At 66.8% G+C, this 57008-nt stretch carries 51 protein-coding genes (1 of these 51 only partly in view); 15 read left to right on the forward strand and 36 right to left on the reverse strand.

What is annotated here, in order from left to right; all coding sequences use genetic code 11:
* The 10 genes from FPJ27_RS29810 to FPJ27_RS29855 all read right to left on the reverse strand — a co-directional run.
* Positions 1–278: the 5' portion of an MBL fold metallo-hydrolase gene (locus tag FPJ27_RS29810; RefSeq protein ID WP_072437015.1), read on the reverse strand. 499 nt of this gene lie to the left of the window's left edge; the window shows 278 of its 777 coding nt (coding positions 1–278); the start codon lies at positions 276–278; its stop codon lies off the left edge, out of view.
* Between the two features lie 4 nt (positions 279–282).
* Positions 283–1428, reverse strand: coding sequence for an outer membrane protein assembly factor BamC (gene bamC / locus FPJ27_RS29815; RefSeq protein WP_072437014.1), 1146 nt, complete (start codon positions 1426–1428; stop codon positions 283–285).
* A gap of 111 nt (positions 1429–1539) precedes the next feature.
* Complete coding sequence (dapA, locus tag FPJ27_RS29820; protein ID WP_072437013.1) at positions 1540–2445, reverse strand: 4-hydroxy-tetrahydrodipicolinate synthase; 906 nt, start codon at positions 2443–2445, stop codon at positions 1540–1542.
* 46 nt (positions 2446–2491) lie between these two features.
* Complete coding sequence (locus FPJ27_RS29825; RefSeq protein ID WP_204423739.1) at positions 2492–3094, reverse strand: class I SAM-dependent methyltransferase; 603 nt, start codon at positions 3092–3094, stop codon at positions 2492–2494.
* 14 nt (positions 3095–3108) lie between these two features.
* Positions 3109–4311 carry a tryptophan--tRNA ligase gene (locus FPJ27_RS29830; protein ID WP_006487046.1) on the reverse strand — a complete coding sequence of 401 codons (1203 nt, stop codon included), beginning with the start codon at positions 4309–4311 and terminating at the stop codon, positions 3109–3111.
* A gap of 8 nt (positions 4312–4319) precedes the next feature.
* Complete coding sequence (locus FPJ27_RS29835) at positions 4320–4982, reverse strand: site-2 protease family protein (protein WP_175961232.1); 663 nt, start codon at positions 4980–4982, stop codon at positions 4320–4322.
* 51 nt (positions 4983–5033) lie between these two features.
* Positions 5034–5666, reverse strand: coding sequence for an L-threonylcarbamoyladenylate synthase (locus FPJ27_RS29840; protein WP_204423741.1), 633 nt, complete (start codon positions 5664–5666; stop codon positions 5034–5036).
* A 72-nt stretch (positions 5667–5738) separates the two neighbouring features.
* Entirely contained in the window at positions 5739–6569 is an 831-nt protein-coding gene (locus FPJ27_RS29845) for a 3',5'-nucleoside bisphosphate phosphatase (protein ID WP_072437250.1), read from the reverse strand.
* An 82-nt stretch (positions 6570–6651) separates the two neighbouring features.
* A complete protein-coding gene (locus FPJ27_RS29850; RefSeq protein WP_072437009.1) occupies positions 6652–7542 on the reverse strand; it encodes an alpha/beta fold hydrolase in 891 nt (296 codons plus the stop codon).
* Between the two features lie 177 nt (positions 7543–7719).
* Positions 7720–8577, reverse strand: coding sequence for a ferritin-like domain-containing protein (locus FPJ27_RS29855; RefSeq protein WP_204423743.1), 858 nt, complete (start codon positions 8575–8577; stop codon positions 7720–7722).
* A gap of 143 nt (positions 8578–8720) precedes the next feature.
* Between FPJ27_RS29855 and FPJ27_RS29860 the strand changes: the two genes are divergently transcribed.
* From FPJ27_RS29860 to FPJ27_RS29870, 3 genes are all read left to right on the forward strand, one after another.
* Entirely contained in the window at positions 8721–9245 is a 525-nt protein-coding gene (locus FPJ27_RS29860) for a gamma carbonic anhydrase family protein (protein ID WP_204423745.1), read from the forward strand.
* Between the two features lie 25 nt (positions 9246–9270).
* Complete coding sequence (hslO, locus tag FPJ27_RS29865; protein WP_034183574.1) at positions 9271–10221, forward strand: Hsp33 family molecular chaperone HslO; 951 nt, start codon at positions 9271–9273, stop codon at positions 10219–10221.
* Positions 10222–10350: 129 nt separating this feature from the next.
* Positions 10351–10701, forward strand: coding sequence for a hypothetical protein (locus FPJ27_RS29870; RefSeq protein ID WP_072437007.1), 351 nt, complete (start codon positions 10351–10353; stop codon positions 10699–10701).
* A gap of 86 nt (positions 10702–10787) precedes the next feature.
* On the opposite strand, the gene ftsB is transcribed toward FPJ27_RS29870, so the two are convergent.
* The 9 genes from ftsB to FPJ27_RS29915 all read right to left on the reverse strand — a co-directional run bounded on the left by ftsB (position 10788) and on the right by FPJ27_RS29915 (position 21756).
* Positions 10788–11213, reverse strand: coding sequence for a cell division protein FtsB (gene ftsB, locus FPJ27_RS29875; RefSeq protein WP_046546044.1), 426 nt, complete (start codon positions 11211–11213; stop codon positions 10788–10790).
* 81 nt (positions 11214–11294) lie between these two features.
* Positions 11295–12578, reverse strand: a complete 1284-nt coding sequence (gene eno, locus FPJ27_RS29880; protein ID WP_011352544.1) for a phosphopyruvate hydratase — start codon at positions 12576–12578, stop codon at positions 11295–11297.
* 106 nt (positions 12579–12684) lie between these two features.
* The gene (gene kdsA / locus FPJ27_RS29885) at positions 12685–13539 is read right to left on the reverse strand and encodes a 3-deoxy-8-phosphooctulonate synthase (RefSeq protein ID WP_174945570.1); all 855 of its coding nucleotides are present in this window, start codon (positions 13537–13539) and stop codon (positions 12685–12687) included.
* Complete coding sequence (locus tag FPJ27_RS29890) at positions 13536–15194, reverse strand: CTP synthase (RefSeq protein WP_204423748.1); 1659 nt, start codon at positions 15192–15194, stop codon at positions 13536–13538. Before FPJ27_RS29890 ends, kdsA begins: the two co-directional genes overlap by 4 nt.
* Positions 15195–15373: 179 nt before the next feature.
* Entirely contained in the window at positions 15374–16219 is an 846-nt protein-coding gene (locus tag FPJ27_RS29895) for an alpha/beta hydrolase (RefSeq protein WP_204423750.1), read from the reverse strand.
* 136 nt (positions 16220–16355) lie between these two features.
* Positions 16356–18839, reverse strand: coding sequence for a DNA internalization-related competence protein ComEC/Rec2 (locus tag FPJ27_RS29900; RefSeq protein WP_204423753.1), 2484 nt, complete (start codon positions 18837–18839; stop codon positions 16356–16358).
* A gap of 57 nt (positions 18840–18896) precedes the next feature.
* Positions 18897–19685, reverse strand: coding sequence for a TatD family hydrolase (locus tag FPJ27_RS29905; RefSeq protein WP_204423755.1), 789 nt, complete (start codon positions 19683–19685; stop codon positions 18897–18899).
* Positions 19686–19751: 66 nt separating this feature from the next.
* Positions 19752–20447 carry a lipoprotein-releasing ABC transporter ATP-binding protein LolD gene (gene lolD, locus FPJ27_RS29910; RefSeq protein WP_204423757.1) on the reverse strand — a complete coding sequence of 232 codons (696 nt, stop codon included), beginning with the start codon at positions 20445–20447 and terminating at the stop codon, positions 19752–19754.
* A 55-nt stretch (positions 20448–20502) separates the two neighbouring features.
* Positions 20503–21756 (reverse strand): lipoprotein-releasing ABC transporter permease subunit, encoded by a 1254-nt coding sequence (locus FPJ27_RS29915; RefSeq protein WP_034183566.1) that lies wholly within the window; start codon positions 21754–21756, stop codon positions 20503–20505.
* Between the two features lie 162 nt (positions 21757–21918).
* Between FPJ27_RS29915 and FPJ27_RS29920 the strand changes: the two genes are divergently transcribed.
* The 5 genes from FPJ27_RS29920 (at position 21919) to FPJ27_RS29940 (ending at position 28639) form a co-directional block, all read left to right on the forward strand.
* The gene (locus tag FPJ27_RS29920; protein ID WP_239483333.1) at positions 21919–22983 is read left to right on the forward strand and encodes a regulator; all 1065 of its coding nucleotides are present in this window, start codon (positions 21919–21921) and stop codon (positions 22981–22983) included.
* Positions 22984–22997: 14 nt separating this feature from the next.
* The gene (gene recJ, locus FPJ27_RS29925; RefSeq protein ID WP_047898487.1) at positions 22998–24695 is read left to right on the forward strand and encodes a single-stranded-DNA-specific exonuclease RecJ; all 1698 of its coding nucleotides are present in this window, start codon (positions 22998–23000) and stop codon (positions 24693–24695) included.
* A gap of 152 nt (positions 24696–24847) precedes the next feature.
* Positions 24848–25952 (forward strand): peptide chain release factor 2 gene (prfB, locus tag FPJ27_RS29930; RefSeq protein ID WP_204423762.1). Its coding sequence is split into 2 segments (ribosomal slippage): positions 24848–24928 and positions 24930–25952, totalling 1104 coding nucleotides; the frame shifts between segments, so codons are not numbered across the junction.
* Positions 25953–26035: 83 nt separating this feature from the next.
* The gene (lysS, locus tag FPJ27_RS29935) at positions 26036–27562 is read left to right on the forward strand and encodes a lysine--tRNA ligase (protein ID WP_072437001.1); all 1527 of its coding nucleotides are present in this window, start codon (positions 26036–26038) and stop codon (positions 27560–27562) included.
* Between the two features lie 348 nt (positions 27563–27910).
* Positions 27911–28639, forward strand: a complete 729-nt coding sequence (locus FPJ27_RS29940) for a glycine zipper 2TM domain-containing protein (RefSeq protein ID WP_204423764.1) — start codon at positions 27911–27913, stop codon at positions 28637–28639.
* Positions 28640–28762: 123 nt separating this feature from the next.
* On the opposite strand, the gene iscX is transcribed toward FPJ27_RS29940, so the two are convergent.
* From iscX to FPJ27_RS30000, 12 genes are all read right to left on the reverse strand, one after another.
* On the reverse strand, positions 28763–28972 hold the full coding sequence (gene iscX / locus FPJ27_RS29945) for a Fe-S cluster assembly protein IscX (protein ID WP_021157676.1): 210 nt from the start codon (positions 28970–28972) through the stop codon (positions 28763–28765).
* Between the two features lie 17 nt (positions 28973–28989).
* Positions 28990–29331, reverse strand: a complete 342-nt coding sequence (fdx, locus tag FPJ27_RS29950; protein WP_034188939.1) for an ISC system 2Fe-2S type ferredoxin — start codon at positions 29329–29331, stop codon at positions 28990–28992.
* An 88-nt stretch (positions 29332–29419) separates the two neighbouring features.
* A complete protein-coding gene (gene hscA / locus FPJ27_RS29955) occupies positions 29420–31288 on the reverse strand; it encodes a Fe-S protein assembly chaperone HscA (protein WP_204423766.1) in 1869 nt (622 codons plus the stop codon).
* Positions 31289–31342: 54 nt separating this feature from the next.
* Entirely contained in the window at positions 31343–31870 is a 528-nt protein-coding gene (gene hscB, locus FPJ27_RS29960) for a Fe-S protein assembly co-chaperone HscB (protein WP_204426374.1), read from the reverse strand.
* A gap of 94 nt (positions 31871–31964) precedes the next feature.
* Positions 31965–32288, reverse strand: a complete 324-nt coding sequence (gene iscA / locus FPJ27_RS29965) for an iron-sulfur cluster assembly protein IscA (RefSeq protein WP_011549461.1) — start codon at positions 32286–32288, stop codon at positions 31965–31967.
* A 61-nt stretch (positions 32289–32349) separates the two neighbouring features.
* A complete protein-coding gene (gene iscU / locus FPJ27_RS29970; protein WP_006481982.1) occupies positions 32350–32757 on the reverse strand; it encodes a Fe-S cluster assembly scaffold IscU in 408 nt (135 codons plus the stop codon).
* A 67-nt stretch (positions 32758–32824) separates the two neighbouring features.
* Entirely contained in the window at positions 32825–34048 is a 1224-nt protein-coding gene (locus tag FPJ27_RS29975; protein ID WP_204423768.1) for an IscS subfamily cysteine desulfurase, read from the reverse strand.
* A gap of 65 nt (positions 34049–34113) precedes the next feature.
* Positions 34114–34653: a Fe-S cluster assembly transcriptional regulator IscR gene (gene iscR / locus FPJ27_RS29980; RefSeq protein ID WP_009691731.1), complete on the reverse strand. Its 540-nt coding sequence runs from the start codon at positions 34651–34653 to the stop codon at positions 34114–34116.
* Positions 34654–34767: 114 nt separating this feature from the next.
* Positions 34768–35250: a low molecular weight protein-tyrosine-phosphatase gene (locus FPJ27_RS29985; RefSeq protein WP_072436998.1), complete on the reverse strand. Its 483-nt coding sequence runs from the start codon at positions 35248–35250 to the stop codon at positions 34768–34770.
* Positions 35251–35351: 101 nt separating this feature from the next.
* A complete protein-coding gene (locus FPJ27_RS29990) occupies positions 35352–35579 on the reverse strand; it encodes a hypothetical protein (protein WP_034183556.1) in 228 nt (75 codons plus the stop codon).
* A gap of 129 nt (positions 35580–35708) precedes the next feature.
* Positions 35709–37121, reverse strand: a complete 1413-nt coding sequence (locus FPJ27_RS29995; protein ID WP_072436997.1) for a lactate utilization protein B — start codon at positions 37119–37121, stop codon at positions 35709–35711.
* 35 nt (positions 37122–37156) lie between these two features.
* A complete protein-coding gene (locus FPJ27_RS30000) occupies positions 37157–37879 on the reverse strand; it encodes a (Fe-S)-binding protein (protein WP_204423770.1) in 723 nt (240 codons plus the stop codon).
* Between the two features lie 182 nt (positions 37880–38061).
* Here FPJ27_RS30000 and FPJ27_RS30005 point away from each other — a divergent pair, with 182 nt between their 5' ends.
* Complete coding sequence (locus FPJ27_RS30005) at positions 38062–38871, forward strand: IclR family transcriptional regulator (RefSeq protein ID WP_027786965.1); 810 nt, start codon at positions 38062–38064, stop codon at positions 38869–38871.
* A 100-nt stretch (positions 38872–38971) separates the two neighbouring features.
* On the opposite strand, the gene pbpG is transcribed toward FPJ27_RS30005, so the two are convergent.
* Entirely contained in the window at positions 38972–40138 is a 1167-nt protein-coding gene (gene pbpG, locus FPJ27_RS30010) for a D-alanyl-D-alanine endopeptidase (RefSeq protein ID WP_204423772.1), read from the reverse strand.
* 651 nt (positions 40139–40789) lie between these two features.
* Between pbpG and FPJ27_RS30015 the strand changes: the two genes are divergently transcribed.
* Positions 40790–41356 (forward strand): phasin family protein, encoded by a 567-nt coding sequence (locus tag FPJ27_RS30015; RefSeq protein WP_034183551.1) that lies wholly within the window; start codon positions 40790–40792, stop codon positions 41354–41356.
* A 207-nt stretch (positions 41357–41563) separates the two neighbouring features.
* Here FPJ27_RS30015 and lpdA read toward each other — a convergent pair whose 3' ends face one another.
* The 3 genes from lpdA to aceE form a co-directional block, all read right to left on the reverse strand.
* Positions 41564–43330: a dihydrolipoyl dehydrogenase gene (gene lpdA / locus FPJ27_RS30020; RefSeq protein WP_204423774.1), complete on the reverse strand. Its 1767-nt coding sequence runs from the start codon at positions 43328–43330 to the stop codon at positions 41564–41566.
* A gap of 277 nt (positions 43331–43607) precedes the next feature.
* Positions 43608–45251: a dihydrolipoyllysine-residue acetyltransferase gene (gene aceF, locus FPJ27_RS30025; protein WP_204423776.1), complete on the reverse strand. Its 1644-nt coding sequence runs from the start codon at positions 45249–45251 to the stop codon at positions 43608–43610.
* 68 nt (positions 45252–45319) lie between these two features.
* Positions 45320–48016 (reverse strand): pyruvate dehydrogenase (acetyl-transferring), homodimeric type, encoded by a 2697-nt coding sequence (gene aceE, locus FPJ27_RS30030; RefSeq protein WP_034183548.1) that lies wholly within the window; start codon positions 48014–48016, stop codon positions 45320–45322.
* A 273-nt stretch (positions 48017–48289) separates the two neighbouring features.
* Here aceE and fixL point away from each other — a divergent pair, with 273 nt between their 5' ends.
* From fixL to FPJ27_RS30050, 4 genes are all read left to right on the forward strand, one after another.
* Positions 48290–50806: an oxygen sensor histidine kinase FixL gene (gene fixL, locus FPJ27_RS30035; protein ID WP_034183547.1), complete on the forward strand. Its 2517-nt coding sequence runs from the start codon at positions 48290–48292 to the stop codon at positions 50804–50806.
* Positions 50803–51441 (forward strand): oxygen response regulator transcription factor FixJ, encoded by a 639-nt coding sequence (gene fixJ, locus FPJ27_RS30040; protein WP_006493245.1) that lies wholly within the window; start codon positions 50803–50805, stop codon positions 51439–51441. Before fixL ends, fixJ begins: the two co-directional genes overlap by 4 nt.
* A 229-nt stretch (positions 51442–51670) precedes the next feature.
* The gene (gene folD, locus FPJ27_RS30045; RefSeq protein ID WP_204423778.1) at positions 51671–52531 is read left to right on the forward strand and encodes a bifunctional methylenetetrahydrofolate dehydrogenase/methenyltetrahydrofolate cyclohydrolase FolD; all 861 of its coding nucleotides are present in this window, start codon (positions 51671–51673) and stop codon (positions 52529–52531) included.
* 248 nt (positions 52532–52779) lie between these two features.
* Positions 52780–54867 carry a M3 family metallopeptidase gene (locus tag FPJ27_RS30050; protein WP_204423780.1) on the forward strand — a complete coding sequence of 696 codons (2088 nt, stop codon included), beginning with the start codon at positions 52780–52782 and terminating at the stop codon, positions 54865–54867.
* A 63-nt stretch (positions 54868–54930) separates the two neighbouring features.
* On the opposite strand, the gene dinB is transcribed toward FPJ27_RS30050, so the two are convergent.
* Complete coding sequence (gene dinB, locus FPJ27_RS30055) at positions 54931–56094, reverse strand: DNA polymerase IV (RefSeq protein ID WP_034183544.1); 1164 nt, start codon at positions 56092–56094, stop codon at positions 54931–54933.
* Between the two features lie 137 nt (positions 56095–56231).
* Between dinB and FPJ27_RS30060 the strand changes: the two genes are divergently transcribed.
* A complete protein-coding gene (locus FPJ27_RS30060) occupies positions 56232–56924 on the forward strand; it encodes an aspartate/glutamate racemase family protein (protein WP_204423784.1) in 693 nt (230 codons plus the stop codon).
* The last annotated feature ends 84 nt before the right edge of the window (positions 56925–57008 follow it).

The raw sequence follows: 57008 nt of genomic DNA on the forward strand, positions 1-57008 counted from the left end.
TCCGCGCCTACCGCGCGCGCGGTGCCCCAGCTCATGTAGAGCGGCAGCGACGCGCGCCGGGCGAGCGTCAGCGCGCTGCCGACGTGGTCGCTGTGTTCATGGGTGATGAGGATCGCATCGAGATCATCGATGCCGAGATTCAGTCGGCCGAGCCGGCGCTCGACCTCCTTGGCAGAAAAGCCGCAGTCGAGCAGCACGCGGGTGGTCGTCGTGCCGCTCGTGGCCTCGACGACCAGCGCGTTGCCTTCGCTGCCGCTTCCGAGGCTGGCGAATCGCACGCGCTCAGTTCAGCTGCGCGTGCAGCAGCGAAATGATCCGCTGCGCGTCCGACGAGTTGTCGATCTGGCCGTTTGCGCCGACCACCGCGACCTGCGTGCCGCCGCTGCCTTGCGCACGCACGTTGACCAGGAATTCCCTGCCCGGCTTCGCCGCCGCCGGACCGCCGTAGAACAGCTTGCCGAACAGGCCGTCGCGCTTGAGCTCTTCCATCGAATTCGCATAGCGCACGGTGTACACGCCCTTCTCGCGGTCGCGATTGTCGACCGTGAAGTTGGTACGGTCGAGCGCGAGGCCCACGCGCAGCCACGCCCGGTCGAACGACTCGGCCAGCTGCAGCGTCGCTGCGCCGCTGCTCGTGTCGCTGACCTGCGCCGGCGCCGTCGCGGGACGCGCATCGGTCAGCAGTTGCTTGGCCTGCGCGTCGGTCAGGCCGAACTTCTGCATCAGCTTCGACAGGAACACGGCTTCGAGCACCGGGTTGCGCGGACGCTCTTCCCAGCGCGACGACGTGCCGCCCTGCGGGCCGACCATCATTTCTTCCATCGCGCTGTGCGTGATCGAGATGTCGGTATTGCCGTCCGACGTGCGGTTCACGAGCGTACGGAAACGGTCGCGCGTGCCGGACGAGTACGCGAAATCGATGACCTTGCCGATCGTGCGGCGGAACCAGTCGTCGGGAATGTTCGCGCGGTTCTCGGCCCAGTCGGTGGCCATGATGCCCGTCGACGGCGCGTCGGTCTTCAGCGAGAAGCCGTTCTCCTGCCAGAAATCCTTCAGGATCGGCCACAGCTGCTCGGGCGTCCGGCCATCGACGACGAGCCAGCGGCGATCGCCGTCGCGCTCGATGTGCATGCCGAGCGGATCCTGCGCGCTCGGGATGCCGTCGGTCGCGTTGCCGGCCTGCGTCGTGGCCCGCGGCGGCAGCGTGCCGAGCCCCGCGTTGGTCGGCGGCGCGACGAACTGCTGGGTCGTCGGCACCGGCTTCAGGTCGCTCGGCACCGCGAGCGGCGGCGCCGAACCGGTGTTCTTGTAGTTGACCCGGTCGGGAGCCAGATAGTCGTTCAGCGTATCGCAGCCAGCGAGCGCGCCCAGCGCCAGCGCCACCATCGACATCTGGATGGCGCGAGAGGAAAAGGCGAAACGTTTCATGAAATCCTTCGTCTTGCTTGAACGCTCGTCAGGAGCGGCGCCGGACGGAGCCGGCCGGTGCGGGTTGATCAGGGGTCGAGCCGGCGGCCGCAGGACGCGGCCGCCTCGGCATCAGGCGAGGACGCCGGCCTCGACGAGGGCCGAACGCACGGCATCGTGGTAGCGCTCGTCGAGCGCCGTGAGCGGCAGTCGGATGCCGCCCTGCATCTTGCCCATCGCCTGCAGTGCCCACTTCACCGGAATCGGGTTCGCCTCGATGAACAGGTTCTTGTGCAGCGACAGCAGCTTCATGTGCAGTTCGCGGGCCGTCTGCACGTCGCCGGCCAGCGCCGCGCGGCACAGCTCGCTCATCGCGCGCGGCGCGACGTTCGCCGTCACCGAGATGTTGCCGTGGCCGCCGAGCAGCATCAGCGCGATCGCGGTCGGATCGTCGCCGCTGTAGATCGCGAAATGCTTCGGAGCGGCCTTGATCAGGTGGGCGGCGCGATCGATGTTGCCGGTCGCTTCCTTCACGCCGATGATGCCCGGCACCTGCGCGAGACGCAGCATCGTCTCGTTCGCCATATCGGCGACCGTGCGGCCCGGCACGTTGTACAGGATCACCGGCAGGTCGACCGCTTCGGCGATCGTCCTGAAGTGACGGTACATGCCTTCCTGCGTCGGCTTGTTGTAGTACGGCACGACCTGCAGCGTCGCGTCCGCACCGACCGATTTCGCGTGCTTCGTCAGCTCGATCGCCTCGGCGGTCGAGTTGCCGCCCGCGCCCGCGATGATCGGGATGCGTTTCGCCGCATGCTCGACCGCCGTGCGGATCATCAGGATGTGCTCTTCGACGTTGAGCGTTGCCGACTCGCCGCTCGTACCGACGACGACGAGCGCATCGGTGCCTTCCGCGATGTGCCAGTCGATCAGTTTGCGAAACGCCGGCAGGTCGAGACTGCCGTCTTCGAGCATCGGGGTGACGATCGCGGGGATGCTGCCGCGGATTTGAATGCCGTCTTGGGTGCCGTTAGCCATGAAACGCGATTGATTGTGTACCGGTAAACGTTGAGATTGTAGCGGATTAGCCGGGCAGTTCGTAACGTGGAATTCCCGCCCCCGCCTTCGGGGTCGCGCCCTCGCGCACTGCGCAGAGACGCTGGACGAACGCCTCGCGCGGCGCGGCGACGAAACCGTCCTCGTACGCGATCACCCGCAGGCGGCCGTGCACGGCGTCCAGCAGCTCGCCCGGGGCGAGCAGGAACGCGGGGTTGGACGGTTTGCCGACCGTTTCGTTTCCTTGCGCGAAAGTTTCGTAGATGAGCACGCCGCCCGGCGCAACTGCATCGAGCAGATGGGGCCAGAGCGGACGGTGCAGATAATGGGTAACGATCACGGCGGAAAACCGCTCGCCGGCCGGCAACGGCCACGGCGCGCCTTCGAGATCGGCGTCGCGCGCATCGACGCCCGCGATCGTGCGCAATGCGGCCAGCGCGGCCGGGTCGCGGTCGAGCGCGACGACCGGATGCCCTTGCGACGCGAACCAGCGCGCATGGCGGCCGCCGCCCGCGGCGACGTCGAGCACCGCGCCGCCCGTCGGAACGAGCGGCGACCACCGGGCGACCCAGCGCGACGGCTCGACCTGTGCGACGTGGCCGCCCGCGGCGGCGATGACGGATTCGTTCATGCGCGCGGACCGGATCAGTTGTACGACAGGCCCATCGCGTCGCGCACGTCGCGCATCGTTTCCGTCGCGTACTTGCGCGCCTTGTCGCACCCGTCCGCGACGATCGCGCGCAGCAGCGACGGATCGTCCATGTACTTCTGCGCGCGCTCGAGCATCGGCTGCTGCTCGCGCAGGATGCCTTCGACGACCGGCTGCTTGCAGTCGAGACAGCCGATGCCCGCCGAGCGGCAGCCCTTCTGCACCCACTCGTGCGTCGCTTCGTCCGTGTAGACCTGGTGCAGCTGCCACACCGGGCACTTGTCGGGATCGCCCGGATCGGTGCGGCGCACGCGCGCCGGATCGGTCGGCATCGTGCGGACCTTCTTCGTGATCGTCTCGGCGTCTTCACGCAGGCCGATCGTGTTGCCGTACGACTTCGACATCTTCTGGCCGTCGAGGCCCGGCATCCGGGACGCTTCGGTCAGGAGCGCCTGCGGCTCGACGAGGATGATCTTGCGCGCGCCTTCGAGATAGCCGAACAGGCGCTCGCGGTCGCTCATCGACAGGCTCTGCGATTCCTGCAGCATCGCGCGCGCCTGTTCGAGCGCCTCGTCGTCGCCTTCCTGCTGATACGCGTTGCGCAGCTCGTGATAGAGCTTCGCACGCTTGCCGCCGAGCTTCTTCGCGGCCTCGAGCGCCTTCTCCTCGAAACCGGGCTCACGACCGTACAGGTAGTTGAAGCGGCGCGCGATCTCGCGCGTCATCTCGACGTGCGGCACCTGATCCTCGCCGACCGGCACGAGCGAGCCGCGATACAGCAGGATGTCGGCCGCCATCAGCACCGGATAGCCGAGGAAGCCGTAGGTCGACAGGTCCTTGTCCTTCAGCTTCTCCATCTGCTCCTTGTAGGTCGGCACGCGTTCGAGCCAGCCGAGCGGCGTGCTCATGCCGAGCAGCAGTGCGAGCTCCGCATGCTCGGGCACCTTGCTCTGGATGAACAGCGTCGCCTGCGCCGGATCGATGCCGGACGCGAGCCAGTCGATCAGCACGTCCCAGACGTTCTTCTCGATGACCTCGGGAGTCTCGTAGTGCGTCGTCAGCGCATGCCAGTCGACGACGCAGAAGAAGCACGGGTACTCGGACTGCAGTTTCACCCAGTTTTTCAGCACGCCGTGGTAATGACCGAGGTGCAGCGACCCGGTGGGTCGCATGCCGGAGAAAATACGTTCTGGGAACATGATTGTCGTTAGAAAAGCGAGGCGAATGGGGACAGGATGGCGCTCAGCACGGCGTAGCCGACATTGACGAGCGGGCGCAGCCAGAAGTTCGTCAGCACGCCCGTCGCGACCAGCACGAGGACGATGATGAAACCGTACGGCTCGATGCGCGACAGCGCGATCGATTGCTTCGGCGGCAGCAGCGCCGCCAGGATGCGGCCGCCGTCGAGCGGCGGAAGCGGAAACAGGTTCAGCACGCCGAGCACGAGGTTCGCGCTGACGCCGGCAAACGCCATCCGCGTGAAGAACGGCTCGTCGATGCCGACCGCGGGCAGCACGAGGGTCAGCAGGCCCCAGATCAGCGCCTGCACGAAGTTGCAGGCCGGGCCCGCGAGCGCTACCCACAGGCTGCCCCAGCGCGGATCGCGAAGGTTGCCGAACGAAACCGGCACCGGCTTCGCATAGCCGAACAGGAACGCGCCGCCCGTCAGGAAATACATCGCGAGCGGGATCGCGATCGTGCCGATCGGATCGATGTGGCGCATCGGATTGAACGACACGCGCCCCATCACGTAGGCGGTGTTGTCGCCGAGCAGGCGGGCGGCGTAGCCGTGCGCGGCCTCGTGCAACGTGATCGCGAAGATCACGGGCAGCGCGTAGACGGCGATGGTCTGTATCAGGGAAGCATCCATATCGCGTTATTGTAACAAGCGCACTCGCGCAAAAATTGGAACGTCGCGCGCTTACGCGGCCGAGAGTCCGAACGGTTCGAGCGCGCCGCGCCCCGCGCGCACGAGTTCCGGCGCGTCGCCGGTCAGGTCGATCACCGTCGACGGCTCGCGCGGGCACGCGCCGCCGTCGATCACGAGATCGACCTGTTTCTCGAGCCGCGCACGGATGTCGTCGGGATCGTTGAGCGGCTCGTCGTCCGGCGGCAGGATCAGCGTCGTGCCGAGCAGCGGCTGGCCGAGCGATTCCAGCAGCGCGAGCGTGATCGCGTGATCGGGCACACGCAGCCCGATCGTCTTGCGCGACGGATGCGACAGCCGGCGCGGCACTTCCTTCGTCGCCTGCAGGATGAATACGTACGGGCCCGGCGTCACCGACTTGATCTGCCGGTACTGGCGGTTGTCGACCATCGCGAAGTTTGCGAGCTCCGACAGGTCGCGCACGAGCAGCGACAGGTGCCGTTTCTCGTCGAGGCCGCGAATCCGGCGCACCCGCTCGACCGCATCCTTGTCGTCGAGATGGCACGCGAGCGCATAGCTCGAATCGGTCGGCATCGCGATCACGCCGCCCTTGCTGACGATCTCGACGGCCTGCTTGATCAGGCGCGGCTGCGGATTATCCGGATGAATCCTGAAGAACTGGGACATGGAAGCAGGTAAAGAGGGAGAAGTCGGATGCGCGCGTCGGCCACGACGCGGGCGACGGGCAGCCGCCCGGCGTCAGAGCCAGCGCTCCCAGACCGGTGTCAGGTCGGACGGCAGCGGCGGCAAGCCGCCGAGCTCGACGCGGCCTTCGCCCGGCGCATGGAAATCCGAGCCGCGCGACACTTCGAAACCGAAGCGGCGGGCAACGTCCGCATATTCGCGGTACTGGTCGGGCGTGTGGCTGCCCGTGATGACCTCGATCGCGCGGCCGCCCAGCTCGATGAACTCGCCGAAGAACGCGTCGAATTCGACGGGCGTATAGCGGTAACGGCCCGGATGCGCGACCACGGCTTCGCCGCCCGCCGCGCGGATCCACCCGACCGCATCGGACAGCGCGGCCCAGCGATGCGGGACGAACCCGGGCTTGCCGTCGCCGAGCAGGCGGTCGAACACGTCGGACGTCGATTCGGCGTGGCCGTGCTCGACGAGAAAGCGCGCGAAGTGCGTGCGCGAGATCAGGTCGGGATTCGATACGTACTTCAGCGCGCCTTCGTACGCGTCGGGGATGCCGAGCGTCGCGAGTTGCGCGCCGATCGCCCGCGCGCGTGCCGCGCGGCCGTGACGCGTGCGGTACAGGCCGTCGACGAGCGTCGGGTTCGCGGGATCGATGTTCAGGCCGACGATATGCACGGTGCGCGATGCCCACGTGACCGAAATCTCGACGCCGCTCAGGTAACGCATGCCGAGCGCTTCCGCCTCGCTGCGCGCCTCAGCCTGGCCGCCGATCTCGTCGTGGTCGGTCAGCGCCCACAGGGTCACGCCGCCGGCATGGGCGCGGCGCGCGACGTCGGCAGGCGACAGCAACCCGTCGGAAACATTCGAATGGCAGTGGAGATCAGCGTTCATTGTCGGCATGGCAGGTAAGGCTTCATTCTACTGCAATGCGGCAATTGCACCGCCAGCCTGCCCCGCCGCCGCCGTCGCGGACCTACGCGCAGAACGCCTCGATCAGCGCCGCAATCTGCTCGGGCTGGTCGTGATGCACCATGTGGCCGGCATCCTCGACGAGCTTCTCGCGCCAGTCGGGGAACGCGTTGAAACGCGCCTTGAATTCCGGCAGCGGGATGTCGCCGGCGAGGTGCGCGAGCGTCGGCGAATTGACGGCCTCGACGTGCAGCACCTTCGCGCGCACCTGCGCCCAGGTGGCCATCACCTCGTCGAGCCGGTACAGCAGCGGCCCCGGCATCTTGTGCGCGGGGTCGGCCAGCAGGTGATAGAGGCCGTCGTCGCCGCGCTTCGACCAGTGCGCGGCGAGGAAGGCGGCGCGGCGCGGGTCGAGCCGCGGATTGGTCCTGGTCAGGCGCGCCGCCACGTCGTCGAGGGACGCGTAAGGGCGCAGCGCGGGCGGCTCACGCAGTTCGTCCAGCCAGCCGCGCAGCCGGCGCGGCGCCTGCTCGGCCCGCGCGGGCGCGAGCCCGAAACCCTCGAGGTCGACCACGCGCCGCACGCGTTCCGGCCGCGCGCCCGCATACAGGCACACGACGTTCGCGCCCATGCTGTGCCCGACCAGATTGACTTCGCCGGTCGGCGCATAGTGATCGACGAGCGCATCGAGGTCGCCCAGGTATTCGTGGAACCAGTAGTGGCCGCCGCCCTGCCGCGCGACCGGCCAGTCGGACAGCCCGAAGCCGCGCGCATCGGGCGCGATCACCTGCCAGTCGCCCGCGAGCGCATCGACGACGAACTGGAACGACGCCGCAACGTCCATCCAGCCGTGCAGCATGAACAGCGTCGGCGCATCGGGCCGGCCCCAGCGCCGCACATGCAGCTTCACGCCGCGCACCGTGACGAAATCGGAAACAGAACTCGACGCACTCATTGCAGCCGCCAGAAAAAAGAATGATCGTTCGATTATAGCGGCGACGCCTGCGTTCAGACGACCGGCATTCGAGGTCAAGCTCTAGCGGCCGAGTCGTTCAAGGCTTCGCCGAGGAACCGCCACCAGCAGGGCGCGCGGGCCGGCCCGGCAGACAACACGCAGCCGGACGCGATCCGGCTAACGCGCGGCGTTTCCGGCCGCTGCGTCCTGCGCGGCCAGTTCGTCGAGTTCGGCCTGCTCGAATCCGGCGTCGCGACGCGCATCGAAGTTGAACGGGCCGCGCAGCCGCGGCGCATGGTATTGCTCGGCGAGCTGGCGATAGGCCGGCACCGGATCGCGGCCGGCTTCGTCGCACAGATACCGGAACCAGCGGTTGCCGATCGCGACATGACCGACCTCGTCGCGCAGGATCACATCGAGGATCGCAGCCGATGCATCGTCGCCCGCCTGTACGAGCCGCGCACGGATCGGCGGCGAAGCATCGAGCCCGCGGGCCTCGAGCGTGCGCGGCACGAGCGCCATGCGCGCCAGCACATCGCCCTTGGTCCGCTCGCACATCTCCCACAGCCCGTTGTGCGCGGGAAAATCGCCGTACGCATGCCCGAATGCCGCCAGCCGGTCGGACAGCAGCGTGAAGTGATAGGCCTCCTCGGCCGCGACCTTCAGCCAGTCCGCATAAAACGCATCCGGCAGGCCCGCGAACCGCCAGACCGCGTCGAGCGCCAGATTGATCGCATTGAATTCGATATGGGCGAGCGCGTGCAGCAGCACCGCGCGCCCTTCGGCCGAACGCATGCTGCGTCGCTCGAGCTGGCGCGGCTCGACCAGCGCCGGACGCACCGGGCGCCCGGGCAGGCCGGCCGGTTCGCGCAGTTCGAGCGACGGCGCGATCGCGGCCTGCCCGGCCAGCAGCGCGTCGTACAGCGAACGCACCTGCGCGGCCTTGGCCGCGGGTTCGGATGCGCGCAGCGCGTCGAGCGCGGCGTGGCGCACGCAGGCCGGCGCATGACCGAAAGAAGAAGACTCCATGCTCATAAACGGGGACACCCTCCATGCGTATCGCGGGAGCGCACGCACGCGACGGTTTACAATATGCGATCGTTCCGCGGCGCCATGCGCCGGGCAAACCAGACGCGCCATTCTACCGGCGCCCATCACCGAAGAGACAAGGAGACTCCGTGACGATCTACAAGCTGGGCGATACGGCCCCGACGATCCACGAAAGCGTATTCGTCGCCGATACGGCGGCCATCATCGGCAAGGTCGTGCTCGAGGAAAACGCGAGCGTCTGGTTCGGCGCGACGATACGCGGCGACAACGAGACGATTGCCGTCGGCGCCGGCAGCAACGTCCAGGAAGGCGCGGTACTGCACACGGACCCCGGTTTTCCGCTGACGATTGCCGAAAACGTGACGATCGGGCACCAGGCGATGCTGCACGGCTGCACGATCGGCGAAGGTTCGCTGATCGGTATTCAGGCGGTGGTCTTGAATGGAGCGGTCATCGGCCGCAACTGTCTGGTTGGTGCCGGCGCGGTCGTGACGGAAGGCAAGACGTTCCCGGACAATTCGCTGATTCTCGGCGCACCGGCGAAAGTCGTGCGCGAGCTGTCGGCGGAAGACGTCGCGCGGCTGCGCGCGAACGCGAAGACATACGTCGAGCGGCGCGCGCATTTCAAGGAGCAACTCGTGCGGATCGGGTGATTCGCACGGATTTCAAGGAAGAAGAGTGAGCGACCAGTTACAGAAATTCATGTTCAATGCGGCGCCCGTGCGCGGCGAGATCGTTTCGCTGCGCAATACGTGGCAGGAAGTGCTCGCCCGCCGCGACTACCCTGCCCCCGTGCGCACGGTGCTCGGCGAGATGATGGCCGCGTGCGCGCTGCTGTCCGCGAACCTGAAATTTCACGGCACCCTGATCATGCAGATCTTCGGCGACGGGCCGGTCCAGATGCTGGTCGTCCAGTGCGGCTCGGATCTGTCGATGCGGGCCACCGCGAAGTTCTCCGGCGACGCAGCGCAAACGATCGGCGACGACACGAGTTTCGCGTCGCTCGTCAACGCGAGCGGCCACGGCCGCTGCGTGATCACGCTCGACCCGGCCGACAAGCTGCCGGGCCAGCAGCCGTACCAGGGCATCGTGCCGCTGAACGGCGTCGACGGCCCGCTCGAATCGGTGTCGCAGGTGCTCGAGCATTACATGCACCACTCCGAGCAGCTCGACACGCGGCTGTGGCTCGCGGCCGATCGCGACCGTGCGGTCGGCATGCTGCTGCAGAAGCTGCCGGGCGACGGCGGCATCGTGCCGCGCAACGCAGAAACCGATATCGACACGTGGGAGCGCGTCTGCACGCTCGGCGGCACGCTGTCCGCGAAGGAGCTGCTCGAGGTCGAACCGGAAGTCGTGTTCCGCCGGCTGTTCTGGCAGGAGAACGTGCAGCACTTCGAACCTGCGGGCACGCGCTTCCAGTGCTCATGCTCGCGCGAGAAGGTCGGCGCGATGCTGCGCATGCTCGGCCGCGACGAAGTCGACAGCGTGATCGTCGAGCGCGGCCACGTCGAGATCCACTGCGAGTTCTGCAACCAGCGCTACGAATTCGATCCCGTCGACGTCGCGCAGTTGTTCGCGGCGCCCGGCGTCGAGACCGGCATCGCGCCGGCGACCGGCCAGCGTCACTGAGCGGCGCGCCCGATGCCCGCCGTCCGGGCACGGGCGCATAATGACGCCCAAGCGCCGCACGCACGACGCCGAAGGCTCTACCTTCGGCGCAAGCCGCTTCCCGCCGTCGGCGCGCTGCAGGAGAAACACATGAACCGCCCGTTTCGCACCATCGTCCTGACGAGCGTTGCCGCCGGCACGCTCGCGCTTGCCGGCTGCGCGATGCCGCCGCCGTCCTCCACGATCCTGAGCCGCCTGCCCGAACCGGGCGCGTCGGGCGGCCAGCCGCCCGCGCTATCGAGCGCCGAACGCAAGCGCTACGACGAGATCGACCGGCAGGTGCTGCGCGAACAGAACAGCGCGATGGCGGCCGAGGCAGCCGCGCGCGCGTGGGCCTATTACTCGCCGCCGCCCGTGACCATCTATGGCGGGTATTACGGCGGATGGGGAAATCGCTGGGGAACGGGCATCGGCTACGGCTACCCGGGCTGGTGGTGGTAAGCGATCGCCCGGCCGATTGAACACCGGCAGGAAATAAAAAAGCGCGGCATTTCCCGCGCTTTTTCAATGGGTTCGTGCTGCCGCGCTCAGTGATGCGCGGCCTTGCCCTTGTCGCCGCCATGATGCCGCGACGGCTTCGCGATCGACTGCGGATTCGGCACGACACGCACCGGCGCCGCCGACACGGCACCGCGCGTCGACGTGTTCGAAGGCGTGTTGTTCAGCGGTACCGCCGGTGCATTCGGCGACACGAACTGCACGAATACTTCGCCGTCCTTCACCATGCCCATCTCGTAGCGCGCGCGCTCCTCGATGGCCGCGGTGCCGCCCTGCAGATCCTGCACTTCGCCTGCGGTCCGCTCGTTGCGCAGCTTCTCGTCCGCATTCTTCTGGAGCTGGTCGTCCAACTGCTGACGCAATTCATGCACCCGCAGCCAGCCGCCGTGTCCCCACCATAGGGGGTACTGAATGAGCGCCAGCAAGGCAATCAGGACGACAGTGACAAGCCGCATGTAAGAGACGCAGATATAAGAAGCGCCGCTCCGCGCACATGCACAGAGCGGCGTCGATATGACGAACCCGATATTAGCGCGTTAGCGCAGGTTATAGAAAGCCGATTTACCCGGGTAGCTCGCGATGTCGCCGAGATCTTCCTCGATGCGCAGCAGCTGGTTGTACTTCGAGATGCGGTCGCTGCGCGACAGCGAACCCGTCTTGATCTGACCGGCATTCAGGCCGACCGCGATGTCCGCGATCGTCGAATCTTCCGTTTCGCCCGAGCGGTGCGAGATCACGGCCGTGTAGCCCGCGCGCTTCGCCATTTCGATCGCCGCGAACGTTTCGGTCAGCGTACCAATCTGGTTGATCTTGATGAGAATCGAGTTCGCGATGCCCTTCTCGATGCCTTCCTTCAGGATGCGCGTGTTCGTGACGAACAGGTCGTCGCCGACGAGCTGCACCTTCTTGCCGAGGCGGTCGGTCAGCAGCTTCCAGCCTTCCCAGTCGCTTTCGTGCATGCCGTCCTCGATCGACACGATCGGGAACTTGTCGGCGAGCGTCGCGAGGTAGTCGGTGAATTCGGCCGACGACAGTTGCAGGCCTTCGCCCGCGAGCTGGTACTTGCCGTCGTGGTAGAACTCGGATGCCGCGCAGTCGAGCGCGAGCAGCACGTCCTCGCCCGCGCGGTAGCCGGCCTTCTCGATCGCCTGCAGGATCGTCGACAGGCACTCGTCGTTGCTGCCGAAGTTCGGCGCGAAGCCGCCTTCGTCGCCGACTGCCGTGCTCATGCCGCGGTCGCTCAGGATCTTCTTCAGTGCGTGGAACACTTCCGCGCCGCAACGCAGGGCTTCACGGAACGTCGGCTGGCTCACCGGGACGATCATGAATTCCTGGATGTCGAGGCTGTTGTTCGCGTGCGCGCCGCCGTTGACGATGTTCATCATCGGCACCGGCAGCTGCATCGCGCCCGAACCGCCGAAATAGCGGTACAGCGGCAGGCCTGCCTCTTCGGCGGCAGCCTTCGCGACGGCCATCGACACGGCCAGCATCGCGTTCGCGCCGAGGCGCGACTTGTTGTCGGTGCCGTCCAGCTCGAGCAGCGTCTTGTCGAGGAACGCCTGTTCCGACGCGTCGAGGCCCATGATGGCTTCGGAGATTTCGGTGTTGATGTGCTCGACTGCCTTCAGCACGCCCTTGCCGTTGTAGCGGCCGGCTTCGCCGTCGCGCAGTTCGATCGCTTCACGCGAGCCCGTGGACGCGCCCGACGGCACCGCCGCGCGGCCCATCGTGCCCGATTCGAGCAGCACGTCGCATTCGACGGTGGGGTTGCCGCGCGAATCCAGAATCTCGCGGCCGATGATATCTACGATTGCACTCATGGGTTTCCTCTGAGAATGACGATGGATTCTTCAAACTGCGACGGCGTGCGTGCCGGCACCGCTTTCGCTACTGACGCGCGAAGCCGTCGCAAGGTTCATTCGATCTTTAATTGAAATCGTTTTCCAGGAACGGGTTGCGCTTCACCGCCTGGTCGAGCGTGACGAGGGTCTCCAGCAGCGCGCCCATCCGGTTCAGCGGCACCGCGTTCGGGCCGTCCGACTTCGCCTCGGCCGGATTCGGGTGCGTTTCCATGAAGAGGCCCGCGACGCCCGTCGCGACCGCGGCACGCGCGAGCACCGGCACGAATTCGCGCTGGCCGCCCGAGCTCGTACCCTGCCCGCCCGGCAATTGCACCGAGTGGGTCGCGTCGAATACGACGGGCGCGTTCGTTTCGCGCATGATCGCGAGCGAACGCATGTCCGACACGAGGTTGTTGTAGCCGAACGAGACGCCGCGCTCGCACGCCATGAAGCGATCTTCCGACAGCCCCGCTTCACGTGCCGCGTCGCGCGCCTTGTCGATCACGTTCTTCATGTCGTGCGGCGCGAGGAACTGGCCCTTCTTGATGTTGACCGGCTTGCCCGAGCGCGCACATGCGTGGATGAAATCGGTCTGGCGGCACAGGAATGCGGGCGTCTGCAGCACGTCGACGACCGACGCGACCTGCTCGATCTCGTCGATCGAATGCACGTCGGTCAACACCGGCAGGCCGAGCTGACGCTTCACCTCGGACAGGATCCGCAGGCCCTCGTCCATTCCGAGGCCGCGAAACGACTTGCCCGAGCTGCGGTTCGCCTTGTCGTAGGACGACTTGTAGATGAACGGAATGTTCAGCTTCGCGCAGATCTCCTTCAGGCGGCCCGCCGTGTCGATCGTCATTTGCTCCGATTCGACGACGCAGGTACCCGCGATCAGGAAGAAAGGCTTGTCGAGACCGACCTCGAAATCGCACAGCTTCATGCTTTCACTCCGCGCGCTTGCTTGTTGGCGAGCGCGGCTTCGACGAACGACTTGAAGAGAGGATGACCGTCACGCGGCGTGGACGTGAATTCCGGGTGGAACTGCACGCCGACGAACCACGGGTGCATCGAGCGCGGCAGTTCCATCATTTCCGGCAGATCCTCGCTCGGGGTACGCGCGCTGATGATAAGGCCGCCGCTTTCGAGCTGGGGCACGAAGCGGTTATTGACTTCATAACGGTGGCGATGACGCTCGTTCACGTCCTTGCCGTAGATTTCTTCCGCCATCGTGCCGGGCTTGATCGGGCAGCGCTGCGAGCCGAGGCGCATCGTGCCGCCGAGATCGGATTCCTCGGTGCGCGTCTCGACCTTGCCGTCGCGGTCGTACCACTCGGTGATCAGCGCGACCACGCGTTCCGGCGTGTCCGGATCGAATTCCGTGCTGTTCGCCTGCTTCAGGCCGACGACGTCGCGCGCGAACTCGATCACCGCGAGCTGCATGCCGAGGCAGATGCCGAGATAAGGCACCTTCGCCTCGCGCGCATAGCGGATCGCCGCGATCTTGCCTTCGGTGCCGCGACGGCCGAAACCGCCCGGGACCAGCACCGCGTCGAGGTGCTTCAGGCTGTCGACGCCGTTCGCCTCGATCTCTTCCGAGTCGATGTACTCGATGTTGACCTTGGTCGACGTGTGCAGCGACGCGTGACGCAGCGCCTCGATCAGCGACTTGTACGATTCGGTCAGGTCGACGTACTTGCCGACCATGCCGATCGTCACTTCGTGCTTCGGGTTCTCAAGCTTCTCGACGAGCTCCGACCACATGCTCAGGTCGGCATCGTGCGGCGTCAGCTTCAGCTCGTCGCAGATGATCTTGTCGAGGCCCTGGTCGTGCAGCATCTGCGGAATCTTGTAGATGCTGTCGGCGTCCCACACCGAGATCACGGCGTCTTCCGGCACGTTCGAGAACATCGAGATCTTCTTCGATTCGTCGTCGGGGATGCGGCGATCCGCGCGGCACAGCAGCACGTGCGGCAGGATGCCGATCTCGCGCAGTTTCTGCACGCTGTGCTGGGTCGGCTTCGTCTTCAGCTCGCCGGCCGTCGCGACGTACGGCACGAGCGTCAGGTGCACGAAGCACGCGCTGTTGCGGCCGAGGCGCAGGCTCATCTGGCGCGCGGCTTCAAGGAACGGCAACGACTCGATGTCGCCGACCGTGCCGCCGATCTCGACGATCGCGACATCCGGCTCGCCGCAGGTGGCCGATGCGGCCCCGCGCTCGATGAACGCCTGGATTTCGTTCGTGATGTGCGGAATGACCTGCACGGTCTTGCCGAGATAGTCGCCGCGGCGTTCCTTGCGGATCACCGATTCGTAGATCTGGCCGGTCGTGAAGTTGTTGGCCTTGCGCATCTTCGTGCTGATGAAGCGCTCATAGTGGCCGAGGTCGAGGTCCGTCTCCGCTCCGTCTTCCGTCACAAACACTTCGCCGTGCTGGAACGGGCTCATCGTGCCGGGGTCGACGTTGATGTAGGGATCGAGTTTGAGGAGGGTGACTTTCAGACCGCGCGATTCGAGGATCGCGGCGAGGGAAGCGGCGGCAATACCCTTGCCAAGGGAAGAAACTACGCCGCCGGTGACGAAAACATATTTGGTCATCGCTGGATGCTCGCGGGAAAAACGGATTATACCGTAAAGCCCGCCCTTTTCTCAGCAACTGACGCGATGATCGCGCCCTTTCGGGCGGACCCGCGCCAACCGTGCGCCGGGGGCGAGCCGGCCGGCCGGTCGGCGCGGCCGCACCCGCCGCGGCGCGTACCGGACCGCCGGACGGAGCGTCAGGCGCGCTTCGCGAGCGGGGCGCCGCCCTGCGACATACCGCCCTCTTCCGCCTTCAGCGAATTCAGCATCCGCTGCAATGCACGGGCGGTCTCGAGCGGCCGCTCCATCGGGAACAGGTGGCTGCCCTCGAGCCATTCGACGCGGCCGCGCGCCGCACGGCGCGTCGCGTCGAGCCCGACCTGCCGCACCTCGCGCGAACGCGTGCCGGCGAGAAAACCGATCGGCACCGGCGCGCCGTGCGCGAGCCGCGGGCCGAGCGTGTGCGGCAGCGTCCGGTAGATCAGGTATTCGACCTGCCGGTCGAACGCGAGCGCACGCTCGCCGTCGGCACCGGCCTGCGGAATGCCGTAGTCGATGTAGTCGGCCAGCATCCGTTCGTCCCAGCGCGCGAACGCGGGCTTCTCGCGGAAATGCCGCCAGACTTCGTCGCGGCTCACCCAGTGCGTGCGCCGGTTGCGGGTCGCGGCGGCCGGCGACAGCCGCTCGTCGAGCCCCGCCCACTGGCTCGCGCGCAACGCGCCCGCACGCCAGCCCGCGATGATCGGCGAATCGATCATCACGACGCCGCGCACCCATTGCGGCTTCTTCAGCGCGGCCATCAGCGACAGGTAGCCGCCGAGCGAATGGCCGACGAGCCAGACGGGACGCTCGTAGCGGCTGCCGATGTCGTCGAGCAGTTGCTCGACGAGATGCGGCCAGTCGCGCGTCACCGGGTAGCGGCGGTCGTGGCCGATCCGCTCGATGTAGCGCAGCTCGTAGTCGTCGGCCAGTTCGGCGAAGATCGTCCGGTACGTCGACGCCGGAAAGCCGTTCGCATGCGAGAAGTGGAGGATGTCCTTCAAACGCCGATGTCTCCTTTGTCGACGGGAGTATGTGCTTCAGCACTTACTCCCGTCCCGTGCTTCGCGTTCTATCGGGCCCGTGCTTCCGCACTTTGCGCGAGCCTATGCATTCTTTATGAACCGGCCGTCGCCCCGCTCAACGGTCCATCCAGTACCGTCGCCGTACATCGCGATAGCGCTCGAATGCAAACCCGCCGTCGGCCGGTGCGACGTCGAACCGCACGGCGCCGTCGCGATCGGTGCGCGGCAGCGGAATCCCGCGTGCCTCGTAGCGCGCGAGGACGGTCCGGTGCGGATGTCCGAACCGATTGCGATAGCCTACAGGAAATACCGCGACGCGCGGCCCGACCGAATCGAGGAAAGGCTCGACCGACGACGTGCGGCTGCCGTGGTGCGGAACGACCAGTATCTGTGCGGCCAGCGCGTCGCGCACGGCGTCCACGAGCTGACGTTCGGCGCGTGCTTCGATGTCGCCCGTCAGCAGCGCGGACGTGCCGCCCGCGTCGATGCGCAGCACGCACGATTGCCCGTTCGACGAACCCGCGTCCGGGCCGCCCGCTGGCCAGAGCATCGTGAAGACGACGCCGTCCCAGGTCCAGCGCTGCCCGGCCGCGCACGGCAGCCGGTCGGCGACGCCGGCGGCCGTCGCGTCGCGCCATAGCCGGTTCTTCGACGGAATGCCGGCCAGCAGCTGGCGCACGTCGGCTGCCTCATAGACGGCCGGCGCGCCGCCCGCGTGATCGGCGTCCGCGTGACTGAGCACGAGCGAATCGATCACCGCGATGCCGCGCGAGCGCAACGCCGGCGCGACGATCCGCGCACCGGCATGCGTCGACTCCGCGCCCGGCCCGGCATCGAACAGCAAGGTTCGGCGCGCAGTCTCCACCAGCACCGACGCGCCCTGCCCGACGTCGAGCACGGTCAGCCGGAAGCCGCCCGGCGGCGGCGCATCGGGTGCCGGCGCGATGAGCGGCAGCCACGTGAGCGGCGCCGCCCAGCGCAACGGCCAGCCGCGCGGCATCAGCGCCCATGCGACACCCACGCACGCAAGCGCCAGCACGGGCCAGTCGGGCATGCGCAGCCAGAACACGCCGGCCGGCCAGTCGGCGAGGTGCCCGAGCAGCGTCATCATCGGTTCGAGCGCCGCATGCGCAAGCCGGAACGCATACGCATCGAGCGGCGCGGGCAACGCGATGCCGGCCAGCACGATCGGCGTCACGACCGTGCTCACCCAGGGAATCGCGAACGCATTACCGAATGGGCCCGACAGCGAAATCTGCGCGAACCACGCCGCCGTCAGCGGTGCGAGACCGATCGTCACCGCATACTGCACGCGCGTGGCCTCGGCGATACGGCGCGCGGCGCGCCTCCCCCACGCGCGCAACCGGCTCGACAGGCCGGCCGTGTCGCTGCCCTCCTCGCCTTGCTCGTCGACCTCACGCGCCGCGCGCCAACCCGCAACGGTCAGCACAATGACGGCGACCGCCCCGAACGACAGCCAGAACCCGGCAGACAGCACGGCCCACGGATCGGCGAGCAGCACGCTGCCGAGCGCCGCGCACAGCACCGCCGACGTCGGCACGCTGCGCCCGGCCAGATACGCGATGCCGCCGGCCGCGATCATCCACCACGCACGCTGCGCCGGCACGTTGAAACCGGCGAGCGCCGCATAGCCGGCCGCGGCCGCCAGCGCGGCAAGAGATGCCGCATACGGCGCCGGCAACACGAGCGTCGCGGCCCGCGCACGCCAGCGCAGGCGGCGCCAGACCATCGACACGAGCCCGCCCGCGATCGCGCCGACAAGCCCGACGTGCAGGCCGGAGATCGCGACCAGATGGCTCGTACCCGTGTTGCGCAGCACGCGCCAGTCGTCGTCGCCGATGCCGGACTGGTCGCCGATCGCGAGCGCGGCGACGATGCCGCGATGACCGGCGTCGACGCCGAGCGTCTCGCCGATGCGTGCCCGCAGCACGTCGCGCAGGCGGTCGATCGATGCACGCCAACCCGATGCGTGCGCATCGAGCAATACCGAACGCCGCGGCGCGCTGACGTAACCGATCGCGCGAATGCCTGCGGCAAGCCACGCCGCCTCGCTGTCGCGCACGCCGGCATTGGCCCCGGCGTGCGGGCGCTTCAGGCGCACGACGAAGCGCCAGCGCTGCGCGGCACGCAGCTCGGGAAGCGGATCGCGCGTCGCGGCTGCGCCATACGCGCGCCACGACAGCCGGATCAATGGCGGAAAACGGGCCAGCCCCGCATCGTTCGACTCGACTGCGAGCAGCAGCCGCGCGCCCGTGTCGTCGACGACGGGCAGCCCCCGGATCACGCCGGCGACGACGATGTCGCGCCCTTCCCAGTCGACGGGCAAGCTGTCGCGCAGCCGCCATTCGGCCCGCGCCGCCGCATAACCGAACCCCGCCACGCAGGCCGCGAGCGCGCACAGCATCCATCCGAGCGCGACGGCCGTGCGCGTGCGCCGGCGGCGCATGCACCGCACTCCCAGCGCCGCGCAACCGGCAAGCGCGGCCGCACCGGCTGTCCATGCGATCGCGCCCGGTAACGCCGCCTGCCGCTGCAGCACGACGACGCCGAGCGCGAACGCGATCCACCACACGCGCATCGCGCCTCCTCGTCGACCTGGCGCCGCCATTGCGAATGCGGCGCCTTCCGGCAACGATTATGCGGACGAAAGCGCGAGTCGCGGCAGCGCGGCGAGCGCGTTAGCCGAAGTGGATAGGCCGAGTGAACTGGCGTCGAGACCGCGCAGTTCGGCGAGCACGTCGCCGATGCGCGGCACCTGGTCGGGCGTGTTGCGGGATTTGTACGCCCATTCGGGCGCGATGTCGGGCGCGTCCGTCTCGACGACGATCGCGTCGAGCGGCAATTGCGCCGCAAGCCGGCGGATCTGCAACGCGCGCGTGAATGTCACGTTGCCGCCGAAGCCGAGATGCAGCCCCTGCGCGAGATACGCTTCGGCCTGCTGGAAACTGCCGTTGAATGCATGCGCGATGCCGCGCCGCACGCCGAAGCGGCGCAGCCCCGCGAGCACGCGGTCCTGCGACTTGCGCACGTGGCACAGCACGGGCAGGTCGAATTCGCGCGCCAGCTTCAGCTGCCCCTGGTAGAAGAACTGCTGCCGGTCTTCGTCGAGTCCCGGCACGAAATAGTCGAGGCCGATCTCGCCGATCGCGACGAAGCGCGGATCGTCGAGGCTCGCTTCGATCTCCATGCGCAGCCGGTCGAGATCCTCGTCGCGCGCGCGCGGCGTATACATCGGATGGATGCCGAGTGCATAGACGGCACCCGGCGTGCGCTGCGCAAGTTCGCGCACCGTCGTGAAGTTGTCGCGCCCGATGCTCGGGATCACGATGCGCGACACGCCGGCCGCGCGTGCCGCCTGCGCGACCGCGTCACGGTCGGCGTCGAACTCGGCGGCATCGAGATGGCAGTGCGTATCGATCCACATGACGGCATTCCTGTACCCCTCGCGCCGCGCCGGGACGAACCCGGCGGCCCGGCCAGGGGCGTTCGCTTACACCGGCAGCGCCGGCTCCTCGTGCAGCACGCCGTCGCGCAGCCGCATGATGCGGTCGCAGCGCGCGGCGAGATCGGGATCGTGCGTGACGATCACGAAGCTCGTTTCGAGCGTCTCGGACAGTTCGAGCATCAGGTTGAACACCGTGTCTGCCGTCGTGCCGTCGAGGTTGCCGGTCGGCTCGTCCGCGAGCACGCACGCGGGCTTCGTGACCAGCGCGCGCGCGATCGCGACACGCTGCCGCTCACCGCCCGACAGTTCGCCCGGCCGGTGCTTCGCACGCGGGCCGAGACCGACGCGTTCGAGCATCGCCTGGGCCTGCGCGCGCGCGTCCTCGGTCGTCATCCGGCGGATGCGCAGCGGCATCGCGACGTTGTCGAGCGCGGTGAACTCGGGCAGCAGGTGATGGAACTGGTAGACGAAGCCGAGCGCGCGGTTGCGCAATTCGTTGCGCTCGCGCTCGGCGAGTTGCGTAAACGGCTTGCCGAGCAGCGACACCTCGCCCGCGCTCGGCTCGTCGAGCCCGCCCAGCACATGCAGCAGCGTGCTCTTGCCGGAACCCGACGCGCCGACGATCGCGAGCTTTTCGCCGCGCCGCACCGTCAGCTCGGCATTGTTGAGCACCTGCACGTTGAAGCCGCCTTGCACGAACGCCTTCGTGATCCCGCGCGCCTGAAGCACGTATTCCTGCATACCTGCCGAATCCTGTCTGTTGTGTTGTTCTGAATCCGCGAATGCGGTTGCGCGGTCATTCATAGCGGAGCGCCTCCGCCGGCTTCACCTTCGCGCCGCGCCAGCTCGGATAGAGCGTCGCGACGGCCGACAGCGCGAACGCGATCAGGCCGATCCGGATCACGTCGCTCGCGACGAGTTCGGACGGCAGCTCGCTGATGAAGTACACGGACGGCGGCAGGAACTGCACACCGAACAGGTGCTCGATCATCGGGATCAGCCAAGGGATGCTCCACGCGATCAGGCAGCCGAGCGCGACGCCCGACGCCGTGCCGACGAAGCCGATCGTCACGCCCTGCACGACGAAGATCTTCATGATCGACCCCGGCTGCGCGCCGAGCGTGCGCAGGATCGCGATGTCGGCCTGCTTGTTGGTCACGGTCATCACGAGCGACGACACGAGGTTGAACGCGGCCACCGCAATGATCAGCGTCAGGATGATGAACATCATCCGTTTCTCGATCTGCACGGCCGAGAACCACGTCTTGTTCTGCTGTGTCCAGTCGCGGATGTACAGGCTGCCCGACAGCGTATGCGACAGCTCGACCGCAACCTGCGGCGCCTTCTGCATGTCCGTCAGCCGCAGCCGCACGCCGGTCGGCGCAGCCATCCGGAACAATGCCTCGGCATCGCGGATGTTGATCATCGCGAGCGTGCTGTCGTATTCGTAGTGGCCCGACTCGAACACGCCGACGACCGTGAACTGCTTCAGGCGCGGCATCATGCCGGCCGGCGTGATCGAGCCTTCGGGCGCGACCAGCGTGACCTTGTCGCCGACCGTCACGCCGAGGTTGCCGGCGAGCGCGTCGCCGAGCACGATGCCGAACTGGCCCGGCACGAGCGCACCGAGCTGCCCGGCCTTCATGTCCTTGCCGATGTCGGACACCTGCGGCTCGAGCGTCGGCTCGACGCCGCGCAGCATCACGCCGCTCACCGCGTCCTGGCGCGTGAGCAGCGCCTGCGCGTCGACGTACGGCGCCGCGCCGACCACCGACGGATTGCGGCGCGCTTCCTGCGCGGTCAGTTGCCAGTCGGGCATCGAGCCCGTCGGCGAGAACACCTCGACGTGCGCGAGCACCGACAGCATGCGGTCGCGCACCTCCTTCTGGAAGCCGTTCATCACCGACAGCACGACGATCAGCGCCGCGACGCCAAGCGCGATCCCGAGCATCGACACGAGGGCGATGAAGGAAATGAAGCCGTTGCCGGTCGTGCGTTTGCCGGCGCGCGTATAGCGCCAGCCGATCTGCCATTCGTACGGAAGTTTCAAGCGAATCCTTTCTGCTGGTTACGGCGGGAAGGCGCCCTGCGGCCGGACCGCCGCCCGGCGGCGGCCACCGGCCCGGGCGCGGTCGAAAAACGGCCGCCGGACGCGAACGGGCCGTCTGCCGGCCCGATCACGCGCGCAGTTTGCCATACAATGCGCACCATCATGCACGACCGACGCCTCCATTTTCTCGTTCCGTTCGCGCTGCCGTCGGCGGCCGATGCGGCCTCGTCCCTGCACACGCTGGACAGCCCCGCGCTCGAAAAGTTGCTCGCCCGCGCGCGCCTCGTCGAGCGCGTGGCCGGCGAGGACTTCCAGCGCACGCTGCCGCACGAGCGCTGGCTGGCCCGCCAGTTCGGCGCGACCCAGGGCAACGCCGCGGACGAGGCGCCGCTCGCGCCCTACATGTTGCTGGCGGACGGCGGCGAACCCGGCGCGCAAGCATGGGCATGCGTCGAGCCCGTGCACGTCGAAATCGCGCACGATCACCTGGTGCTCGTCGATCCGGCGGCGCTCGCGCTCGACGACGGCGACGCGGCCGCGCTACTCGCGGTCGCGCGGCCGCTGATCGAGGAGCTCGGCGTACGGCTCGAAGCGCCGAACCCCGCGCGCTGGTACCTGTCGAGCGAACAGCTCGCACGGCTCGCCGGCGCCGCGCCGCTGCGCGCAAGCGGCCGCAACATCGAGATCTGGCTGCCGCACGAGGCACACACGGGCGAACGCTCGCGGATGTGGATGAAACTGCAGAACGAAGTGCAGATGGCGTGGTTCCAGCACCCGGTCAACGAAGCCCGCGAGGCGCGCGGCCTGCCGGCCGTCAACTCGATCTGGTTCCATGCGCAGGGCACGCTGAAGCCGGTCGGCAAGCCGTTCGCGCGCGTGCTGTCCGCATCGCCCGCCGCGCTCGGCCTCGCGCGCGCCGCGCAAGCCGAAGCCGGCCCCCCACCCGCCGCGTTCGGCGCGCTGCCCGCCGGCGACGGCGCGACGCTCGTCGAACTCCCCGCGTTGACCACCCCATTCATCGAACAGGACTGGGCGCGCTGGCACGACGGGCTCGCCGCGCTCGAGCGCGACTGGTTCGCGCCGGTGCTCGCCGCGCTGCAAAACGGCGCGCTCGCCAGCGTCGAATTCACGCTGTGCGGCGATACGAGCTCCGTGACGCTGCACGCGACGCGCGGCGACCTGCGCAAGTTCTGGCGCCGCCGTGCGCTCGCCTCCCTGTTCGAATAACAAGCAGACCCCGAATGACCCGGATCGTTACCCGCCCCGTCGCGCCCGCCGACGCCGAAGTGCTCGCGCGCCACGGCCTGCATCCCGTCCTCGCGCGCCTGTACGCGTCGCGCGGCGTGCAGTCCCCGACCGACATCGAGACCGCGCTCGCGCGCCTCGTCCCGCCTACCGAACTGAAGGGCTGCGCCGACGCGGCGTCGCTGCTCGCCGACGCGATCGCCGACAAACGACGCCTGCTCGTCGTCGCCGACTACGACTGCGACGGCGCGACCGCCTGCGCGGTCGCGGTGCGCGGCCTGCGGATGTTCGGCGCGCAGATCGACTACCTGGTGCCGAACCGCTTCGAATACGGCTACGGCCTCACGCCCGAGATCGTCGAGCTCGCGGCCGCGCGCAAGCCCGACCTGCTGATCACCGTCGACAACGGGATCGCGAGCGTCGCGGGCGTCGAGGCCGCGAACGCGCGCGGCATCGACGTGCTCGTCACCGACCACCACCTGCCCGGCGACGCGCTGCCCGCCGCCCGCGCGATCGTCAACCCGAACCAGCCCGGCTGCGCGTTCCCGAGCAAGCACATCGCCGGCGTCGGCGTGATGTTCTACGTGCTGCTGGCGCTGCGCGCCGAATTGCGCCGCCGCGGCGCATTCGCGAGCAAGGAAGCCGAGCCGCGCCTCGACGGCCTGCTCGACCTCGTCGCGCTCGGCACCGTCGCCGACGTCGTGCGGCTCGACGGCAACAACCGCGTGCTCGTCGCGCAGGGGCTGCAGCGCATCCGCAACGGCCGCATGCAGCCGGGCATCGCCGCGCTGTTCCGCGCCGCCGCGCGCGAAGCACGCACCGCGTCGGGCTTCGACCTCGGCTTCGGCCTCGGTCCGCGGCTCAACGCCGCGGGGCGGCTGTCCGACATGTCGCTCGGCATCGAGTGCCTGATCACCGACGACATCGGCCGCGCGTGGGATCTCGCGCAGCAGCTCGACGTGATGAACCGCGAGCGCCGCGAGATCGAGGCCGGCATGCAGCAGCAGGCGCTCGCCGATCTCGCCGACGTCGACCCGGCCGACGCGTGCACGATCACGCTGTTCAACCCCGAATGGCACCAGGGCGTGATCGGCATCGTCGCCGGGCGACTCAAGGAAAAATTCCACCGCCCGTCGTTCACGTTCGCGCACGCGGACGACGAAGGCAAGCGGGTCAAGGGATCGGGCCGGTCGATCGCCGGCTTCCATCTGCGCGACGCGCTCGACCTCGTGTCGAAACGCGAACCGGACCTGATCGTCGCGTTCGGCGGCCATGCAATGGCGGCCGGCCTCACGCTCGATACCGAGAACGTGCCGCGCTTCGCGGCCGCGTTCGAGGCCGTCGCACGCGAATGGCTGTCCGACGACGCGCTCGCCCGCGTGATCGAGACCGACGGCGAACTCGAGGACGCTTACTTCACACCGCAGTTCGTCGGGCTGCTCGACGAAGCCGTCTGGGGGCAAGGTTTTCCGGCCCCGCTTTTCTCGGGCGAATTCGACGTCGTGTCGCAGTCGCTCGTGAAGGAAAAGCACCTGAAGCTGCAGCTTGCGCGCGGCCGCCAGCGCTTCAACGCGATCTGGTTCAACCATACCGAGCCGCTGCCGGCAAGCGCGCTGATCGCGTACCGCCTCGTCGCCGACACATGGAACGGCGTCACGCGCGTCCAGTTGATCGTCGAACACGCGGCCGGCTGAGCGCGGGCCGCCCGGCCCGCGATGCCCGCCGATGCATGCACGCCGCACCGGACGGGGCCGCGGCACACGTGCGAGCACCGTTCGCGTCACCGGGCAACCCTGCCGATCGGCTATAATTCCGCTTTTTTACGAAGCAAGAAAAGCGAACGATCATGGAAGCGGAACGTCTCAACGCGATCGAAAGCTCCCTGCTCGACCTGCGCAACCGCGCGGGCGAGCTCCGGGGGTATCTTTGACTACGACGCCAAAGCTGCGCGTCTGATCGAAGTCAACAAGGAACTCGAAGATCCGAACGTCTGGAACGATTCGAAGAACGCCCAGGCACTCGGCCGCGAGAAGAAGCTGCTCGAAGGCGTCGTCACGACGCTGACGGCGCTCGATAGCGACCTGCGCGACGCGCTCGACCTGTTCGAGCTGGCCCGCGAGGAAGGCGACGAGGACACGCTCGTCGCATCGGAAGACGACGCCGCGAAGCTCGAGGCACGCGTTGGCGACATCGAGTTCCGCCGGATGTTCTCGAACCCGGCCGACCCGAACAACTGCTTCATCGACATCCAGGCCGGCGCCGGCGGCACCGAGGCGTGCGACTGGGCGTCGATGCTGCTGCGCCAGTACCTGCGCTACTGCGAACGCAAGGGCTTCAAGGCCGAGGTGCTCGAAGAGTCCGACGGCGACGTCGCCGGCATCAAGAACGCGACGGTCAAGGTCTCGGGCGAATACGCATACGGCTTCCTGCGCACCGAAACGGGCATCCACCGTCTCGTGCGCAAGTCACCGTTCGATTCGTCGGGCGGCCGCCACACGTCGTTCTCGTCGGTGTTCGTCTATCCGGAAATCGACGACTCGATCGAAGTCGAGATCAACCCGGCCGACCTGCGCATCGACACGTACCGCGCCTCGGGCGCCGGCGGCCAGCACATCAACAAGACCGACTCCGCGGTGCGGATCACGCACATGCCGACCGGCATCGTCGTGCAGTGCCAGAACGACCGCTCGCAGCACCGCAACCGCGCGGAAGCGATGGCGATGCTGAAGTCGCGCCTGTACGAAGTCGAGATGCGCAAGCGCCAGGTCGAGCAGGACAAGCTCGAATCGAGCAAGACCGACGTGGGCTGGGGCCACCAGATCCGCTCGTACGTGCTCGACCAGAGCCGCGTGAAGGACCTGCGCACGAACGTCGAAATGAGCAACACCCGCGCGGTGCTCGACGGCGATCTCGACGACTTCATCAGCGCGAGCCTCAAACAGGGCGTGTAAGCGCCGCGGCGCGGCCTGGCCAGGTCGCGCCGCCCTTGCCCTGCCCGTTTGCGTTGCCGCACCCACTCCGAATTCCGACCATCATGACCGAACCGACCCAAACGCAGCCCGCCGTCGCAGCGGACGAAAACCAGATCATCTCCGAGCGCCGCGAGAAGCTGCGCGCCTTGCGCGAGCAAGGCGTCGCCTACCCGAACGATTTCCGGCCGACGCACCACGCGGCCGATCTGCAGGTGAAATTCGCCGACTCGGACAAGGCCGCGCTCGAAGCGAACCCGGTCGAGGTATCGGTCGCCGGCCGCATGATGCTCAAGCGCGTGATGGGCAAGGCGAGCTTCGCGACGGTGCAGGACGGGTCGGGCCAGATCCAGTTCTTCGTGACGCCGAACGACGTCGGCGCGGAAACCTACGACGCGTTCAAGAAGTGGGACCTCGGCGACATCGTGGCCGCGCGCGGCGTGCTGTTCCGCACCAACAAGGGCGAGCTGTCGGTCCAGTGCAAGGAGCTGCGCCTGCTGTCGAAGGCGCTGCGTCCGCTGCCGGACAAGTTCCACGGCCTCTCCGACCAGGAAATGCGCTACCGCCAGCGCTATGTCGACCTGATCGTCACGCCGGAAACGCGCGACACGTTCCGCGCACGCACCAGGACGATCGCGTCGATCCGCAAGTTCATGGATTCGGCCGACTTCATGGAAGTCGAGACGCCGATGCTGCACCCGATCCCGGGCGGCGCGGCCGCGAAGCCGTTCGTCACGCATCACAATGCGCTCGACATGCAGATGTTCCTGCGCATCGCGCCGGAGCTGTACCTGAAGCGCCTGATCGTCGGCGGCTTCGAGCGCGTGTTCGAAATCAACCGCAATTTCCGGAACGAAGGCGTGTCGCCGCGTCACAACCCGGAATTCACGATGATGGAGTTCTACGCCGCGTACACCGACTACCGCTGGCTGATGGACTTCACCGAGCAGCTGATCCGCCAGGCGGCGATCGACGCGCTCGGCACCGCGACGATCCAGTACCAGGGCCGCGAGCTCGACCTCGCGAAGCCGTTCCATCGCCTGACGATCACGCAGGCGATCCAGAAGTATGCACCGCAATACACCGACGGCCAGCTGTCGGACGACGCGTACCTGCGCACCGAACTGAAGCGCTTCGGCGTCGATGTCAAGCAGCCGGCGTTCCTGAACGCGGGCATCGGCGCACTGCAGCTCGCGCTGTTCGAGGAAACGGCCGAAGCGCAGCTCTGGGAACCGACGTTCATCATCGACTACCCGGTCGAGGTGTCGCCGCTCGCACGCGCATCGGATACGGTGCCGGGCATCACCGAGCGTTTCGAGCTGTTCATGACCGGCCGCGAGATCGCGAACGGCTTCTCGGAGCTGAACGACCCTGAAGACCAGGCCGCGCGCTTCAAGAAGCAGGTCGAGCAGAAGGATGCGGGCGACGAGGAAGCGATGTTCTTCGACGCCGACTACATCCGCGCGCTCGAATACGGGATGCCTCCGACCGGCGGCTGCGGGATCGGCATCGACCGTCTCGTGATGCTGCTGACCGACAGCCCGACGATCCGCGACGTGCTGCTGTTCCCCCATCTGCGCCGCGAAGACTGACGGCCGCGCCCGCGTGTGCGCCGCGCCCTGCGGCGCGCACGCATCAGCTTTGTAACGACGCGTAAATCCCGCCAGCCGGCGTCCGCCGGCTTTCGATCCTCCCCCGTTTTATTCCCTCGTCGCGACGGCCTGCCCCGGGTTTTCCCGGTAACGATCGCCCACGCCCCGCTGCAATTCGTTACACCTTGATACGGCGCGCCCGTCGCCGGTCGACGACACTCCTTTTGCGTCACCACGCATGAGCACGGGACCAGAACAAGGCGCCGGAACGCCGAGTCTGCTTGACCCCGAAGCGTGGGATCCGGCCTGGCGACAACGTACCGATCCGGATCGACATCGGAGAAAAAAATGGACAACCAGAATCAGACCACGCCGCAAAAGCAACGCCTCCATCCGCTGATCGCCACTGCAGCCGGCGCCGTTATCGTCGCCAGCCTTGCGGCAACGGCAGCGATTACGGGCGTATTCCCGAAGGCCAGTAGCAGCAACGAACAGAACGGCCAGACCCAGGCCGCGCTGATCGCGTCGCAGCCGGCCGTCGATACGGCTGCGGCCGCCAGCGCCGCGCTGGCCGCGCAAGCCCGGCAGCAGGCGGCCGAACAAGCCGCCGCGCAGCAGAAGGCGATCGCGCAGGCCGAACCGAAGCCCGCGCGCCCGGCGGCGACTCACCGCCGTCATACGCAGGCACCGCAGCCGCCGCAATACGCGCAGCAGCAGCCGTCCGCGCCCGCCCAGGCTGCCTACTGCCAGAGCTGCGGCACGGTCGTCGCGATCACGCAGACGCGCACGCCGGGCCAGAGCTCGGGGATCGGCGCCGTTGGCGGTGCAGCGGCCGGCGGCCTGCTCGGCAACCAGTTCGGCAACGGTAACGGCCGCACCGCGATGACGATCATCGGTGCGCTGGGCGGCGGTCTCGCCGGCAACCAGGTCGAGAAGCAGGTACGCGCGGAAACCGACTATCAGGTGCAAGTGCAGATGGAAAGCGGCGCGACGCGCACGTTCACGTACCACAACCCGCCGCCGTTCGGCCAGGGCCAGCGCGTGCGGATCGAGAACGGCACGCTGGTCGGCGCGTAAGCGGCCGCTGCCCGCGCGTCGTGCCCGGGCAAGCGACCTGAAAACGAAAACGGCTCGCGAGCGATTGCTCACGAGCCGTTTTTTCATTGCCGGCCTTGTGCGTCATTGCGGCGCACGCCGTGCTCAGTCTTCGTCGTCGAAGTCCGATTCGTCGATCCAGTGTGCCTGGATCGCTTCGAGGATCTTCTCGCCGGAATGCTTCGGATCGTCGTCGAAGCCGTCGAGTTCAAGCACCCACTGGCGCAGGTCGACGAAGTTGATCCGCTGCGGGTCGATGTCCGGGTGCTTGTCCGCCAGTGCAATGGCTATTTCGCGCGAATCGGTCCATTTCATCGCCTGCCTCCGGGTTGTCAGTGATTTTCCTTCGCGTGGTTGATCGAGTACTTCGGAATCTCGACCACCAGGTCCGAATCTTCCGTCACGATCGCCTGGCACGACAGGCGCGACGTCGGCTCGAGGCCCCACGCCTTGTCCAGCAGGTCGTCCTCGTCCTCCTCGGACGGCGCCAGATCGTTGAAGCCCTCGCGGATCACCACATGGCACGTCGTACACGCGCACGACTTCTCGCATGCATGCTCGATCTCGATTCCGTGGTCGAGCAGGTTGTCGCAGATACTCTTGCCGGGCGTCGCGTCGATCACTGCGCCGTCCGGGCACAGTTCGACGTGAGGCAGCACCACCAGTTGAGGCATGTCCGTTCCATCAGTCAGGGTGCGGCGACAGGCGCCGCACGGTTCATTATCGCGCGGGCCGTCGCCGGCCGATGCGCAGTTCGTGAATTCAGATCTCGTCGAGCCGGCGGCCCGACAGTGCGCGCTTGATGCTCTTGTCCATCCGGCGCGCCGCGAATTCGTCGGTGCCGTCGGCCAGCGTCTTGGTCGCCGCTTCGATCGCATTCGTATCGTCGCCTTGCGCAACCGCGCGCAGCGCCGCGGCGAGCGCGTCGATCTGCGTGCGCTCGTCCGCATCGAGCAGTTCGCCGTCGGTCGCCAGCGCGGCCTGCGTCGCCTCGAGCATCCGCTCGGCCTCGACCTGCGCTTCGCGCAGCGCGCGTGCACGCATGTCGATTTCGGCGGTCTTGAAGCTGTCCTCGAGCATCTTCGCGATGTCGTCGTCGGCGAGGCCGTACGACGGCTTCACGACCACCGATGCCTCGACGCCCGACAGCTGTTCGCGTGCGAACACCGACAGCAGGCCGTCCGCGTCGACCTGATAGGTCACGCGAATCCGCGCGGCGCCGGCCGTCATCGGCGGAATGCCGCGCAGCTCGAAGCGCGCGAGCGACCGGCAGTCGGCGACGAGCTCGCGCTCGCCCTGCACGACGTGGATCGCCATCGCGGTCTGGCCGTCCTTGAAAGTCGTGAATTCCTGTGCGCGTGCGATCGGAATCGTCGAGTTGCGCGGAATGATCTTCTCGACGAGGCCGCCCATCGTCTCGACGCCGAGCGACAGCGGAATCACGTCGAGCAGCAGCCAGTCGTCACCGGTGCCGCGATTGCCCGCGAGCAGGTCGGCCTGGATCGCAGCACCGAGCGCGACGACCTGGTCCGGATCGAGGTTCACGAGCGGCGGCTGGCCGAAATACTTCGCGACCGCGTCACGGATTACCGGCATGCGCGTCGCGCCGCCGACGAGCACGACGCCCTTGATGTCGGCCGGCGTCACCTGCGCGTCGCGCAGCGCCTTGCGGGTCGGTGTGAGCGTGCGCTGCACGAGCGGCTCGACGAGCGATGCGAACGTGTCGTGCGAGATCGTCTGCACGACGTGCGCGCCGCCCGACAGCGTCACGTCGAGCGATGCCTCCGGCGCGGACGACAGTGCCTCCTTCAGCACGCGCACACGGTCGAGCAGCAGGCGCACGTCCTCGGGAGCGAGCGTCTTTGCGTCGATGTCGGCCTGCGCGAGCACCTGACCGAACAGCGCGTGATCGAAGTCGTCGCCGCCGAGTGCGGAATCGCCGCCCGCGGCCAGCACTTCGAACACGCCCTTCGTCAGCTTCAGGATCGACAGGTCGAACGTGCCGCCGCCGAGGTCGTACACCGCATAGAGGCCTTCAGCCGCGTTGTCGAGGCCGTAGGCAATCGCCGCAGCAGTCGGTTCGTTCAGCAGGCGCAGCACGTTGAGGCCCGCGAGACGCGCGGCATCCTTGGTCGCCTGGCGCTGCGCTTCGTCGAAATACGCGGGCACCGTGATCACCGCGCCGACCAGATCGTCGCCGAGCGAATCTTCGGCGCGATAGCGCAGCGTCGCGAGAATCTCCGCCGACACTTCGACCGGGCTCTTCACGCCGTCGACGGTACGGATCTGCACCATGCCCGGCGCGTCGACGAATTCGTACGGCGCGTTCGCCGCGCCTTCGACCTCGGCCTTGCCGCGACCCATGAAGCGCTTGACCGACACGATCGTGTTGCGCGGATCGGTCGCAGCCTGCTCTTTCGCTTCGTGGCCGATGCGGCGGCCGCCCTTCTCGAGGTAACGGACCACCGAAGGCAGCAGCACGCGGCCCTCTTCGTCCGGCAGTACTTCGGCCACGCTGTTGCGCACGGCCGCGACGAGCGAGTTCGTCGTGCCGAGATCGATCCCGACGGCGAGTCGCCGCTGGTGCGGCGCCGGCGCCATGCCCGGTTCGGAAATTTGCAGTAAAGCCATCTTGGTTCGTTCGGGCGCGCGGCCCGTTTGCTGCGCGTGCCGCAAGGCACGCGGTTAAGTTTCGAGGCGCTCGATCTGTGCGCCCACTTCCGACGCGACGCGTTCGATGAACATCAACTGGCGCACGGCCTCGGCGGCCGCCTGATCGGCGCCGCTGTCGAGCAGCGTGCCGAGGCGCTCGACGCGCACGCGCTTCTCGTCGCGCAACTCGGCGAGCAGCGTGTCGAGTGCGGCGACGTTGCGGGCGGCCGCGGCATCCTTGATGCCCTCGCGCCACTCCATCTGCTGCATCAGGAACGCAGGCTCCATCGCGGTGTTGTTTTCAGCGCCGATGTCGACGCCGCGCAGCGACAGCAGATAGGACGCGCGTTTCAGCGGATCGCGCAGCGTGCGGTACGCCTCGTTCGCGCGGGTTGCCCATTGCATCGCGATGCGCTTCTGCGCGTCGCCGGCCGCCGCGAAGCGGTCCGGATGCACCTGCGTCTGCACCGTCCGGTAGGCGGCATCGAGCGCCGCCTCGTCGAGCGCGAATTGCGCCGGCAGGTGAAACAGGTCGAAGTGGCTGTCTTTCAGCGAGACCATCGTCGCGTTCAATTCCGGTTCGTCGCGCGGCAAACGCCGCACATTAAAAAGGCGGCCCGTGCCGCCTCTTGCCCGCATCGCGCGGAGATCCGCGTCACACGCGGAACGATTCGCCGCAGCCGCACTCGTCCTTCACGTTCGGGTTGTTGAACTTGAACCCTTCGTTCAGGCCTTCGCGGGCAAAGTCGAGTTCGGTGCCGTCGATGTACGCGAGGCTCTTCGGATCGACGACGACCTTCACGCCATGGCTCTCGAACACCTGATCCTCGGGAGCCAGGTCGTCGACATACTCGAGCTTGTACGCGAGCCCCGAGCACCCGGTCGTGCGAACGCCAAGCCGCAGGCCCACACCCTTGCCGCGACGGACGAGGTATTTCTGCACGTGCTGTGCTGCTTTTTCGGTCAGTGTAATTGCCATGATGTCCTTGCCGCGGCACGCCGGGGCCCGCCGCGTTCCTTCTGGAGCCGCTCGATGCCGCTCAGGCCGCCGCCTGATCGCCTTCCTTCGTGTCGTGGCGCTTCTTGTAGTCGGCCACGGCTGCCTTGATCGCGTCTTCCGCGAGGATCGAGCAGTGAATCTTCACCGGCGGCAGCGCGAGCTCTTCGGCGATCTGCGTATTCTTGATCGACAGCGCCTCGTCGAGCGTCTTGCCCTTCACCCATTCGGTCACGAGCGAACTCGACGCGATCGCCGAACCGCAACCGTAGGTCTTGAACTTCGCGTCTTCGATCACGCCGTCCGCGCCGACGCGGATCTGCAGCTTCATCACGTCGCCGCAGGCCGGCGCGCCGACCATGCCCGTGCCGACCGTGTCGTCGTCCTTCGCGAACGAACCGACGTTGCGCGGGTTTTCGTAGTGATCCAGAACCTTGTTGCTGTAAGACATGACTCAGACTCCTTGACTCGTTACGCTGCGTGCGCCAATCCGCCCGCGGGTGCATTCAATGCGGTGTTCAGTGTGCGGCCCATTCGATCGTCGACAGATCGATGCCTTCCTGGTGCATTTCCCAGAGCGGCGACAGTTCGCGCAGCTTCGCGATCTTGCTGTTCAGCAGGTTGACCACGAAGTCGACTTCCTGCTCCGTCGTGAAGCGGCCGACCGTGAAGCGGATCGAGCTGTGTGCGAGCTCGTCGTTACGGCCGAGCGCACGCAGCACGTACGACGGCTCCAGCGACGCCGACGTACATGCGGAGCCCGACGACACCGCGACGTCCTTGATCGCCATGATCAGCGACTCGCCTTCGACGAAGTTGAAACTGATGTTGAGGTTGTGCGGGACACGGTGGTCCATGTCGCCGTTCACGTACGTTTCCTCGATTTGCGACAGGCCGCGCAGCAGCTTGTCGCGCAGCATGCGGACGCGCTCGTTCTCGGTCGCCATTTCTTCGCGCGCGATGCGGAACGCTTCGCCCATGCCGACGATCTGGTGCGTCGCCAGCGTGCCCGAACGCATCCCGCGCTCGTGGCCGCCGCCGTGCATCTGCGCCTCGATGCGCACGCGCGGCTTGCGGCGCACGTACAGCGCGCCGATGCCCTTCGGGCCGTAGGTCTTGTGCGCCGAGAACGACATCAGGTCGACCTTCAGCTTCGCGAGGTCGATCCCGACCTTGCCGGTCGACTGTGCAGCGTCGACGTGGAACACGATGCCCTTCTCGCGGCAGATTTCACCGATCGTCTCGATGTCCTGGATCACGCCGATCTCGTTGTTCACGTGCATCACCGACACGAGGATCGTGTCGGGGCGCAGCGCGGCCTTGAACACGTCGAGGTCGATCAGGCCGTCATCCTTCACGTCGAGGTAGGTGACTTCGAAACCGTCGCGCTCGAGCTCGCGGCACGTATCGAGCACGGCCTTGTGCTCGGTCTTCACCGTGACGATGTGCTTGCCCTTGCCCTTGTAGAAATTCGCGGCACCCTTGATCGCGAGGTTGTCCGATTCCGTCGCGCCGGACGTCCAGATGATCTCGCGCGGATCCGCGTTCACGAGTGCCGCCACCTGCTCGCGCGCTTCCTCGACTGCACGCTCCGCGTCCCAGCCGTAAGCGTGGCTGCGCGACGCCGGGTTGCCGAACTGCTCGCGCAGGTACGGCACCATCTTGTCGACCACGCGCGGATCGACGGGCGTCGTCGCGCTGTAATCCATATAGATGGGCAGGTGGAGAGTCTCTTGGGTCATCTGTCGCTCCGGGTATTCTGTGCAGGGACTATGTGCGTTATGGGGTATGGCGGGCGCCTTCGCGCTCACGAACTCGCGATGTTGAACACCGAATTGGGGCCGAGCGGCATCGTACGCACGGGCTCGGCCGGCGCGGCGACGGGCTCCGGCGTGCGCCGGTCGCGCAGCACCGCGGGTGCGCCCTCGCGTGCGCGCTGCTGATCGACGAGATCCTGCAGCGACACCGAATCGAGGTATTCGACCATCTTCTGGTTCAGGGTCGACCACAGCTCGTGCGTCATGCAATGGCCGTCGGGCTGCTTCGAGCCGTCGCACGTGCCCTTGCCGCCGCACTGCGTGGCGTCGAGCGGTTCATCGACCGCGATGATGATGTCGGCAACGGTGACATCCTGCGCGCGACGCGCGAGGTTGTAGCCGCCGCCCGGGCCGCGCACGGATTCGACGATTTCATGCCTGCGCAGCTTGCCGAACAGCTGTTCGAGATACGAGAGCGAAATCCGCTGGCGCTGGCTGATGCCTGCAAGCGTCACCGGGCCCTGCTCCTGGCGCAGTGCCAAGTCAATCATCGCCGTGACGGCGAAACGGCCTTTGGTGGTGAGTCTCATGGTGTCTAGGGGACTGCAATCTTGACGATTTTGGTCAAGTATAAATATTTGACGATTTTAGTCAAGTATCCATGCCTTCGAAAGGGTATTCGCAGATCGCTGAATACCGCGCGATCAGCGCTCCGTGCGGGCTCGAAGCGTCTCCAGCAGGCCCGCGCACGCGCGTTCGACCTGATCGAGCACCTGCTCGAAGCCCTGCGCGCCGCCGAAATAAGGATCCGACACTTCAGTTTCAGTCGCGCCCGGCGCGAATTCCATCAGCAGGCGCACCTTGCCGCGATGCTGCGGCGGGCAGCGGCGGTGCAGTTCCGCGAGATTCGCTTCGTCCATCGCGAGCAGCAGGTCGAAACGCTCGAAGTCCGCCGCACTCACCTGCCGCGCGCGCAGCGCCGACAGGTCGTAGCCGCGGCTGCGCGCGGCAGCCTGCGCACGCGTATCGGGCGGCTCGCCCACATGCCAGTCGCCGGTGCCGGCCGAATCGATCGCGATCCGATCCGCCAGTGCGGCAGCGTCGACCTGATGGCGCATCACACCCTCCGCGGTGGGCGAACGGCAGATGTTGCCGAGACAGACGAAACAGATCGCAACGCGGGTCATCGCACTATCGAAAAGCCGCGGCGGACCGCGTGGAACAAGAACGCGCCATTATACAAAGGCGCCCGAAGTCGCGCCGCCGCGCAAAGCGACGGCGCCCAGCATTACAGCGCCTTCGGCGCGGCGAGCACGACGTCGCCGGATGCCGCCGGCAGCGGCTTCGCCGCGTCGTCGACCAGCCCGAACGACACCGCGCGCGCCAGTTCGGCAGACGCCTGGTGAACCGCGAGCGGGCCGCGCGCCGGCGCATCGGCCATCGCATGCAGATAGGCAGCCGCGGCCAGCGGGACGACGATTGCCAGCGGCCAGTACATCGATATTGTCTTTTTCATGATGCGGACCTCCTTGACCTCGTTCCCCGAAACCCGATTCCGGGGACTACAGACAGGATTCTATAGACCGCATCTATCGAGATAAATATGTAAATAGCGAACGCACTGTTGTCGCCGGATGAACAGTGCTCAGCCGAGGTGGCTTTGCGATGCCGCGTACAGTTCACGGAACGTGCGCCCGGTCGGCGTCGGCATGTCGCGCGTGTCCATCCAGCCGCCCATCATCGGCAGGCGCCGCAGCGTGCCGCCGTTACCGCCCAGCCGCTCGAGGACGCGCACCGCGAGCTTGGTCGTCAGCGCGTACAGCGTCGGCCGCCGCGCGACGAAGCCCCATGCGGCAAGCGCGGCCCGCTCGCGCCACGGCCGCAGGTGCCGCTCGACCTGCTTCTCGCGCAGCGTGCGCAACAGGTGCGACAACGGAATCCCGACCGGACACACGCTGTCGCATTCGCCGCACAGCGTCGCGGCCTGCGGCAGGTCGAGCGTGCGCTCGAGCCCGACATAGCTCGGCGTCAGCACCGCCCCCATCGGCCCCGGGTAGACCCAGCCGTACGCATGGCCGCCGACCTTCTGGTAAACCGGACAGTGGTTCATGCACGCGCCGCAGCGGATGCAGCGCAGCATCTCCTGGAACTCGCCGCCGATCAGGCCCGTGCGGCCGCCGTCGACGAGCACCACGTAGTTGTGCTCGGGGCCGTCCTCGTCGCCCGGCCCACGCGGCCCGGTCAGCAGCGAAAAATAGTTCGACGTCTTCTGTCCCGTCGCGGAGCGCGGCAACAGGCGCATCGCGGTCGCCAGATCCTCGAGCGTCGGCAGCACCTTCTCGATGCCCGTCACCGCGACATGCACGCGCGGCATCACCGTGCACATCCCCTCGTTCCCTTCGTTCGTCACGATCGCGACCGAACCCGTCTCGGCTATCACGAAGTTGCCGCCCGTCACGCCCATGTCGGCCGACATGAAATGCGGGCGCAGCACCTCGCGCGCCTCGCGCGTCATGTCCGGAATCTCGGTGAGCCGCTCGCGGTGGTGCGTGCGCGCGAACAGGTCGGCGATCTCTTCCTTGTCCTTGTGCACGACGGGCGCAATGATGTGGCTCGGCGGCTCGTTGTCGTTGATCTGCAGGATGTATTCGCCGAGATCCGTCTCGACCGACTGCACGCCCATCTCCGCGAGCACCGCGTTCAGACGCATCTCCTCGGACACCATCGACTTGGTCTTGATGACCTTCTTCACGTCGTGCCGGCGCGCGATGTCGGCCACGAGCCGCGCGGCATCCGCGGTCGTTTCGGCGAACAGTACCGTCGTGCCGCGCCGCGTCGCCTCGCGCTCGAATGCGTCGAGCCACACGTCGAGGTTCTCCAGCGCGCGGTTGCGGCGCGCCTTGAGCGCGGCGCGCGTGGCCGGGAAGTCGATCGCGGTCATCGCGTCGGCGCGCGCGGACACGAACTTCGTCGACAGCTTCTTCAGGTTCTGCTGCAGGCGCTGGTCGGCCAGCTTCTGGCCGGCGCGCGCCTTGAAATGCATCGATTGGACTTGCATCGCGGTATCGGGGGAAAAGTGAGCGGAACCGGGCGTCAGACGTCGCCCGCCAGCACCTGCGCGACGTGCAGCACGCGCGTGTCGCGGTCGCCGGTGCGGCGCAACCGCCCTTCGATGTTCAGCATGCAGCCGAGATCGCCGAGCACGACGACGCCCGCGCCCGACGCACGCACGTTCGCGCATTTCTCGTCCGCGATGGCCGCCGAAATATCGCCGTACTTGACCGAGAACGTGCCGCCGAAGCCGCAGCAGTGCTCGCAATCCTTCATCTCGGTGACCGCGATGCCGCGCTGCGCGAGCAGCGCGCGCGGCTGCGCCTTCACGCCGAGTTCGCGCAGGCCCGAGCACGAGTCGTGATAGGTAACGGGCCCGGTGAATTCACCGGGCTCGAGCGAGACCCTGGCGACGTTCGCCAGGAAATCGGTCAGTTCGTAGACTTTCTGCTGAAACCGCGCGTAGCGCCCCATCAGTTCGGGGTCGTCGCGGAACAGGTCGCCGTAGTGCGTGCGGATCATCCCGCCGCACGAACCCGACGGCGCGACCACGTAATCGAACTGCTCGAACTCGCGCAGCGTCTTTTCCGCAAGATCGCGCGCAAGCGCGCGCTCGCCGGAGTTATAGGCCGGCTGGCCGCAGCAAGTCTGCGCGGGCGGCACGATCACCTCGTAGCCGGCGTCGCGAATCAGCTTGAGCGCCGAGAAACCGATTTCGGGGCGCATCAGATCGACCAGGCAGGTCACGAACAAACCGACTCGCATACGTGCTCCTTCGAGAAAACGGCTCTCATTATCCGCCGTTTGGCCGGCAAGACCAACGCGGGCTTGCGCGCAAGCCCTCGCGGCGCGAAGCGAGGACTTCCTCGAACGGCGTTCGCTTTTTTCACAATACGAGATACAATCGGCGCAACACCGCCTGACGCGTCAACCGATTCCTCCCCGACATGAGCCAACCCACCCCGGATTCAAAAACGTCGATCCAGGTGATCGAACGCATGATGCGGCTGCTGGACGCGCTCGCCGCGCACAGCGACCCCGTCAGCCTGAAGGAGCTTGCGCAGCGGACGGAGCTGCATCCGTCGACCGCACACCGCATCCTCAACGACATGGTGACCTGCCGTCTCGTCGACCGCTCCGATCCCGGCACGTACCGCCTCGGCATGCGGCTGCTCGAGCTCGGCAACCTCGTGAAGGCACGCCTGTCGGTGCGCGACGCGGCGCTGATGCCGATGCGCGAGCTGCACCGTCTCACCGGGCAGACCGTGAACCTGTCGGTGCGCCAGGGCGACGAGATCGTCTATATCGAGCGCGCATATTCGGAGCGTTCGGGGATGCAGGTCGTCCGCGCGATCGGCGGCCGCGCGCCGCTGCACCTCACGTCGGTCGGCAAGCTGTTCCTCGCGGCCGACGAAACGTCGCGCGTGCGCGCCTATGCGACGCGCACGGGGCTGTCCGGCCATACGCAGAACAGCATCACCGACATCGCGAAGCTCGAGCGCGAGCTGACGATCGTCCGCCAGCAATCGTGCGCACGCGACAACGAGGAGCTGGAACTCGGCGTGCGCTGTATCGCGGCAGGCATCTACGACGATTCGGGCAAGCTCGTCGCGGGCCTGTCGCTGTCGGCACCGGCCGATCGCCTGCAGGACGCGTGGCTCGGCCAGTTGAGCCGCACGGCGCTCACCATCTCGGAATCGCTCGGCTACCGGCCGGCGCCCACGAAGGATGCGGACGGGCTGCAGCGGCAGGCATAAGCCACCTTCACCGGCCCCGGTTCTCCCGAACGAAAAAACCCCGCGATTGCGGGGTTTTTTCTTGCAGCCAATCGGCGCGACGGCAGACCGCCGCAGACGATCAGGTGCCGCCGTTCGGCGTGTTGGCTGCCGTCAGGCGCTCGCCGCCGCCGGCATCGAGCCAGTTGCGCAGGCGTGCCGCGTCGGCGAAGCGCGAATACTTGCCGAACGAATCGAGCAGCACCATCACCATCGGCCGGCCGTGGATCGTCGCCTGCATCACGAGGCACTCGCCCGCTTCGTTGATGAAGCCCGTTTTCTGCAGGCCGATGTCCCACGAGCCGTTACCGCGGATCAGCGCGTTCGTGCTGTTGTAGGCGAGATTGCGCTTGCCCGTGTACACCTCGTAGCTGCGATCGGTCGAGAACTGGCGGATCATCGGGTACTGGTACGCGGCATTGACCATCTTCACCAGATCGCGCGCGCTCGACACGTTCGAGCTCGACAGGCCGGTCGAATTCTCGAAATGCGTATCGGCCATGCCGAGCGCCTTCGCCTTCGCGTTCATCGCGGCGATGAACGCCGGACGGCCGCCCGGGTAATAACGCGACAGCGCGGCGGCCGCACGGTTTTCCGACGCCATCAGCGCGATATGCAGCATGTCCTCGCGCGACAGCACCGAGCCGACCGACAGGCGCGAGCCCGTGCCCTTCTCGTAGTCGCGGTCTTCGTCGGTGACTTCGATCTGGTCGGTCATCGGCGACTTCGAGTCGAGCACGACCATCGCCGTCATCAGCTTCGAGATCGACGCGATCGGCACGACGGCGTGCGAATTCTTGTCGAACAGCGGCTCGCCGGAATTCTGGTCGACGACGTACGCGACGCTCGAGCGCAGCGCGAGCGCGTCCGGCGTGTCGTGCAGGCCGAACGCCTGGCCGACGGTCGGACGACGCGGCTGGAACGCGACCTGGCGCACTGCGCCGCGGTGGCCGCCGTGCACGCCCGCCGCGAGCGTCATGCGCTTGCGCGACGCTTTCGCGCGCGGCGCATCGGCCGCGGCGACCTTGGCGGATTGGCTGGATGCTGCCTTGACCGACTTCTTCTTCGCGGACGAAGCAGGAGCGGCGGCCTTTTTCTTGGCGGCTTGTTGGGTCTTCGCAGTGGCGGCAAAGGCGTCAGCGGGCGCGACGGACGCGGCGGTCGCCAGCAAGGCGACGGCGACCGACACAGCCGCGCCGAGCGTCATGCTCTGCAACAATCTGCGCGGTGAAAACGATTCGGCTTTCATTGGGGTCTGGACAAAGCGGGCGGGAGGTTTCCGCAAGTGTAGTTAAAGCTTAAAAAAAGAGCAATATTAGGCACTTACCGATCGTCGTTAAACCGGAATGTAAGGGTCGGCCAACCTCAGACCAATCGACCCTCCCGCCCCCATCGAAAAAAATCATGGGAAGCACTGCCCGACAGCGCCCGTCTCCCGATTACACACGGTTAATTGAGATAACGTCACTTTCGGGACAATTTAAAGCGGGGAAACTACGTATCCGGCGCTCGGCGGGCCTGCAGCGCCTCTTGACCGTCGCGACGGCACGTCGCCACGGCACGCGCATCGAAACGGCGCGTTTTCGACAGGAACGGAAGGATAACGTTCCACAAGCCTGTCAGGTTTACCTGTGCATGCTGATGGTGCGCCGCGCTTGCCCCGCGCCCGTGCGCACCATTTGGGATCGAGCGTGAAACCGATTCCGAACGGTCATGATAACTCGTTGTTTTATCGATAATTTGTCGCGATTGTGCAACGCACAAAAAATACTTGACATCCGGTTTCTCTGCCCTAAAATACGTTTCATTGCTGCGTTGCACAAAGCACGCGCATCCGAGGTTCCCCATCGTAGTGCCCCCTTACCCTGCGATCGACGCGATCGCTTTTCAGGAGCTTGACATGTCCTTGCTGACCCCCGAGCAAATCGCCGCCGCACAGAAAGCCAACCTCGAAAGCCTGTTCGGTCTGACGACCAAGGCGTTCGAAGGCGTCGAAAAGCTGATCGAACTGAACCTGCAGGTCGTGAAGTCGACGCTGGTCGAGAGCCAGGAAAACGCACAGCGTCTGCTGTCGGTGAAGGACGCTCAGGAACTGATCGCGCTGCAAGCGAGCCTGTCGCAGCCGGTCGCGGAAAAGGTGCTGTCGTACGGCCGTCACCTGTACGAAATCGCATCGTCGACGCAAGCCGAGTTCACGAAGGTTGCCGAAGCGCAATTCGAAGAGCAGAACAAGAAGGTCCAGGCACTCGTCGACAACGTCGCGAAGAACGCCCCGGCCGGTTCGGAAACGGCTGTCGCCGCGCTGAAGTCGGCACTGAACGCTGCGAACACCACGTACGAAACGGTTCAGAAGGCAACGAAGCAAGCCGTCGAGATCGCTGAAACGAACTTCAACGCTGCTGCTGCCGTCGCAACGAAGGCTGCCACCGCCGCCGCTGCGCGTCGTTCGAGCAAGCCGGCCGCGTAAGCGTCCGCTGCTCCTGAAAGAGCCGCGCCCAGCGCGGCTTTTTTCGTTTCCGGCGCCGGAAACGGCGCGAACCGGCCGCCGTTCGCTACGCTCGAGCAGCCGTTCGAGCGCCGCGCCAGCCGCGAGCAAAAAAAAAACGCCGCCGCCCGGCTTGCCCGGGCGGCGGCGTTTTTCATGGCCGGTGCATGACCGGCCGTGCCGGTCGCGTTACTTCTTGCGTTGCGGCGGCAGGTCCGTACAGACGCCTTCGTACAGCTCGGCGGCCATGCCGACCGATTCGCCGAGCGTCGGATGCGGATGGATCGTCTTGCCGATGTCTTCCGCGTCCGCGCCCATCTCGACGGCGAGGCACACTTCGCTGATCAGGTCGCCCGCGTTCAGCCCGACGATGCCGCCGCCGATCACGCGATGGGTTTCCTCGTCGAAGATCAGTTTCGTGAAACCTTCGTCGCGGCCGTTCGCGATCGCACGGCCCGAAGCGGCCCACGGGAACACGGCCTTGCCGTACTTGATGCCTTCGGCCTTGCACTGGTCTTCCGTCTTGCCGGCCCACGCCACTTCCGGATCGGTGTACGCCACCGACGGGATCTGCAGTGCGTCGAAGTACGCCTTCTCGCCGTGCGCGGCTTCCGCTGCGACGTGGCCTTCATGCACGGCCTTGTGCGCGAGCATCGGCTGGCCGACGACGTCGCCGATCGCGAAGATGTGCGGGACGTTCGTGCGCATCTGCTTGTCGACGTCGATGAAGCCGCGATCCGTGACGGCGACGCCGGCCTTGTCGGCGCCGATCTTCTTGCCGTTCGGGCTGCGGCCCACCGCGACGAGCACGAGGTCGTAGCGCTGCGCTTCCGCCGGCGCCTTCTCGCCCTCGAACTTCACGTAGATGCCGTCTTCCTTCGCTTCCGCGCCGACCGTCTTGGTCTTCAGCATCACGTTGCCGAAGCGCTTCGCGTTGTACTTTTCCCAGACCTTCACGAGATCGCGGTCCGCGCCCATCATCAAGCCGTCCATCATTTCGACGACGTCGATTTCGGCACCGAGCGTTGCGTACACCGTCGCCATTTCGAGGCCGATGATGCCGCCGCCGATCACGAGCATGCGCTTCGGCAGCTGGCGCAGTTCGAGCGCGCCCGTCGAATCGACGACCCGCGGGTCTTCCGGCATGAACGGCAGCTTCACGGCCTGCGAGCCCGCGGCGATGATCGCCTGCTTGAACTTGACGACCTTCTTGCCGTTTTCGCCCTGCACTTCCATGTGATACGGATCGACGAACGCGCCGACGCCCGTGACGACTTCGACCTTGCGCGCCTTCGCCATGCCGGAGAGGCCCGTCGTCAGCTTCTTGACGACGCCGCCCTTGAAGTCGCGCAGCTTGTCGAGATCGACCTGCGGCGTGCCGAACGTGATCCCGTGCGACGCGAGCGCCGCGGCTTCGTCGATGACGAGCGCCGTGTGCAGCAGCGCCTTCGACGGGATGCAGCCCACGTTCAGGCACACGCCGCCGAGCGTCGGGTAGCGTTCGACGAGCACCGTCTTCATGCCCAGATCGGCTGCGCGGAACGCGGCCGAGTAGCCGCCGGGGCCGGCGCCGAGCACGAGCATGTCGCATTCGATGTCGACTGCGCCGGCGTAGCTGCCGGCTTGCGGCGCGGGCGCCGGGGCGGCTGCGGCCGGTGCCGGAGCAGCCGCTGCGGGCTTGGCCGGTTCGGGTGCTTTCGCGGGTGCGGCGGCGCCTGCCGATGCTTCGACGATGGCGATGACCGTGCCTTGCGAGACTTTCTCGCCGGCCTTGACCTTGACTTCCTTGACGGTGCCGGCGACGTCGCTGGGCACTTCCATGGAGGCTTTGTCCGATTCGAGCGTGATGAGCGTCTGCTCTTTTTCGATCACGTCGCCCGGCTTCACGTTGACTTCGATGACATCGACGCCGCTGAAATCGCCGATATCCGGAACCTTGACTTCGATGAGACTCATTACTGTCCCCTTCTTGATTAGCTGCAGACAGAGGGGGGAGAAACCCGCGATGACCCCGTTACGGCCTGACAAAAGAACGCGAACCAGAGCAGAACCACCTTTGCTGTCCGCCCAAGGACGCGCCTTTCTTTTGGTTACTTTTCTTTGGAAGACAAAGAAAAGTGACCGCCGCCCCGCGCAGGGGCGACGCTAGCAGACCGTCAGGAAAGCCAGTTCAACGACGAAGCGTGGATAACCGACAAGAAACCCACGCCCCCGCGAGCAAACTCCCCGCTCATCAAAGAACGATGCGCCGGAAATCGCCGAGCAACGCGCCGAGATACGCATTGAACCGCGCGGCTTCCGCGCCATCGATCACGCGATGGTCATACGACAGCGACAGCGGCAGCATGAGACGCGGCACGAACTGCTTGCCGTCCCACACCGGCTTCATCTGCCCGCGCGACAACCCGAGGATCGCCACTTCCGGCGCGTTGATGATCGGCGTGAAGTTCGTCCCGCCGATCCCGCCGAGCGACGAGATCGAGAAGCAGCCGCCCTGCATCTGGTCCGGCTTCAGCTTGCCTTCGCGCGCGGCCTTCGACAGGTCGCTCATTTCCTTCGCGATGTCGACGAGACCCTTCTTGTCCGCATCGCGGATCACCGGCACGACGAGGCCGTTCGGCGTATCGGCGGCGAAACCAACGTGGAAGTACTGCTTGAACACGAGGTTGTCGCCGTCGAGGCTCGCGTTGAAGGTCGGGAATTTCTTCAGCGCGGCGACGACCGCCTTGATCACGAACGCGAGCATCGTGAACTTCACGCCCGCCTTCTCGTGCTCCTTGTTCAACTGGACGCGCAGCGCCTCGAGATCGGTGATGTCCGCTTCGTCGTTGTTCGTGACGTGCGGGATCATCACCCAGTTGCGATGCAGGTTCGCGCCCGAGATCTTCTTGATGCGCGACAGCGGCTTCGCCTCGAACGGGCCGAACTTCGAGAAGTCGACCTTCGGCCAGGGCAGCAGGTTCAGCTCGCCGCCGCCTGCCGGCGCGGCCGCTGCCGCGCCCGGTGCTGCGCGCTGGCCCGTCATCACGCCCTTCACGAAGCCCGTGACGTCGTCCTTCGTGATGCGGCCCTTCGGCCCCGAACCTTGCACGCGTGCGACTTCGACGCCGAGTTCGCGCGCGAACTTGCGCACCGACGGCGAAGCATGGCTGGCGCGGTATTCGCCCGACGGCGCTGCGGCCGCAGCCGGTGCCGGTGCCGGCGCAGCCTTCGCGGGTGCGGCGGCGGGCGCCGGAGCCGGGGCCGATGCAGCAGCGGCCGGAGCCGGTGCGCTCGCCTGCGGAGCGGCAGCCGGTGCGCCTGCGGCTTCGAGCAGCACGATCAGCGTGCCTTCCGACACCGAATCGCCGACCTTCACCTTGATGTCCTTCACGACGCCCGCAGCCGGGCTCGGCACGTCCATCGTCGCCTTGTCCGATTCGAGCGTGACGAGCGACTGCTCCTTCTCGACCGTGTCGCCGACCTTCACGCCGATCTCGATCACCGGGACGTCCTTGTAGTCGCCGATGTCGGGCACCTTCACTTCGAGCGTGCCGCCGGCCGCTGCCGGTGCGGCAGCCGGTGCTGCTGCGGCCGGTGCCGGCGCTGCCGCCGGAGCTGCGGCCAGCGCAGCCGCGCCGTTCGGCTGTGCGGCCGCGCCGCCTTCGAGCAGGATGATCAGCGTGCCTTCCGACACCGAGTCACCCACCTTCACCTTCACTTCCTTGACCGTGCCCGCCGCGGGGCTCGGGACGTCCATCGTCGCCTTGTCGGACTCGAGCGTGACGAGCGACTGCTCGGGCTCGACCGTGTCGCCCGCCTTCACGAGCACTTCGATGACGGGCACGTCCTTGTAATCGCCGATATCCGGCACCTTCACTTCGATCGCTTGACTCATCTGTATCTGTCTCCATGGCCGCGCGCGCTCCTCGCGGAAGCGACGCGCGACATCACACGGCGTGTGCGTTAAACGGTCATCGGGTTGGGCTTGGACGGATCGAGGTTGTACTTGGCGATCGCGTCCGCGACCACCTTGCGCTCGATCGTGCCTTCGTCGGCCAGCGCGTTGAGCGCGGCGACGGTGACCCAGTGACGGTCGACCTCGAAGAAGTGACGCAGCTTCTCGCGGGTATCCGAGCGGCCGAAGCCGTCCGTGCCCAGCACGACGAAGCGGCGATCGATCTGGCCGCGAATCTGGTCGACCAGCGCGCGGACGTAGTCGGTCGATGCGATGACCGGGCCCTGCGTGTCCTTCAGGCACTTCTGCACGTGCGACAGGCGACGCTCCTCGGTCGGATGGAGCAGGTTCCAGCGCTCGACCTGGTGGCCTTCGCGCGCGAGCTCGGTGAAGCTCGGCACGCTCCACAGGTCGGCGGCGACGCCCCAGTCGTTCTTCAGCAGGTCGGCGGCGGCGATCACTTCGTTGAAGATCGTGCCCGCGCCGAGCAGCTGGACGCGCGGCGCCTTCTTGTCGGCGTCGGCCTTCCTGAACGCGTACATGCCCTTGATGATGTCGGCCGCCACGTGCTCGCCCTGCGGAATCGCCGGGTGCTCGTAGTTCTCGTTCATCACCGTGATGTAGTAGTACACGTCTTCCTGGTCCTGCACCATGCGGCGCAGGCCGTCCTGGATGATCACGGCCAGTTCGTAGCCGAAGGTCGGGTCGTAGCTCACGCAGTTCGGCACCGATGCCGCCCACAGGAGCGAGTGGCCGTCTTCGTGCTGCAGGCCTTCGCCGTTCAGCGTCGTGCGGCCCGCGGTACCGCCCAGCAGGAAGCCGCGCGAGCGCATGTCGCCCGCGGCCCATGCGAGGTCGCCGATCCGCTGGAAGCCGAACATCGAGTAGAAGATGTAGAACGGCACCATGATCTCGCCGTGCGTCGAGTACGACGTCGCCGCCGCGATCCAGTCGCACATGCCGCCCGCTTCGTTGATGCCTTCCTGCAGGATCTGGCCGGTTTCCGATTCCTTGTAGAACATCAGCTGGTCGGAATCTTCCGGCACGTACTTCTGGCCCTGCTGGTTCCAGATGCCGATCTGGCGGAACAGGCCTTCCATGCCGAACGTACGCGATTCGTCCGGGACGATCGGCACGACGCGCTTGCCGAGCGCCTTGTCCTTCAGCAGGATGTTCAGGATCCGCACGAACGCCATCGTCGTCGAGATCTCGCGGCCTTCGCCCGTGCCCTTCAGCAGCGGCTCGAACGCGTCGAGCGCCGGCACCGGGAGCGACGTCGCCTTCTCGCGGCGGTGCGGCAGGTAGCCGCCGAGGTCCATGCGCTGCTTGCGCATGTATTCGAGTTCCTTCGAACCTTCCTCGAACTTCAGGTACGGCACGTCGGCGATCTGCTCGTCGGTGATCGGCAGGCGGAACTGGTCGCGGAACTTCTTCAGTTGCTCGACCGGCAGTTTCTTCTGCTGGTGCGTGATGTTCATCGCCTGGCCCGACTCTCCCATCCCGTAGCCCTTGATGGTCTTCGCGAGGATGACGGTCGGCGCGCCCTTCGTGTTGCTGGCTTCATGGAACGCCGCATAGATCTTGTGCGGATCGTGGCCGCCGCGGTTCAACGCCCAGATGTCGTCGTCCGACCAGTCGGCGACCAGCGCCTTCAGTTCAGGCGAGTTGAAGAAGTGCTCGCGGACGAATGCGCCCGATTCCGACTTGTACGTCTGGTATTCGCCGTCGACGACTTCCATCATGCGGCGCATCAGCGCGCCCGTCTTGTCGCGTGCGAACAGCGCATCCCAGCGGCTGCCCCAGATGACCTTGATCACGTTCCAGCCGGCGCCGCGGAATTCCGATTCGAGTTCCTGGATGATCTTGCCGTTGCCGCGCACCGGGCCGTCGAGACGCTGCAGGTTGCAGTTGATCACGAACACGAGGTTGTCGAGCTTCTCGCGGCTCGCCATCCCGATCGCGCCGAGCGATTCCGGTTCGTCCGTCTCGCCGTCGCCGAGGAACGCCCACACCTTGCGGCCTTCCGTCGTCGCGATGCCGCGCGCCTGCAGGTACTTCATGAAGCGCGCCTGGTAGATCGCCATGATCGGGCCGAGACCCATCGACACGGTCGGGAACTGCCAGAAGTCCGGCATCAGCCACGGGTGCGGGTACGACGAAATGCCGTTGCCGTCGACTTCCTGACGGAAGTTGTCGAGTTGCTCTTCCTTCAGGCGGCCGAGCAGGAACGCACGCGAATACACGCCCGGCGACGAGTGGCCCTGCACGAACACGAGATCGCCGCCGTGCTGGTCGGACGCGGCGTGCCAGAAGTGGTTGTAGCCGACGTCATAGAGCGTCGCGGCCGACGCGAACGATGCGATGTGGCCGCCGACGTTCGTGTCCTTGCCGGCGCGCAGCACCATCGCCAGCGCGTTCCAGCGCGTGTACGAACGGATGCGGTGCTCGATGTCCTGGTCGCCCGGAATCTTCGCCTGGGCTTCGACCGGAATCGTGTTGATGTACGGGGTATTCGCGGAAAACGGCAGGTGCTCGCCGTGCATGCGGGCGAACTCGATCTGCTTTTCGATCAGGTAGTGCGCGCGGCCGGTGCCCACGGAGGAGATCACGCCATCGAGCGACTCCAGCCACTCGACGGTTTCTTGCGGGTCGTCGTCACGTTCGGCGGCGACATATTTCATCACTTCGTTCGGTACAGCGGACATTCTCGTCTCCTGGGTCCTGGAATGTGAGGATCGCTCTCGTGCAGACGACGCGACGCGACCGGCTGCGGGCAAGCTCCAGCGGATTGTAATGAGCGTGCGCGGGCCTGCGCAACAAAATTTTCGAATCGTGAGATCTTTTCTCACAATACGGAATATTGCTGCGCCGCACCCATGCGTCGGGGCTCTGCGGCCCGTCCCGGCGGCATAAATCCGTTTCCGTTCAACATATCCGGTATGGGTTTTCCATGTATTGCGCTGCGCTACAATCCTGCCATGTTGACCGATCGGCTTTTCGCACGCTCGGCGCGACCGTCGGGCCCGCCGGCGGAGTCGCAGCCGTCCCGTTGGCACCACGGACCGTGGTGGTCCAATTCCTATTTGCTGACACCGCTGCTGTCGATCCTCGTGTTCCTCGTGGTGATGAGCCTCATCCTGTGGAGCCTCAATCGCCGCGAACAGCAGCAGCAGGAAGACACCCTCTTCCGTAACGTCGCGTGGGCGCAGCAGCAGATCCGCCTGTCGATGACGGGCGCGCAGGAACAGCTCCAGGCGCTGTCGCGCGATCTCGCGTCGGGCCGCCTCGACCAGAACGCGTTCCAGATGGCCGTCGCGGACGTGATGCAGACGCATCCGGAAATCCTCTACCTGAACTGGTACACATCGCCCGGCGTGCAGCGCTGGCCGGCCGTGCATCCGCCGCTGCTCGGCCAGCGACTCGCGAAGCCCGGCGACGCGCAGATGCAGGACGCCGTGCGCGGCGCCTATGACGAAGCGCGCAGCACGCGCCGCCAGGCCTATTCGCCGCTGATCTACGACGACTTCGGTAACGGCTTCATCACGCTGCAGACGCCCGTGATGCGCGGCGACCGCGAATATCTCGGCTCGATCGCCGCGGTGTTCTCGGTCGAAGGCATCCTGAAGCACGACATCCCGCAGGAGCTGTCGTCGAAGTACAAGATCTCGATCACCGACTCGAACAACCGCGAGCTGTCGTCCACGTCGACGCGCCCGCGCCTGCCGCGCGACTCGCACTACGACCTGCCGCTCGATCCGCCCGGCCAGGGGCTGACCGTGCGCGTGTACGCGTTCCCGCAGCTCACGAACCTGACCAACAACACGCTCGTGTGGCTCGTCGCGGGGCTGTCGTGCTTCGTGCTGTGGAGCCTCTGGAGCCTGTGGAAGCACACGCGCCAGCGCTTCGAGGCGCAGCAGGCGCTGTACGCGGAGGCGTTCTTCCGCCGCGCAATGGAGAACTCGGTGCTGATCGGCATGCGCGTGCTCGACATGCACGGCCGCATCACGCACGTGAACCCCGCGTTCTGCCGGATGACCGGCTGGGACGAAACCGACCTCGTCGGCAAGGTCGCGCCGTTCCCGTACTGGCCGCGCGACGCTTACCCGGAAATGCAGCGCCAGCTCGACATGACGCTGCGCGGCAAAGCGCCGAGCTCGGGCTTCGAGCTGCGCGTGCGGCGCAAGAACGGCACGCTGTTCCATGCGCGCCTGTACGTATCGCCGCTGATCGACAGTTCGGGCCGCCAGACGGGCTGGATGTCGTCGATGACCGACATCACCGAACCGAAGCGCGCGCGCGAGGAACTCGCAGCCGCGCACGAGCGCTTCACGACGGTGCTCGAAAGCCTCGACGCCGCGGTGTCGGTGCTGGCCGCCGACGAGGCCGAGCTGCTGTTCGCGAACCGCTACTACCGCCACCTGTTCGGCATCCGCCCGGACGGCCATCTCGAGCTGTCGGGCGGCGGCTTCGACCGTGCGCAGGCATCGTCCGACTCGATCGACATGGTCGACGCGTTCGCGGGCCTGCCGGCCGCCGCGCTGACGAGCAGCACCGCGGATGCGCAGGAGGTGTACGTCGAGAGCATCCAGAAATGGTTCGAGGTGCGCCGCCAGTACATCCAGTGGGTGGACGGCCACCTCGCGCAGATGCAGATCGCGACCGACATCACGACCCGCAAGAAGGCGCAGGAACTCGCGCACCAGCAGGAGGAGAAGCTGCAGTTCACGAGCCGATTGATGACGATGGGTGAAATGGCGTCGTCGATTGCTCACGAATTGAACCAGCCGCTCGCCGCGATCAACAACTACTGCTCGGGCACGCTCGCGCTCGTCAAGAGCGGCCGCGGCACGCCCGAGACGCTGCAGCCCGCGCTGGAAAAGACCGCGCAGCAGGCGCTGCGGGCGGGGATGATCGTCAAGCGGATCCGCGAATTCGTGAAGCGCAGCGAGCCGAAGCGCCAGCCGGCGCGCGTCGCGGACATCGTCGCCGACGCGGTCGGGCTCGCCGAAATCGAGGCCAGGAAGCGCAGGATCCGGATCGTCACGGAAATCCTCGCAAGAATGCCTATTATTTATGTCGACCCCGTGCTGATCGAGCAGGTGCTGATGAACCTGATGAAGAACGCGGCCGAGGCGATGGCCGACGTGAAGCCGGCGTCGGCGGACGGCGTGATCCGCGTCGTCGCCGACATCGATGCGGGTTTCGTCGACATCCGCGTGATCGACCAGGGTCCGGGCGTCGACGAAGCGACCGCCGAACGCCTGTTCGAACCGTTTTACAGCACCAAGTCCGATGGCATGGGCATGGGGCTGAACATCTGCCGTTCGATCATCGAATCGCATCGGGGGCGTCTGTGGGTGGTCAACAACGTCGAGCCGGATGGCCGCATTTCCGGCGCGACGTTCCACTGCAGCCTGCCCATTGGGGAACCCGCTGATCTCGGCCAAGGGGGGCGCGAGGCATCGGCATCACATACCGTAACGGGAGAACTATGAATAGCCCAGTCACCACCACTCAGGAAACCGTCTTTGTCGTCGACGACGACGAGGCCGTACGGGACTCGCTGCGCTGGCTGCTGGAGGCGAACGGCTATCGCGTGCAATGCTTCTCGAGCGCCGAACAATTCCTCGATGCATACCAGCCTGCGCAGCAGGCCGGCCAGATCGCATGCCTGATCCTCGACGTGCGGATGTCGGGCATGAGCGGCCTCGAACTGCAGGAACGCCTGATCGCCGACAACGCCGCGCTGCCGATCATCTTCGTCACCGGTCACGGCGACGTGCCGATGGCCGTCTCGACGATGAAAAAGGGTGCGATGGACTTTATCGAGAAACCGTTCGACGAAGCCGAGCTGCGCAAGCTCGTCGAGCGGATGCTCGACAAGGCCCGAAGCGAAAGCAAGAGCGTCCAGGAACAGCGTGCCGCGAGCGAACGCCTGTCGAAGCTGACCGCGCGCGAGCAGCAGGTGCTCGAACGGATCATCGCGGGCCGCCTGAACAAGCAGATCGCCGACGATCTCGGCATCAGCATCAAGACGGTCGAAGCGCACCGCGCGAACATCATGGAAAAGCTCAACGTCAACACGGTGGCCGACCTGCTGCGCCTCGCGCTGTCGAAGAAACAGGCCTGAGCGTTCGCCGGCCGCGGCGGCACTGCCCGCCCGGCCCGCAGCCGCCCCGCGCGATGCGGCCCACTCGCGCGGCGGCGGCCTTTCCTCCCGGCGCGCGAGCGCCGCGGCCATGACGCTTCCCGCATATTCGCTGTCGGACGGCAGCAGGCGAACGGTATAATTGCGTGTTTTGCTGCGGCGCTTCGGTGCCGTACGCACGCATTCCAACTTCCCGGCAGGACCCACCACCATGACAGCCCTCCTCATCGACGGCAACGCCCTTTCGAAGACCTTGCGCGCGCAGGCCGCCGAACGCGCCTCCGCCCTGACCGCACGCGGCCACCAGCCCGGCCTCGCGGTGATCCTCGTCGGCGAGAACCCGGCGAGCGAAGTCTATGTGCGCAACAAGATCAAGGCGTGCGTGGACAACGGTTTCTTCTCGCTGAAGGACGCGTACCCGGCAACGCTGTCGGAAGCCGACCTGCTCGCGCGCATCGACGAGCTGAACCGCGACCCGAAGATCCACGGCATCCTCGTCCAGCTGCCGCTGCCCGCGTACATCGACAGCCACAAGGTGATCGAGGCAATCGCGCCGGAAAAGGACGTCGACGGCTTTCACGTCGCGAACGCCGGCGCGCTGATGACCGGCAAGCCGCTGTTCCGCCCGTGCACGCCGTACGGCGTGATGAAGATGTTCGAGGCGCACGACATCGCGCTGCAGGGCGCGAACGCGGTCGTGATCGGCCGCTCGAACATCGTCGGCAAGCCGATGGCGATGCTGCTGCTCGAAGCCGGCGCGACCGTGACGATCTGCCACAGCAAGACGCGCGACCTCGCCGCGCACACGCGGCAGGCCGACATCGTGGTCGCCGCGGTCGGCAAGCGCAACATCCTGACGGCCGACATGGTGAAGCCCGGCGCGACGGTGATCGACGTCGGCATGAACCGCGACGACGCGGGCAAGCTGTGCGGCGACGTCGACTTCGCGGGCGTGAAGGAAGTCGCCGGCCACATCACACCGGTGCCGGGCGGCGTCGGCCCGATGACCATTACGATGCTGTTGATCAACACGATCGAAGCCGCCGAGCGCGCTGCCGCCGCGGCCGCCTGACCCCCTGCCCGTTCAGCCGGCGCGCGGTTCCGTGCGCCGGCGTCTCGCCAGCCGCACCGCGCCGCCTGCACCACGCCGGCCGCATGTTGCCCGACGGCTTTCCGCCCCGCATCCGACCCTGCGTCAATCGCGCCGTTAGAAACTAACGATTGGAAAGCGCACGATGCGCCCCAATAATGTCGGTATCGGGCGCCATCGCGCCGTTACCCTTTTCATCCCGGTTCATCCGGCAACAGACAGGGAGTCTTATGTCCGCCAGCGCCAATACCAATCCGCTCCTCGACTTCTCCGACCTGCCCCGCTTCGGCGAAATCCGTCCGGAACACGTGACGCCCGCGCTCGATACGCTGCTCGACGCAGCCAGCCGCGCAGTCGAGGCCGCGAGCGCGCCCGCGACGCCGTCGACCTGGGCCGCCGTCGTCGAGACGGTCGAGCAGGCGACGGAGCCGCTCGGCCGCGCATGGGGCATCGTCGGTCACCTGAACGCGGTCGCCGACACGCCCGAGCTGCGGGCCGCGTACGGCGAGAACCTGCCGCGCGTGACCGAGTTCTGGTCGAGCGTCGGCCAGAATCTCGCGCTGTACGAGAAATACAAGGCAATCGCCGCGAGTGCCGAATACGCGACGCTGTCCGCCGAGCGCAAGAAGATCCTCGACAATGCACTGCGCGATTTCCGCCTGTCGGGCGCCGAGCTGCCCGAAGACCGGAAGCCGCGCTTCGCGGAACTGCAGGAACAGCAGGCCGCGCTGTCGAAGGCGTTCTCCGACCACGTGCTCGACGCGACCAACGCGTACGCGTACTTCGCGCACGACGACGCCGAACTGGCCGGCCTGCCCGGCGACGCGATCGAGGCCGCCCGCGAAGCCGCGCAGAAGGACGGCAAGGACGGCTGGAAATTCACGCTGCACTTCCCGTCGTACTTCCCGGTGCTGCAGTACGCGGACAACCGCGCGCTGCGTGAGACGCTCTACCGCGCCTATGCGACGCGCGCATCGGAACTCGGGCCGCAGTACGGCGGCGGCAACGCCGAATGGGACAACACGGCAATCGTCGCCGACGAGCTGAAGCTGCGCCGCGAAGAGGCGCAGATGCTCGGCTACCGCAACTTCGCCGAAGTGTCGCTCGCGCCGAAGATGGCCGAATCGCCGCAGCAGGTGATCGCCTTCCTCGAGGATCTCGCGACGCGCGCGCGCCCGCACGCGGACAAGGACTGGGACGAACTGCGCGCATTCGCCGCGAAGGAACTCGGCCTCGCCGAACTCGCGCCGTGGGACGTCGCGTACGCGGCCGAAAAGCTGCGCGAGCAGCGCTACGCGTTCTCGGAAAACGAGGTCAAGCAGTACTTCCCCGAGCCGGCCGTGCTGAAGGGCCTGTTCACCGTCACCGAGACGCTGTTCGGCGTGCGGATCAAGCCGGACGACGCGCCGGTATGGCACAAGGACGTGCGCTTTTTCCGCGTCGAGAATCGCGACGGCTCGCTCGTCGCGCAGTTCTATCTCGACCTGTACGCGCGCGAAGGCAAGCGCGGCGGCGCATGGATGGACGACGCGCGTTCGCGTGCGAAGCGCGGCAGCACCGTGCAGACGCCGGTCGCGTACCTGACCTGCAACTTCTCGGCGCCGGTCGGCGGCAAGCCCGCGTGCTTCACGCACGACGAAGTCATCACGCTGTTCCATGAGTTCGGCCACGGGCTGCATCACATGCTCACGCGCGTCGACGAGCTCGGCGTGTCGGGCATCAACGGCGTCGAATGGGATGCGGTCGAGCTGCCGTCGCAGTTCATGGAAAACTTCTGCTGGGAATGGGACGTGCTGTCGTCGATGTCGTCGCACGTCGACACGGGCGCCACGCTGCCGCGCGAACTGTTCGACAAGATGATCGCCGCGAAGAATTTCCAGAGCGGGCTCGGCACGCTGCGCCAGATCGTGTTCTCGATGTTCGACATGCTGCTGCACGTCGACTTCGACCCGGCTGGCTCGACCGGCGTGACCGCGTTCGCGCGCGAGATCAACGAGCGCTATCACGTGATCCCGCAGGCGGCGTTCTCGCGCTGGCCGAACACGTTCAGCCATATCTTCGCGGGCGGTTATGCGGCCGGCTACTACAGCTACAAGTGGGCCGAGGTGCTGTCGGCCGACGCGTACGCGGCGTTCGAGGAAGCGGCCGCCGCGAGCGGCAGCGTGCTCGACGCGGCGACCGGCACGCGCTATCGCCGCGAAATCCTCGAGGTCGGCGGCAGCCGTCCGGCGATGGATTCGTTCAAGGCGTTCCGCGGCCGCGAGCCGGAAATCGATGCGCTGCTGCGCCACAACGGGATGACCGCGCCCGCGCACTGAGCGCGCCGCGCCGCCCGGCCCTTCGGGCTGCATCGAAAGGCACCGCTTCGGCGGTGCCTTTTTTCATGGTGCGGGCGATTCGTCGTCGAACAGCGAGAACTGCCCGTGACGCTCGGCCGTGTCCTCGTCGATGCGTACGCCGACGCCGAGCAGCCGCACGGCCTGCGCGCGCCGCTGCAGCCCCTTCGCGAGCAGCGTGACGGCCGTATCCGCATTCGTCGCGTCGGCCACGCACTCGACCGTCGTGCGCTGGAAATCGGCGAAGCGGATCTTCACGTACAGCTTGCGGATCGACCTCGCGGCGCCCGCGCGCGCGATTCGCGCGTCGAGCTGCACGACCAGGCGGCGGATTTCCTCCGCGCATTGCTCGAGCGTCGTCAGGTCGGTCACGTAAGTCGTCTCGACGCTGACCGATTTGCGCTCCTGGTCGGCCTGCACGGGCCGCTCGTCGATCCCGCGCGACAGTTCGTACAGCCGCCGCCCGAACGCGCCGAATTCGCGGTGCAGGTCGATCAGCGGCCAGTCGCGCAATTGCGCGCAGGTCTGGATGCCGAGGCGGTCGAGCCGCGTGGCCGTCACCTTGCCGACGCCGTGCAGCTTGCGCACCGGCAGCGCCGCGACGAACGCGTCGATCTCGTGCGGCCGCACGACGAACAGGCCGTCGGGCTTGTTCCAGTCGGACGCGATCTTCGCGATGAACTTGTTCGGCGCGACGCCGGCCGACACGGTCACGCCGACGGTGTCGTGCACGCGCTGGCGGATCTCCCGCGCGATCAGCGTCGCGCTGCCCTGGCACCGCTCGGACCCGCTGACGTCGAGGTACGCCTCGTCGAGCGACAGCGGCTCGACGTCCGGCGTGTAGTCGCGATAGATCGCCATGATCTGCCGCGACGCCGCGCGGTACTTGTCCATCGCTGACGGCAGGATCAGCAGGTCCGGACACTTGCGCATCGCCAGCGCCGACGACATCGCCGAATGCACGCCGTAGCGCCGCGCCTCGTAGTTGCAGGTCGCGATCACGCCGCGCTGGTCGGGCCGGCCGCCGACCGCGAGCGGCCGGTTGCGCAGCGACGGGTCGTCGCGCATCTCGACCGACGCGTAAAAGCAGTCGCAATCGCAGTGAATGATCTTGCGCATGCGCGGCAGCGCGTCGCCCGGCGGCGGTGCGTGCGGATCGGCAGGCGGAATGGTGGTCGGGTTCACGGTGCCGATACTGTACAAAAACACAGTGCCGGTTTCAACTGTCGCGTGCAGCCGCGCCCGGCTGCGCCGTACCGGCCCGCTTTGCGCGGATCGTACCGGCCGTGCGCGGGGAGCGGCGCCTATACTCGTCTGCCGCGACACACGAAACGCAAAGGTGACGGATGAAGACGATCGGACTGATCGGCGGAATGAGCTGGGAATCGTCGGCCGAGTACTACCGGATGATCAATCGGCACTCGAAGACGCTGCATGGCGGACACCACAACGCGAAGAGCGTGCTGGTGACGGTCGATTTCGCGGAGATCGAAGCGCTGCAGCGCACGCACGACTGGGCCGCGCTCGGCGAACGGATGGCCGACGCCGCGCGGCAGCTCGAAGCGGCCGGCGCCGATCTCGTCGTGCTGACGACCAATACGATGCACCGCGTGCACGACGCGATCGAAGCCGCGGTGACGCTGCCGTTCCTGCACATCGCCGATCCGACAGGCGCCGCGCTGCGCGACGCGGGCGTCGAGCGCGTCGCGCTGCTCGGCACGCGCTACACGATGGAGTTGCCGTTCTATGCGGAACGGCTGCGCGGGAAGTTCGGGATGGACGTGCTCGTGCCGGACGAACGCGGGCGCGACGACGTGCACCGGATCATCTACGACGAGCTGTGTCACGGCATCATCTCGCCCGAATCGCGTGCGACGTACGTGACGATCATCGAAGGACTGGCAAAGCGCGGTGCGCAGGCCGTGATCCTCGGCTGTACGGAAATCACGCTGCTGATCGGCGCGGGCGACTCGCCGCTGCCGGTATTCGACACGACCGCGCTGCATGCGAAGGCGGCCGTCGAGTGGGCTGCACAATAGCGACACGCAACGATGCGCGCGCGGAAAACAAAAAACCCGGCACGAGGCCGGGTTCCTGTCGACGAAGCGCGCATCGGTCACTTG

Origin of the sequence: Burkholderia sp. MS455, from assembly GCF_016899445.1 — a bacterium.
GTDB classification, from domain to species: domain Bacteria; phylum Pseudomonadota; class Gammaproteobacteria; order Burkholderiales; family Burkholderiaceae; genus Burkholderia; species Burkholderia pyrrocinia_C.

Coding starts and splice junctions, on each gene's coding strand:
- bamC (WP_072437014.1), bottom strand. CDS start 1,428: ATGAAACGTTTCGCCTTTTCCTCTCGCGCCATCCAGATGTCGATGGTG.
- dapA (WP_072437013.1), bottom strand. CDS start 2,445: ATGGCTAACGGCACCCAAGACGGCATTCAAATCCGCGGCAGCATCCCC.
- FPJ27_RS29825 (WP_204423739.1), bottom strand. CDS start 3,094: ATGAACGAATCCGTCATCGCCGCCGCGGGCGGCCACGTCGCACAGGTC.
- FPJ27_RS29830 (WP_006487046.1), bottom strand. CDS start 4,311: ATGTTCCCAGAACGTATTTTCTCCGGCATGCGACCCACCGGGTCGCTG.
- FPJ27_RS29835 (WP_175961232.1), bottom strand. CDS start 4,982: ATGGATGCTTCCCTGATACAGACCATCGCCGTCTACGCGCTGCCCGTG.
- FPJ27_RS29840 (WP_204423741.1), bottom strand. CDS start 5,666: ATGTCCCAGTTCTTCAGGATTCATCCGGATAATCCGCAGCCGCGCCTG.
- FPJ27_RS29845 (WP_072437250.1), bottom strand. CDS start 6,569: ATGAACGCTGATCTCCACTGCCATTCGAATGTTTCCGACGGGTTGCTG.
- FPJ27_RS29850 (WP_072437009.1), bottom strand. CDS start 7,542: ATGAGTGCGTCGAGTTCTGTTTCCGATTTCGTCACGGTGCGCGGCGTG.
- FPJ27_RS29855 (WP_204423743.1), bottom strand. CDS start 8,577: ATGAGCATGGAGTCTTCTTCTTTCGGTCATGCGCCGGCCTGCGTGCGC.
- FPJ27_RS29870 (WP_072437007.1), top strand. CDS start 10,351: ATGAACCGCCCGTTTCGCACCATCGTCCTGACGAGCGTTGCCGCCGGC.
- ftsB (WP_046546044.1), bottom strand. CDS start 11,213: ATGCGGCTTGTCACTGTCGTCCTGATTGCCTTGCTGGCGCTCATTCAG.
- eno (WP_011352544.1), bottom strand. CDS start 12,578: ATGAGTGCAATCGTAGATATCATCGGCCGCGAGATTCTGGATTCGCGC.
- kdsA (WP_174945570.1), bottom strand. CDS start 13,539: ATGAAGCTGTGCGATTTCGAGGTCGGTCTCGACAAGCCTTTCTTCCTG.
- FPJ27_RS29890 (WP_204423748.1), bottom strand. CDS start 15,194: ATGACCAAATATGTTTTCGTCACCGGCGGCGTAGTTTCTTCCCTTGGC.
- FPJ27_RS29900 (WP_204423753.1), bottom strand. CDS start 18,839: ATGCGCGTGTGGTGGATCGCGTTCGCGCTCGGCGTCGTCGTGCTGCAG.
- FPJ27_RS29905 (WP_204423755.1), bottom strand. CDS start 19,685: ATGTGGATCGATACGCACTGCCATCTCGATGCCGCCGAGTTCGACGCC.
- lolD (WP_204423757.1), bottom strand. CDS start 20,447: ATGCAGGAATACGTGCTTCAGGCGCGCGGGATCACGAAGGCGTTCGTG.
- FPJ27_RS29920 (WP_239483333.1), top strand. CDS start 21,919: ATGCACGACCGACGCCTCCATTTTCTCGTTCCGTTCGCGCTGCCGTCG.
- recJ (WP_047898487.1), top strand. CDS start 22,998: ATGACCCGGATCGTTACCCGCCCCGTCGCGCCCGCCGACGCCGAAGTG.
- lysS (WP_072437001.1), top strand. CDS start 26,036: ATGACCGAACCGACCCAAACGCAGCCCGCCGTCGCAGCGGACGAAAAC.
- FPJ27_RS29940 (WP_204423764.1), top strand. CDS start 27,911: ATGGACAACCAGAATCAGACCACGCCGCAAAAGCAACGCCTCCATCCG.
- iscX (WP_021157676.1), bottom strand. CDS start 28,972: ATGAAATGGACCGATTCGCGCGAAATAGCCATTGCACTGGCGGACAAG.
- fdx (WP_034188939.1), bottom strand. CDS start 29,331: ATGCCTCAACTGGTGGTGCTGCCTCACGTCGAACTGTGCCCGGACGGC.
- hscA (WP_204423766.1), bottom strand. CDS start 31,288: ATGGCTTTACTGCAAATTTCCGAACCGGGCATGGCGCCGGCGCCGCAC.
- hscB (WP_204426374.1), bottom strand. CDS start 31,870: ATGGTCTCGCTGAAAGACAGCCACTTCGACCTGTTTCACCTGCCGGCG.
- iscA (WP_011549461.1), bottom strand. CDS start 32,288: ATGGCAATTACACTGACCGAAAAAGCAGCACAGCACGTGCAGAAATAC.
- iscU (WP_006481982.1), bottom strand. CDS start 32,757: ATGTCTTACAGCAACAAGGTTCTGGATCACTACGAAAACCCGCGCAAC.
- FPJ27_RS29975 (WP_204423768.1), bottom strand. CDS start 34,048: ATGACCCAAGAGACTCTCCACCTGCCCATCTATATGGATTACAGCGCG.
- iscR (WP_009691731.1), bottom strand. CDS start 34,653: ATGAGACTCACCACCAAAGGCCGTTTCGCCGTCACGGCGATGATTGAC.
- FPJ27_RS29985 (WP_072436998.1), bottom strand. CDS start 35,250: ATGACCCGCGTTGCGATCTGTTTCGTCTGTCTCGGCAACATCTGCCGT.
- FPJ27_RS29990 (WP_034183556.1), bottom strand. CDS start 35,579: ATGAAAAAGACAATATCGATGTACTGGCCGCTGGCAATCGTCGTCCCG.
- FPJ27_RS29995 (WP_072436997.1), bottom strand. CDS start 37,121: ATGCAAGTCCAATCGATGCATTTCAAGGCGCGCGCCGGCCAGAAGCTG.
- FPJ27_RS30000 (WP_204423770.1), bottom strand. CDS start 37,879: ATGCGAGTCGGTTTGTTCGTGACCTGCCTGGTCGATCTGATGCGCCCC.
- FPJ27_RS30005 (WP_027786965.1), top strand. CDS start 38,062: ATGAGCCAACCCACCCCGGATTCAAAAACGTCGATCCAGGTGATCGAA.
- pbpG (WP_204423772.1), bottom strand. CDS start 40,138: ATGAAAGCCGAATCGTTTTCACCGCGCAGATTGTTGCAGAGCATGACG.
- FPJ27_RS30015 (WP_034183551.1), top strand. CDS start 40,790: ATGTCCTTGCTGACCCCCGAGCAAATCGCCGCCGCACAGAAAGCCAAC.
- lpdA (WP_204423774.1), bottom strand. CDS start 43,330: ATGAGTCTCATCGAAGTCAAGGTTCCGGATATCGGCGATTTCAGCGGC.
- aceF (WP_204423776.1), bottom strand. CDS start 45,251: ATGAGTCAAGCGATCGAAGTGAAGGTGCCGGATATCGGCGATTACAAG.
- aceE (WP_034183548.1), bottom strand. CDS start 48,016: ATGTCCGCTGTACCGAACGAAGTGATGAAATATGTCGCCGCCGAACGT.
- fixL (WP_034183547.1), top strand. CDS start 48,290: ATGTTGACCGATCGGCTTTTCGCACGCTCGGCGCGACCGTCGGGCCCG.
- fixJ (WP_006493245.1), top strand. CDS start 50,803: ATGAATAGCCCAGTCACCACCACTCAGGAAACCGTCTTTGTCGTCGAC.
- folD (WP_204423778.1), top strand. CDS start 51,671: ATGACAGCCCTCCTCATCGACGGCAACGCCCTTTCGAAGACCTTGCGC.
- FPJ27_RS30050 (WP_204423780.1), top strand. CDS start 52,780: ATGTCCGCCAGCGCCAATACCAATCCGCTCCTCGACTTCTCCGACCTG.
- FPJ27_RS30060 (WP_204423784.1), top strand. CDS start 56,232: ATGAAGACGATCGGACTGATCGGCGGAATGAGCTGGGAATCGTCGGCC.